Genomic DNA, 41,269 nt, shown 5'->3' on the forward strand with positions numbered 1-41,269 from the left:
CCCGTGCGGCCCGGAGCCGGGCGCGGAGCGGCCCTTCGACGACCAGCCCTCCTCCAGCACCGGGTATAGGCGCCGGTCGTGTCGTGAGGGGCTTACGGGTCAGCCGAAGGACTTTCGGGTCCGGGCCGTGGCTTCGTGTCCCGCTGCGGCTGTGATTCGAGGGGGGCGGGTCGGCAGGGGCCGGCTCACATCCGTCGTGCGGGCCCGGGCACTGCTGCTGCGGCCCTACGGCGAGCGGGACGATCCCGTGGCCGGGGCGGCGGACGCCCGTTGTCCCGGCGGTGCCGCGTCGGCATCGGCCTCCTCCCTGCCCGACCGGTCGGGCGACTGCCGCGCCCGGCGGTTCGTGCGAGGCTCTGACCAGCCAGTCGACCACTCCCGTACAGCGGGGGAACCTCACAGTTGCACGGGCTGCCCGAACACACCCGTCAGGTGGATGTCGGCGGCCCGGTACCAAGCGGCGCTTCGGCGCTGTCACCCGCACCACGATCCGCGCCGTCGGCCGCTTCAGGCTGTCCTCGCGCGTCAAGCGCTCGATGGCGCAGCCGGGGCGTGTACTCCTTCGCGCCGCAGCCGCGTCCGGCCCCGTGACGCCCGAGGGCGGCACCCTTCCAGGATGCCGCCCTTTGACGTGTACGGTCGTACCGGGGTGCGTTCGTGTCAGAGTGAGCCGACCGGTGCCCGCCCCTTCGGGGCGGAGTCCTCGTCCGACGCGCCCCAGCATTCCACCTCGCCGCGCAGGCCCGGCACCCGGTCCTTTCGGAAGACCGGGTCGAGGCCCTGGCTGCGCTGGGCCATGTAGTCGTCGAGGAGGCGGAAAGCGACCGCGCCGAGGGGGACGATCGCGATCAGGTTGACCAGGACCATCGCGCCCATCGTGACGTCCGCGAGGCTCCAGACCAGCGGGACCGAGCCGATCGCGCCGAGGACGGCGCAGGCGACGACCACTGCGCGGTACGAGCTCATCACGCCCTTCCTGCGGGTGATGAACTGGATGTTGGACTCGCCGTAGTAGTAGTTACCGATCATGGAGCTGAAGGCGACCATGAAGACCACCAGGGTCAGCAGGTGACCCGCCCAGCCGCCGAGCGCACTGGTGAAGGCGGACTGCGTGACGTCCGCACCGCCGCGCTCACCGAGGGTCGGGTTGGCGGACAGGACCACGAGGGCGGTCATGGTGCAGATGACCAGGGTGTCGAAGTAGACGCCGAGGGTCTGGACCAGGCCCTGCTTGACCGGGTGCGTGGTCTCCGCTGCCGCGGCGGCGTTCGGAGCGGAACCCATGCCCGCCTCGTTGGAGAACATGCCGCGCCGCACGCCCTGCAGGATCGCTGTGCCCACGGCGCCACCCGCGACCTCGCGGAAGCCGAAGGCCCCGCCGACGATGTCGCCGAGCATGCCCGGCACGCTGCCGAGGTTGAGCAGCACGATGACCAGGCCGACCAGTAGGTAGAGCCCGGCCATCACCGGGATGATGACCTTGGTGACGGCCGTCAGGCGCTTCACGCCGAAGAACACCGCGAGTGCGAGCAGCACGGCGAGCACGACGCCGAGGACGGGGTTGAACCAGGAGGCGTCCGAGCCGAAGGAGCCCTTCATGGCCACCGTGATGGTGTTGGACTGCACCGCGGTCAGCACGAACCCGAACGTCAGCGTGATCAGGACGGCGAAGACCACACCGAGCCAGCGCATTCCGAGCGCCTTCTGCATGTAGTAGGCCGGGCCGCCTCGGTACGTGCCGGGCTCGGTGTCGCGCACCTTGTACAGCTGGGCCAGAACCGACTCGACGAACGCCGAGGCACCGCCGATCAGGGCCATCATCCACATCCAGAAGACGGCGCCGGGGCCGCCCATGGTGATCGCGGTGGCCACGCCGGCGATGTTGCCGGTGCCGATCCGCGCGGCGGCGGAGATGGTGAAGGCGCCGAAGGGGCTGACGCCGGACTGCGGCTTGTCCTTGAAGACCCGGAGCATTTCCGGGATCAGGCGGATCTGCACGCCTCTGGAGCGCAACGTGAACCAGACGCCGACGACGGCGACCAGCGGAATCAGCAGATATGTCCAGAGGGCGTCGTTGAGGTCGACGACCCAGGCTTCCAACGTGCTCATGCGAATGCTTCCCGGTTCCTCGTAAGTCGGGGAATCGGCCCGGCCTCTGCACGCGCACAGGTCGTGTACGGAGCGGACGGCCGGGCCGGATGGTGCGGAGGTGAATGCTCCGTAAACCCCAGGACTCTAGGCTGGCGTCGCCGTTCCTGCCTATGGTTCCTGAAAGTGCTCTACCTCACATGAATCCGGCGCGTGCGAGAAGCCGTCGGCCGAAGCCGTCGTCGGAGCTGGTCGCCGGTGCCTGCTCCGCAGTCGGCTCCCGACGCGGCACGCCTCGTGCATCCGGCGCCCGGCCGCGGGGGAAACCGCGTACCGCCGAGGAACCGCCCGCCTGCGGGATGAACGGACCGAGGCCCTCACCGCCTGGCGCCGCGGGCACGGGAGACGTCACCCGCAGGGCCGGTCCCGCGGCACCCGGTTCCGCAAGGTGCCCCTGTGGGCGCCCGAGTCGGGCGGCGCCGGACCGGATGGAGTGCGCGACGTACCGGCGGTGCCGTCTTGGCCCGGTCGGGTGTACGGCGGGGGCGTCCGCCCGCAGCGGGGTACGGCTGTGTCATGAAGGCACTGGTGATCAACTGCACGCTCAAGAAGTCCCCCGAGCCGTCCAACACCGCCGCGCTGGCCCAGGTCGTCGGCGACTGGCTGGCGGAGAACGCGGACGTCGAGGTCGAGTACGTCCGAGCCGTGGATCTCGACATCCACCCCGGCGTGGTCAGTGAAGCCGTCGCCGCCGGCGACGACTGGCCCTCGGTGCACGCCAGGCTGCTGCGGGCGCGGATTCTCGTCATCGCCTCGCCGACCTGGCTCGGCCGGCCGTCCTCGGTCGCCCAGCGCGTCCTGGAACGCATGGACGCCATGCTTTCCGAGACGGACGACGAGGACCGCCCCGTCGCCTACAACCGCGTCGCGGGAGTCGTCGTCACCGGGAACGAGGACGGGGCGCACCACGTGATCAGCGAGATCAACGGCGCTCTGTGCGACATCGGCTACACCGTCCCCGGCCAGTCGTGGACCTACTGGCATCTGGGCCCCGGGCCGGGCCCGGACTACCTCGACGACCGACGCGGTCACGACTGGGCCCACAGGACCGGCCGCGCGATGGCCGCCAACCTGTACGGCACCGCGCGTGCGCTGGCCGCGAGCCCGCTGGGCGCTCCGCCTCAGTGAGTCTTGCCCCGTGGCCCGGGGAAGTCGGTGCTGGGCACCGTTTTGAGCCGGGCAGGAAGGAAACCCCGGGAGCAGTCACACATATCGGTCGCTGCGGTCGGGTGCGTGACCTCCCGTCGGCCGGCCGGCCGCGGACGTGACGAACGGAGGGCACGCATGAAGGCTGTCGTGTGGCACGGAGTGGGGGACATCCGCCTGGACGACGTGCCGGAGCCGAAGATCGAGGACGCCCATGACGCGATCGTGCGCATCACGACGTCCGCGATCTGCGGCACGGACCTCCACTTCGTCCGCGGCACCATGCCCGGCATGCAGGAGGGCCGGATCCTCGGCCACGAGGCGGTCGGTGTGGTGGAGGAGGTCGGACCGCAGGTGCGCAACCTCCGTCCCGGGGACCGCGTGGTGGTGCCGTCCACCGTCGCGTGCGGCACGTGCAGCTACTGCCGCGCCGGCTACTACGCACAGTGCGACAACGCCAACCCCGGCGGATCGCGGGCCGGCACCGTCTTCTTCGGCGGTCCACAGGCCGCCGGGGGCTTGGACGGGCTCCAGGCCGAGTACGCCCGGATCCCGTTCGCCCACGTCGGACTGGTCCCGCTGCCGGACACCGTCGACGACGCCCAGGCCGTCCTGCTCTCCGACATCTACCCCACCGCCTGGTTCGGGGCACGGCTCGCCGAGATCGGCGCCGGGGACACCGTGGCGATCGTCGGGGCCGGACCGGTCGGACAAGCCTCCATCGCCTGCGCCCGTCTCCAGGGCGCAGGACGCATCATCGTCGTCGACGGTGTGGGCGACCGGCTGGAGCTGGCCCGCGACCAGCACGCCGAGACGGTCGACTTCAACACCGAGGACCCGGTCGAGGCCGTGGTTCAGCTGACCGGCGGCATCGGGGCGGACCGGGTGATCGACGCCGTGGGCGTGGACGCCCAGCGCCCGTCCCACGGGCCGGCGGCCGACGCGCTGCGGGGCCAGGGCGGGCAGTTCGACCACGAACGGGACGAGGTGGCCCCGCAGCAGAACCCGGACGGAAAGACGTGGGTGCCCGGCGACGCGCCGTCGCTGGCGGCCCGCTGGGCGGTGCAGATGGCGGCCAAGGCCGGCACGATCGGCACCGTGGGGGTCTATCCGCCGCAGGTACAGCATTACCCGTTCGGTGAGGCGTTCATGAAGAACCTCACGCTCAGGACGGGCAACTGCAACCACCGCCGCTACGTGCCCGACCTGGTGTCCATGGTCGCCGCGGGCCGTCTCGACCCCACACCGCTGATCACCCGCTGGGTCGGGACCGAGGACGCGCTCGACGCCTACCGGACTTTCGACCGGCGCGAGTCCGGCTGGACAAAGGTGGCCCTCGGCGTCGCGGGCGACGGTTCCGTCGCACCCGGCCTCGGTGAAGCGGCAGGAACGGGAGCGGCGACCACAGCGGGCACGCAGGGCCGGGCGTCGACGGGCCACGAGGGCGGAGGTGACCGGTCATGACGGCGGAAGCGGGCGAGAAGGCACAGAAGACGGGCGACTTCCACTGCGCCCGTTGCAGCGAGAAAGTCCACGTCGAGGAAGGGGACGGGATCCCCTCCCGCCCGGGCGGGCACGAGGAGTCCGGAACTCGCCGCGACGAACCGGGCAACGAGTCCTGACCGGGCGGAGCGCTGTCGGCGGCCGATCCGCCTCAAGGGCTCCCGTCCGATGACGAGCGCCGGCCCGCCGAGTGGCCCCGGAGTGCCACGCCGCCGCGGTCGCCGTGCGCAGCCTGGTGTCGCCGTCCACCTGCTCGGCGCCCACGTCTTCCGCCAGGTGGGGTCCACCCGACCGGTCGGAGCTCGCCCGGCCCGTACGGCGTCCGGCTCCCCCACGGCTCGGCGATCGCGTCCCTGCGGCCCGCCGCCGTCCTCTCCCTTCGCCCGTAGTACGCGTCAAGCCGGCGCGGCGGTGACGCGGGCGACGGGTACCCGGACCGGACGGGACGGTTTCCCGCAAGGAAGGGCTCCTCGGCCGGACGGCCGACACCGTCACAGCTCCCGGCGCACTCCGGCTTCCTTGATGACATCGGCGAACTGATGACCGGAGGTGCCGTCGAAAGCTCCGGCACCCGAACCCCGCCGCAGCGTCGGCAGCACCGTACGGTGCCTGACGTCCTCGACTTCGAAGGCCAGTGCGGCGTACAGCGCGACAACGGTGAGCACCAGGCCCGTGACACCGGCCGCCTCCTTCCACGCCGTGCCGCCGGACAGGTGGTAGGCGCCGGTGAGGAAGAACCGCAGTGACGACGTGGCCAGGACCACGGAGGCGACGAGTTTGTCGGATCTGCCGGCCGTGACCGGTATCAGCAGCGCGAACCCGGTCAGCAGAAGCAGCAGCCCGGCGGCTTTGCTGACGGCCCCCGGCGGACCGCTCGCCATGATCGCACCCATCGCCAGCCAGGTGCCGGCCAGTACACCCATGCCTGTTGCCGCGACGGCGTCACGACACAGGAATCCCAGCACGCTCGCCAGCGCCTGCACCGGGAAGACGAAGGCCAGCAGCACCAGCGCGACCGCCTGCGACTGGGTTGCCGGAACCCAGCCGAGTTGCAGCCCCGCCAGTACGAAGGTGCCACCGGACAGCCCCACGAACCCCAGGGGCAGAGGACTGCCCACGGGACGCACGACAATGCGTGAGTAAGGCCCTCTCGCCTCCTCCTGCGCACTGTCGGACCGTTCCCCGCCGGTTCCCGCGGGCCGGGCACCGGGGTGCGCGCCCCCGTTCGCGGAATTGACCATGTCGGGCTCCACGGCGTTGATTCTTGGACTCGTTCCTTCCTACCCTGGATCGACTTCTTGCGCCTTCCATGGCTTTCGGTGGGATTGTTCACGCGGTGTCGAGCCGCTTGCTCAGCCATGGGGTCACCCGGGGACACTCCGGACCTGTCCGGCGCCCCGGGCCGGCCGCCTGCGGCGGGCCCGCTCCATCGGGCGGGTTGACGGGACGAAAGGAGGTGTTCCCTTCACGGCCGGGCAGGCGGACGGGCCTGTCGAACCTCCTGCTGACGGTGGTCGGTGCCCCGGAACCTGTGGTGGCGGCGCTCGCGCCGGGTACCCGTGGATCCGTGTTCTTCGATTCCTGGAATGAAATCTTCCGCGTACTCGTCATGGCGGGGCTGGCCTACCCGGTCCTCATCGCCGCGGTACGCGTGTCGGGCAAGCGGACCCTGTCGAAGATGAACGCCTTCGACCTGGTGGTCACGGTCGCGCTGGGGTCGACCCTGGCCACCATCCTGCTCAACCGGCAGGTGGCCCTCTGGGAAGGGGCCCTCGCCCTCGGCTCGCTGGTGACGCTGCAGTTCGTCACCGCCTGGGCATCGGTCCGCTTCCGGAGCGTTCGCCGGCTGGTGAAGGCCGAGCCGACCCTGCTGCTGCACGAGGGCTGCTTGCTCCATGAGGCGATGCGCCGCCAGCGGGTCACACCCGACGAGGTGTGTCAGGCGATCCGCGCCCAGGGAACCGGGGCGCTGGAGACGGTGCACGCGGTGGTCCTGGAGACGGACGGCAGTTTCAGCGTGATCCCCCGCTCGCAGTACGGCTCGGGAAGCGCCATGGACAACGTGCCGCAGCGGCAAACGCGCCACCACGGCGCCGGACAGCAGCCCGTCCGCGAGCCCGGTGACCGACAGGGACCTGCCTGAACGGGATCACCCCGAAGACCGCCATCGTGAGCCGCTCCCCGAAGAGGACCCGCGGTGGGCACGCCCCGACGGGCGGCTCACGAACCAGGTACTGCGAGGTAGGGCCGCCGCCGCGGTCCCCGTACGGGCGGCCGAGCGGTCCGTGAGTGTCCTGGAGCAGGTCCGAGCACGTCTCACCGGCCGGGGCCGCCAGGGGAGGCCGCGCGGGGGCGCTCCCGGCGGCGATGGGCCGCTGCGCTCGCCATCGCGCTCAGGCCCGCACAGAAGATGAGTGCGAGGGCCAGACCGGAGCAGAAGACGGCCAGCGTGTTCATGGTGGCGATGTCCTGGCCGAGTACGGACACGGTGTACTCGGGGCCACCGGAGAGGTTGTCGGCGATCGCCAGGCCGGTGAAGGTTCCTGCGGCCGCGAGGAGGAGCAGTCCGAGTATGAACATCCGGGTCATCCCCTCGAACAGAGTGTTCCACTGGTACGGGATGCGGTCCCATCCGGGTACCCGTGGTGCTGCTCGGGACACGCGGCAGGTACGTGAAAAGGCACGGGGCGTCGCGCCTTCCCTGCCGGATCCGAGCCTGCGGGCCTGCCGGGACGTGCGTGTTGCCCGGTCTTCGAGCAGCCGGTCGTTCAGCGGTGCGGAAGCCGAGGACGGCTTCGGGGCCGACGCGGCACCACAGGCGCCGGCGGCAGGCCGCCCGGCGTACGGTGCCCGTAGGGCCCGTATCGCTGCCGTAGCCGTTCACCGCCGCGGCCGACGGGATGTCCACCCAGTCGGAGACGAGGGCGTGTGAGGCCCTCGCGGAAGGGAACGCGGTGCCCGTCCCCCTGTCCGCCACGGTCCCGCGGAAGGACTCGCCCATGCAGTGGTCCGGCTCTCCCCACCGCATCCCCCGCTTACGCCCGGGGCTCCCCGGCGCCGTCGTCCTCGTCACGCTCGCCGCTCTGACGGCCTGTGGCGACGAAGGCGTCACCACCTCGGCGTCCTCCCCGCCGGACACATCCACCGGCACGGTGACTTCCTCCGCTCCCCCCGAGGCCACTCCGGGACCGACCGCGCCCTCCTCCACCCGCAACGCGCCGCAGGTGTCGTCGGACCCACCCCGTGACAGCCCCCGCTGCACCCGTGACCGCCTCGCCCTCTCCCTCGGCCGGATCTCGCCGGGCGCGGGCAATCTCTACGCCCCCCTGGTCTTCACCAACGAGGGCACATCGGCCTGCCACCTCAAGGGCTTTCCCGGCGTCACACTGCTCGACGCCTCGGGTGAGCGGATCGGCGATCCGGCACAGCGCTCGGGGGACATGCGCCCCGCGGTCGTCCTGGCACCGGGTGAGAGCGCGTACGCCGCCCTGCACACCCTGAACGAGGGGATCTCGGACGAACCGTGCCGACGGCCCGCCGCGTCGGTGCAGGCGTACCCGCCGGGTTCCACCTGGGCGCTACGCACGCCGGCCCGCGCCTTCCAGGTGTGTGGCGGGACTTTCGAGGTGTCTGCGGTCCGCCCCGGTTCGCATCCCTGATCCTGATCAGCCGGGTACACCGTGCACGAACGCGTGACCGGGCCGTAGTCGCTGGGCACGTCCGCGCCGAGCGGCCCTCGGATGCCGGCGGGGAGGTCGACGACCGTGTTTTCGCCCGGGGCGATGGGCACGTCACCGACCTTCCACCGGCCCTCCGGGCGACGGGCGCCCGTCCGGTGTCCGGGATCCCGCTCACCGAACGACGTTCACCGGTGCACTCCGGGCCGACCCGGTCGACGAGGTTGTCGTCGCCGGCACCGGCGAAGGCACCGGTGACCGGGGCGGACATGAAGGCGCCCCTGGCCGTTCGCCTTCGATGCTCGCCCTTCGCCCTCCCGCGTGCTCCCGCGGCCGGGATGCGTAACCGGTCATGAGGCGAACGCCGGTGGAACCGACCGGTGCGACCCGCCGGGACACCCGTCCGCACCAGGGCGTCCTGCCCGGCTCCGCCCGTACGGCGAGGCGGACCTGGTACGGGGCTCAGAAGGCCCGGCCGCGCCACGAGGAGGAGGAGGCCAGCCAGGAGGTGACCCGGCTGATGTCGGCGCTGGTGACCATGCCGGCGACCCGGCCGTCCTCCACCACCAGGGCACGGTGCGCGGGGCTGCGGTCCAGCGCGGGCAGGACACGCACCAGGGGATCGTCGGGATGGGGTGTGGGGATGTCCTCGACCGGGATCATCACCGAGGTGACGGGGGCATCCCGCTCCACCTCCGGGACGCCGGCGACGGTCTTCACGTTCACCAGCCCGACCGGGTGCTGTTCCGCGTCGACGACGGGGAAGGCGGAGTGCCGGTAGCGGTACTCGGGCGCCGCGAGGAACCGGGCCACGGTGAGGGATGCGGGCACGGTGACGGGATCGGGCCCCATAGCCTGGCGCACCGGGATGCCGCTCAGCAGTTCGCGCAGTTTCGCCCGGCCGCCCTCCGCGCTCGCCATGGCGATGAGGAACCAGCCGACGACGGCCAGCCAGAAACCGCTGAAGAAGGCGCCGAACAGCACGAGGTAGAGCCCGATGCCGATCAGTACCCAGCCCAGCACCCGTCCGGCGCCGGTCGCCACCGCGGTCGCGCGCAGCGGGTTGCCCGTCTTCTGCCACACCAGCGCCCGCAGCAGCCGCCCGCCGTCCAGCGGGGCGGCGGGCAGGGCGTTGAAGACGGCCAGCAGGAGGTTGATGCCCGCCAGCCAGGCGAGTGTCTCGACGACGAGTCCGACACCGTACAGGGCCCCGGTCACCCCGGCCAGGACCCCGAAGAGCACGCCGAGCAGCAGGCTGACCAGCGGGCCGACCCCGGCGATGCGGACCTCGGCACGGGGGGTGGGTGCCTCGCTCCTCAACCGGGCGACGCCGCCCAGGAGCCACAGCGTGATGTCGTCCACGTCCACGCCGTTACGGCGCGCCACGAGGGCGTGGCTGAGCTCATGGGCCAGCAGCGACAGCAGGAAGACCAGCGCGCCCAGCAGCCCGGTGATCCAGTACTGCCAGGATGGCCGGCCGGGGTGGGTGTCGGGGAACCGGCCCGCGAGGCCCAGGGCGAGCACGAGGACGATGACCAGGACGCTCCAGTGCGCTCCGATCCGGAGACCGGCCACGCGTCCGAGTGGGAATGTCGCCTTCACAGCGGTGCGCCTCCCTCTTGTCCGTCGTGTACCGGTCCGGGTTCCACGCGGCCGGGACCTCACCCGTCGTCGGCCGGTGACGCACGGCCCGGGGGCAACCGTGGGTGCCGGCCGTGGCCTCGGGTGCGCGCGTGACGGGCCGCGGTCGGCCGTGCGGTCACCGGGTGCGGCCGTGGGCCCACTGTCCGGCCAATGCCTCGTCGACGAGTTCGGTCAGCCCGGTGAGCCGGAAGTGCTCGGCGGCGTGGAGGTGCTGGGCGTCGATGGTGGAACGCAGCCGGGCGAGAGCGGCCACGATGGGCGGATGCCGGCCGGGTGCGGCGCTCCAGGCGAGTTCGCGCAGCAGCATCGCGATGCGGGCCAGGACGGCGGGCTCGGCGGCGCCGTAGCGCAGGGGCTGGTCCACGGCCAGGTCCAGCAGGTCCCCCAGCCCCGGGCGTCGCAGCACGACTCTGACCTGCCGATCGTCGTCACGCAGCAGCCGGGGGCCGAGATCGTGCCGTGCCAGCCTGCACAGCAGTGCGGAGGAATGGGACAGGGCGTGCACCGCGGTCGTCGGGTCGTTGATCCCCGGGGAGAGCGCTTTGGCGGCGATGTCGGTGAGCTGCCGGAGCCCGAAGGCGATGTCCTGGAGTTCGGTGCGCTCGGGGCCGGTCCTCATCGCCCGGGAGGCATCCTCGGACAGCCGCGCCCACGCGTCGGGACAGAAGGGTCTCCCGGTACGGGGCCAGGCGGCTCCCACGGGCGTGGCTGCGACCAGTGGGCTTCCGGGATGGCGTTCGACGAGCAGGACGGCGTCTGCTTCGACGGCTGCCCGCAGGAGGGCCGCCTCGTCGACGGAGGTGAAGAAGCCGGAGGCGCCGGCGCACAGGGGCAGCGCGTCCGCGGGCGGTTCCGACGGTGCGCCGGGCAGGTCCGGGCCCGCGGGGCCCTCGCGATTCGTGTCCTGTTCATCCGCCAGGAGCCGGTGGATGGTGCGATCGGCTGCGGAGTGGACGCTGTTCATCAGCGTCTCGACCCGGATCTCGCGCGCCAGGTGGGACAGGAACAGGACAAGGGCGAGGAGACTGGCCAGGGTGAGCAGGAAGGCGAACGTGACCGACAGCTCGGGGACGAACCTGCTCTGCTCGTCCTCGCCGGTGCGCACGGTACGCAGCACGGTCAGGGCGTAGGTGAACGTCGTGAGGAAGAGTGCCAGGGTCGTCCGGACGTACCGGTCCGAGTTGAAGGTCCGCAGCACACGGGGGGAGAACTGGCTGCTCGCCAGCTGAAGTGTCAGCACGGTGAGCGAGAAGGTCAGTGCCGTGACCGTGATCAGAGAGCCGGCGATGGCTTCCAGCACCGAGCGTGCGGCGTCGGAGCCGCCCCCGAACAGGTAGTCCCTCAGCCAGGGCGGGAGGTCGTGCAGGATCCGCCGGTCCAGCCGGGGCAGTCCCACACCCGCGACGAGGGCGAGTGCGACCCCCAGTGTCGGCAGCGGCCACAACTGGACCCGGAGCGCGTCACGCACCGGTGCGGGGGAGGCGGACCGGGAACCCGGTCGGGGGCGAGGGGGTTCCCGAGGCGGGGTGGTGGTACGAGGGGCGCTTCGGTGTCAGCACAGGATCAGGCTACAGACCGTGAGGAAATGAGCAATCCGGACAGAACCTCCGTGAGCGAGGACGAGTCGACGTCGCATGGCGGATTTCCATGGATGTGCGTGATTCAGGTTATTTGAGATGGATAGTCGGCTCGTATGAAAGCAACGGGAGTCATCTCTTGGTGCGGGGGTGAACGGTTGTGGCAACGGCTCTTGGCGACCCTGTGCGTGCCGGTCGTTGCGCTGTCACTCCTTGTGGCCTGTGGCCGGGAGGATCCACTGAACGAGCCCGCCGAGCAGTTCAAGATGGTCGAGGTCGACTACGAACGTGCCATCCGCCTCTCCGCGGCCGAAGCGGCCGCCGGTGAACTGGTCGCCCTGGACCTCAAGGAGCCCGAGTCGGACTCGCCCGTGTGGGAGGGCAGGATCGCGGACGGGGACGGACAGCTCACGACGGTCCGGCTCGATGCCACCCGGGGCGAGGTGCTGGGGACGAGTGCCGGCCCCGATCTGACGGACTCCGAGCGTCGGGACCTGGTGCGGCTCCTGGAGGAGGCCCGCATCCTGCCGGACGAGGCGGCCCGCGAGGCGGCCGAGACGGCCGAGGGTGATGTCGTCACCGCCGTCGACCTGCAGGAGCGTGACGGCGATCCGGTCTGGCGGGTCAGCGTCCTCGGCGTGGCCGACGAGACGGCGATGGTCCACGTGGTGGACGCGAGGAGCGGAGAGGTCCTGAACCGCAGCCCGGCGTGACACGGGCCCGGCGCCGGGACGCGTGGGGCACGACACACCATGGGTGACTGTGCGGGAGACGTCGCCCCGCGAAGCCCGGTCCAAACGCGTGGACGTCAGCCCAGGAGGCCGACCCCCACAGGTCGCCGTGAAGGCGCGCGCTGCCTCACGGACTTCGCCCCCTCCGTCCGCATGGTCCGCGGTCAGGCCACCTTCCCCCGGCAGATCGCACACCCTTACGGGCCCGCGTGGCCGTGACCACGGCAGCTTCGGATCCGGTCGTGGACCGTGGCTCCGGCATCGGCCACCGGAGTGAAAAGGCGAGTTGTGCGACGTCACCGGTGTGTCGCGTGGCATTCATCCCCTGCCGGGCAGCGAAGAAGCGCCTTCCTGCCTGTCCCGCTCGGCGGTGTGCGGTGGGCGTGACGCTGCGGTGGCCGGACGCCGTGCGAGAAGCGGACGGCTTCGCGGTGAGGCGACGAAGGCAGGAATCCACGCCGCGCCCGGGGACCGAGAACGAGAGGCCGATCATGGGACATGGCGGAGACATCATTCAGGAACTGACCACGGACCACCGGGAGGTGGACTCGCTCTTCGAGCAGATCGAGGCGCTGCCCGCTGGTGAGCAGGGGCGGCGCGATCTGGCGGACGAGCTGACGATGGAGCTGGTGCGACACTCGGTGGCGGAAGAGGAACACCTGTATCCGACGGTGCGCCGTTACGTCGACGGGGGTGACGATCTGGCCGACAAGGAGATCGGCGATCACAGCGAAGTCGAGCGCATGCTCAAGGAACTCGAAGGCTGTGAGCCCGGTGACGGCCGGTTCGACATCCTGATCACGCAGCTGAGGACGTCCGTCGCCGAACACGTCGCCGACGAGGAGAACCGGCTGTTCCCCCTGCTGGCCGACGCCTGTTCCGCCGAAGCCCTGCAGGAGCTGGGTGAGAAGGTGCGGATGGCCAAGGAGACCGCGCCCACCCGCCCGCACCCTTCTGCCCCCGACACTCCGCCCGCCAACAAACTCCTCGCCCCAGGCGTCGGCATGGTCGACCGGCTGCGCGACGTGCTCACCGGCCGCGGCCGACAGGGCTGAAGGCCCGGACCGTATCCGCCATGCCTGCCGCATGGAGGAAACGCGGCAGGCCGGGAACGCGCTCAGCCCCTGGCCGGAGCAGTGCACGGGGCGCCTGCGCGTCGGCTTACACCGGTGGGACGTTCCTGGCCTGCGGCCCCTTCGAGCCCGCCCGCAGCCGAAGTGGAGCCTCTGTTCCGCACGGAACCGCGGCATCCGGCGCCGGCACCGTCCTGCGCGGTGAAGCCAAAGTCCGTCACGTCCACCGGACGGCCCGCGCCGGAAACCGGGGGCCGTCCGTGTCACAGAAGGTCGCCGTTGCTGCGACATCAACGGCCCGCCCGGACAAGGCCGCTCTCGGAGCGCTTCAGCCTGCCCACCGTTCCCGCAGGGCTCAGGGTGTGCCGAGTGAGCCTCCGCGCCGTGGTCCCTCGGCGGTTCCTCCCGAGGTACGGCGCTCAGTTCGGCGCCGGCACTCACTGTTGCGCGGATCAGAGTGGACCCGGCCGGTCCCTCCAGGGCACAGTCCGCGCCGGAAAGCCCACGGTTCCCCTCTCGACCGGGAGATCCCTGTGAGAACCGCTCCACAGCGGGCCTGCCGGGTGCCGACCGTCGGCCGCCTGTCACCGGTCCCGACGGTGACGGTGTGCTCGCGCGGCGTTCCGGAGAGGTGGTGGACTTGGGCTCCGCGCGTCCACCGGTCCTCCTCATCCGGAGCGCAATCGGATCGGCGCCGCCGCGGTGAACCCAGGTCCTCCAACTCCGCCGCGACGCCTGCCGCCCCCCTTTTTTTGTCGGCCATTCACCGGGAACCACCGGTGTGGGAGGGGCTGTGGTGCGACGCGGCCGACCGCCGTCCGGTCCGGAACATGACCACCGGGTCGAGGACATCGTTCTGTCGTTCTGGTCCCCCGCTGGACTCCGGCGTGCAATGGCGCTCCCGCACGGCTGGCGTGAGTGGCGCGGGCGGTCTCGTCGGAGTCGTCGAGCCGCTGCCCCTCCCGGTAAAGGGGTTCGGCTCCGCGTCGGCCGAGTCCGCAACCACCGCTGGGCCGTTGAGGGTGATGGTTTGGATCGGGCACCCTGACATGGATCCCGGAAGCGGGGAGGGCACCCGGGCGGGACGCGAGTCTCCGTATCCGGAGGAGCTCAGGAAGGATGCGGCCGCCTGGCTGGTGCTGAAAAGGTCCGAGCGGGACACACGTAGAACCGAGGCGGACGGCAAGCAGCGGTGCGCACGGCATGAGGCGCCGCGTGGCGAGAAGGATGAGGTGGACGATGCGTGCACTGACCGTGCGGCCCGGCGAGAAGGATTCCCTGGAGGTGCGGGAGGTGTCCGACCCCGTCCCCGCCGACGGCGAACTGCTGGTGCGGGGCCTGGCGGTGGGGGTGTGCGGAACGGACAGGGAGGTCGCCCGGGGCGAGTACGGCTGGGCCCCGCCGGGCCGCGGGTGGCTGGTGCTGGGGCACGAGTCACTCGGGCGGGTGCGGCAGGCGCCGCCCGGCAGCGGCTTCTCGGCCGGCGACCTCGTCGCCGGGGTGGTGCGCCGGCCGGACCCCGAACCGTGCGGGGCCTGCGCCCGCGGGGAGTTCGACATGTGCCGCAACGGCCGCTACACCGAACGCGGTATCAAGGAGATCGACGGTTATGGCGCACAGGCGTGGTGCGTGGAAGCCGGCTACGCGGTGAAGCTGGAGTCGCGTCTGGAGCGCGTCGGCGTGCTCATGGAACCGGCCACCGTGGTGGCGAAGGCGTGGGAGCAGGTCGAGCGTGTCGGTGGCCGTTCGTGGTTCGAGCCGCGTCGCGTCCTGGTGACGGGAGCGGGGCCCATCGGGCTGCTCGCCGCCCTGCTGGGAGCGCAGCGCGGGCTGGAGGTGCATGTCCTCGACCGGGTGACCGAAGGACCCAAGCCTGCTCTGGTGCGGGATCTGGGCGCCACCTACCACGCGGAGGACGCCGAGCGGGTCGTCTCCGCCGTGCGCCCGGACGTCGTCATCGAAGCCACGGGCGCGAACGGGCCCGTCCTCGCCTCACTGACGGGCACCGCACCCTACGGGGTGGTGTGCCTGACCGGTGTGTCGCCCGCCGGCCGCAGGATGACCGTGGACGCGGGTGCCCTCAACCGGGAGATCGTGCTGCAGAACGACGCGGTGGTGGGCTCGGTCAACGCCAACCTGCGGCACTACCGCCAGGCCGCCGAGGCGCTGGCACGGGCCGACAGGTCGTGGCTCGAGCGCCTGATCACCCGGAGGGTGCCGCTGGAGCGGGCGAAGGAGGCGTTCACGCCGCGACCTGACGACGTCAAGGTGGTCATCGAGCTGTAGGCGACACGGTACGAAGGAAGGCTTTGAATGTCTCATCACACTGCTCCACTGGTCGTCGTCATGGGCGTGTCGGGTTCGGGGAAGACCACGGTGGGCCGACTGCTGGCACGGCACCTCGGCGTCCCCTACGCCGAGGGGGACGACTTCCACCCCGCACCCAACGTGGCGAAGATGCGAGCGGGCCACCCGCTCGATGACGAGGACCGTCGCCCCTGGCTGGACGAGATCGCACGATGGCTGGCCGGCCATGCGGACGGCGGAGGCGTGGTGACATGCTCGGCGCTCAAGCGCCGCTACCGTGCCCGGCTGGCTTCCGCCGCGCCGCGCGTCTTCTTTCTCCACCTCGATGGCTCGCCCGAGCTGATCGCCGCGCGGATCACCGCGCGGCAGGACCATTTCATGCCGCCCGAACTGCTCCGTACACAGTTCGCCGAATTTGAACCGCTGGGCGACGACGAAACGGGCTCGGCCATCCCGATCGACGGTACGCCGCAGGAGACGGCGGCTCTCGCTCGTGCCGCCGTCACCTCGGCCTGACGCTCGTGCCGCAGCCCGTCGGCGGTTCCGCCGCCAGGCACGACGGCCTCTGGACTCCAGCGGGAGAATGCTCCACCGGTGCCTTCCCCCGGCAGGCACCGCACGGTCCGAAGCAGCCCGAGGACGCATCCGTCACGTGCGGCTTCTGGCACATCGACCACCTGACAGGACGGTGTCGCATCGATGAAGCCGCAGGGCTCTTCGAACACCGCTGCCCACAACCGGCCCTCTCGGTCTGTTCCCCCAGCAGAATGCCTTCGGCGCAGGAGCGTTCCGGGGGGCTCCCCCAAGTCTCCCATCACGTCGCGGACTCGTGTCCGGCGTCGCCGTACTCGGTCGGGTCCAGCGCGGAATCCGGCTCGGATTGCCCACCGTGCATGGCTCCCCTGAGATGCCGGGCGAGCCACCCGCCGGCATCGACAGCTCTGCGGCCGCCCAACAGCCCGGGCTGCCCGCCACTCGACTGGCCCAGGCGAGCGCAGCTGTTCTTTGCCGGTCCAGGGACGGGGAGCGAGGGCTGCAGGCGCTTCTTTGCTGCCGGGTGACCGGCCTCCCCGCTTCGGGAGACGGGTGCGGCGCGGGAGATTGAGAAGCAACGGCGCGTTGAAGGGGGGAAGGTGGGGTAACCGGGCGGCAAAGAGGCGACCAGTCACTGCGCGGCTTTGGCCGTCCGCACCGTTGGAAGGAGCATCACCATCATGTCCACCCACCACGCCACCCCCGCAGCAGGCCGGACCAGGGTCCAGCAGGCCGCGCTCGCCGTCGGAGCGGTGTTCCTCCTGGTAGGCATTCTCGGCTTCATCCCCGGTATCACGACCGACTACGACACCATGGAGTTCGCCGAGCATCACTCCGAGGCCAAGCTCCTGGGAATTTTCCAGGTATCGATCCTGCACAACATCGTCCACCTGCTGTTCGGCCTCGCCGGAATCGCCATGGCCCGCGCGGCTTCCACCGCCCGCGCCTTCCTCATCGGCGGCGGTGTGATCTACCTGATCCTGTGGATCTACGGTCTGATCATCGACCACGACAGTGCGGCGAACTTCGTGCCGGTCAACACGGCGGACAACTGGCTGCACTTCGTCCTGGGCGTCGGCATGATCGCCCTGGGCGTCCTTCTCACCCGGCGGACCGCGTCGACAGCCCGCTGATGCACAGCGGCTCGAGCCTGACCGCGAGGGGTGTCCGCGGACGGTGGCGAAGCCGTCCCACCGTTCTTCCCGCGCCGTAGGGTCTCGATGTACCCGCCGACGGCTTGCTCACCACGCGGTGCCGTTCGGATCCCACAACGTCCGGCCGCCTGCGGGCGGCTTGGCCGACATCAGGGAAGACGGAGCCGGCACCTCGGTCTTGTCCGCCGCCGCACTCACCGAGCATACGGAACGTCTGTCCTGCTTTCCGGCCTGCGGATACCCGCCGCCGTGGCCACAGGGCCGGAGCCTCGATCGGGTCGGACATCGTCCAGGACGCCGGCCACGCAGGAGGTTCCGGCACGACCGGGCGCTTCTGAAGCAGGGAAAGGCATCGCGAACCGCACGGCCCGCAGTCGTCGGCGCGCCGTTGGAGACGGTCCGCGAGCCGGGGAGGGAAAGCACCGTCACCTTCTCTCGTCCCGACCGTCACCGCACAGATCGAGACGGATGATCCCGGCAACGCCGTCAGCAACGCCGGCCCCCGCACCCGCCCGGAGGAGCAGGCCGGTACGCGACGGCGCTGAACCCGGTCGCGGAATCCTTCCGAGCCTGCACCGAGCACGAGGCGTCCACTGGACGGACAACAGCGGCCAGGCGTAGGCGTCCGGTGCGCGTCTCCCGGTGGACACCTCTGTACTCGTCGCCCGAAGGGGTGTTCCAGCGGACGAGTGACACCCGCTGCTTTGGGCACGCGGCACACGACAACCGGACCGAGACACGGCATGAGGGCGCACCTGCGCCCGGAGAGGAAGAACCGTGGAGAATGCCCGCATACCCACCCTCACCAAAATGAGCGATTCCGATCAGACGGTTGCCGCGCCGGAAGAGGACATCAGGGGCCGCTCGGTGGCCGCGGGGGACGGCGAGGAGCTGGGGAAAATAGACGATCTCCTGATCGACGACGACGAGGGGAAAGTCCGCTTCCTTCTCGTTGAGCACGGCGGCTTCCTCGGGATCGGCCAGAAGAAGACGTTCATCCCCGTCGATGCCGTCACGCGGATAACCGAAGACCGTGTCTTCATCGACCGGTCCGGGAAGCAGGTGACCGAGGCCCCGGCGTACGACCCCGACCTGGTTGACGAGGAGGAATACTTCGGCAGGGTGTATTCCCACTACGGCTACACACCGTTCTGGGGCGTGGGATACACATACCCGCCCTATCCCTTCCCCAGGGGGACGGCGCGCTGATCGACCCGTGGCGCACGACGGCTCCGCCCCGCTCGGCAGGGCGGAGCCGTCGACAGGGCGGGCAGGTGGTGAACAAGTGCCCGCTGCGCGTTTCGTACGCTCGCTCCGAGGTCGTCGATCCCAGCGGCCGAACCGATCGAACGGACAGGGCGTTCCGTGCGGACAGCGCTCCAGGGGCAATCATGGGACACATCGCTTCGATCCATGGAGTGATGTCGTCCGCATGGAGACGAACGTCCAAACCTTATGGTCGTCGCCGTGCCGGGACCGACGTCGGAAACGACCCTGCTCAACCGTCGAGTCGCGTTTCCCGAAAGGCGACACCCCGGAGAGGCTGTGTCGCCGCGGTTCCTCACCGCCTGCCCATCGGCCCGCTCCGGATTGTCCGGCGCCTGGTGAAGGCCGGGCCGTCGTACTGATGCACCAGGGGAAACGCATATTCGGCTACGGAACGGCTGTGTATAATTCCGACCGCGCCCATGGTGAACCGAATGATCCGACCTCTCGTCCCGGCTGGGAGCCGCCGTGCGGGAAAGCCTGACAGGTGTCCGAGTTGGCACTGGTGGGCACTGGCGAGGGCGTTTCCGGAGTGGACGAGCGGACGGTTGACGTGAGTCGGGATTCCGAGCACGAACCCTCGCGTGAGCGTCTGGCTCAGGAGCTGCTGGACCGGCTTACACCACTGATGAGCGCCCTGGGACTGCTCTTCCTGCTCGTCGTCGTCGGTGAGCGCATGGCCACTCCCGGAACGGCGATGCATCTCGCGATGACGGTGACCGGCTGGCTGCTGTGGGCCGCGTTCGTCGCGGAGTTCATCGCCCGCCTGAGCATGGCGGAGCAACGAGGGCGGTTCCTGCGCCGCAACTGGTGGCAGGTGATCTTCCTCGTACTGCCGTTCCTGCGGATCCTTCGCCTGACGCGCTCTCTTCGTCTGCTGCGCACGGGCCGAATGCTCTCCTCGACTGTGCGGTCCTCGCGGTCGGCAGGTCGTCTGCTCAGTGACCGGGTGGCGTGGCTGGGTATGGTCACGGTGATCGTGGTGATCGCCGCAGGGGAACTGCTGTATGAATTCGACCGGCCGGCCGAGTCATTCGCGCTCACTCTTCACGCCACCGCGCTGATGGCGGTCAGCGGCGAGCCGACGGGAGCCACATCGGCCTACGGCAAACTCGTCGAACTCCTGCTGGCCCTGTATGCCGTCACGGTGTTCGCCTCTTTGGCCGGTGCCTTCGGCGCCTACTTCATGGGCGACCGCAAGCGAACGCCCCCGGACGACGAAGGGGCGCAGTGACGCCGTCGCCCGTACTGCCGCGGCGCGCACGCACCGAACCTCTCCGCCGGTTTCCGGTCCATCCGGGCAGTCGGCGTCTCCGGCTCCGGGCGGGGGATGCGCCCGTCTGCCACACCTGAGGTATTGATTGCCGCGCCGCCGGGTGCCCACGGCCGTCGACCGGGATAGGGCTCCTGGGACCGGGCAGGGCGAGCCGAGTGCGTATCGGCGGGCCCAAGAGTCTGCTGAGGAGTTGGTGCGGTGCTGTTCCTGCTGGCCGCCCACGCGGCGGTCGCGGTGGCCGTCCCGTGGTGGCGACGGAGCCCCGGCCGTGCGGTGTGGGCGGTGGCGGCCCTGGTGCCGCTGGCGACGGTGGTCTGGGCGGGCACGCGGGCCGCGCGCGTCCTGGACGGCGGGGAGTACCGGGAGACCTTGTCATGGGCCCCGTCGCTGGGACTGACGGTCGGCCTGCGGCTGGACGCGCTGTCCCTGCTGATGCTGTGGATCGTCGCCGGTGTCGGAGCCCTGGTCCTGCTGTACTGCCGGTACTACGTCGAGCAGGACGCCGCCCGTCAGGCCGCGCTGCTGCTCGCCTTCGCCGGGGCGATGACCGGCCTGGTCCTGGCGGACAACGTCTTCGTCCTGTACGTCTTCTGGGAGCTGACGACGATCGCCTCCTTCCTGCTCATCGCGGGGCGCGGGGAGGAGGAAGAGGAGCGACGCGCCGCCCGGCAGGCACTGCTGGTGACCGCGGCCGGCGGCCTGGTCATGCTGCTCGGTCTGGTCCTGCTCGGGCAGACGGCCGGGACCTACCGGATCTCCGCGATCCTCGCCGACCCGCCGCGGGGCGGTGCGGTGTCCGCCGCCGTGGTGCTCGTCCTGATCGGGGCGTTCGCCAAGTCCGCACAGATGCCCCTGCACGGCTGGCTGCCCGCGGCCATGGTGGCGCCCACACCCGTGAGCGCCTATCTGCACGCGGCCGCGATGGTCAAGGCCGGGGTGTACCTGGTCGCGCGACTGGCGCCCGCCCTGGCGGAAGTGGCCCCCTGGCGGCCGATGGTGCTCACGGTGGGCCTGACCACGATGGTGCTGGCCGCGTGGCGCGCGCTGCGCGCGACCGACCTGAAACTGCTGCTGGCCTACGGCACCATCAGCGAACTGGGTCTGCTCGTCACCCTCTTGGGGGCCGGGATGCGGACCGCCGCTCTGGCCGGGGCGGTGATGCTGCTCGCGCACGCGTCGTTCAAGGCGGCGCTGTTCCTCTCGGTCGGGATCCTGGACCACCGGGCGGGGACGCGGGACATCCGGAAACTGTCGGGCATGGGACGCCGCATGCCCGTGCTCTTCGCGGTCACGGCGCTCGCCGCCGCGTCGATGGCCGGAATCCCGCCACTGGTCGGATACCTCGGCAAGGAAGCGTACTTCGAGGTGTTCCTGCACGGCACCCGGCTCGACGGGCACGGACCGCTGACGGTGGTGGTCGTGACCGGCTCCGCGCTGACCGTGGCGTACGCCGCACGGTTCGTGCAGGGGGCCTTCGGCGGGCGCCCCGGAGAGGTGGCGCACCGGGCGGAGCGTCCCAAGGCCGGATTCGTCGCGCCGGTGGCCGTACTGGCGGGCGCGGGCCTGGTCCTGGGCGTGGGCTACGCGGGGACCGCGGCCCTCGCGACCGCCTATGCCGACGTCTACCCCCCGGGACCCGACGGACCGTACAAGCTGTCCCTGTGGCACGGCTTCACGCCCGTGCTGGGCCTGTCGGCACTCACGCTGGCGCTGGGCGGGCTGGTGCACCTGGGCAGGCGTTCGCTGCCTGCCCTGCCGCGCCTGCCCGATGTGCAGCGCGTGTTCGCCCGGACGGCCGCTGCTGTCGGCCGACTGGCCCTGGCCGTGACCCGGCACACGCAGGTCGGCTCGTTGCCGCTCTACCTGGCGGTGCTGCTGACGACCGTGGTGGCGGTGCCCGGCGCGGCGCTGGCGGCCGGGGCGCCGCCGCTGGGCTCCCCGCTGCCGTGGTGGTCCCCCGCGGAACCGTTCCTGGCCGTGGTGGTGCTGGCGGCGGCCGCCGCGGTGATGGGCACACGGCACCGGCTGACCGGGATCCTGCTGGCCGGCGCCGTCGGCTACGGCGTGGCCGGGGTGTTCCTGGTGCGGGGCGCGCCGGATCTGGCGCTGACGCAGTTCCTCGTCGAGACGATGACGCTGGTCGTGGTGGTCCTGGTGCTGCGCCGGATGCCGCCCCGGTTCAGCTCCGGACGGACGAGACCCCGGGTACGCCTGGTACGGGCCGTGGCGGCCGGCGCGATCGGTGTCCTCGTCACCGGCTTCGCGCTGGTGGCGTCGGCCGCGCGCACGGCTCCGGCGGTCTCGTCGGGATACGCGGACCGTATGGCGGAGGCGGGCGCCGACAACATCGTCAACGCGATCCTGGTCGACTTCCGCGCGCTGGACACGCTGGGTGAGATCTCGGTGCTGCTGGTGGCCGCGGTCGGTGTCGTCAGCCTGATCCGGGTGGACGGTCGCCGCCGGACGAGCACGTCCGGCGGAGGACCGGGCGGCCTGTTCCCGACGGCGCACTGGGACGAGCCGGTGCGGACCTGGCTGCCCGGCGCACACGAGAGGCCGGGCGGCGAGCGTTCGGTCCTGCTGGAGGTGGCCACCCGGCTGTTGTTCCCCTCCATCCTGGTGTTCTCGCTGTTCCTGCTGTTCTCCGGGCACTACCGCCCCGGCGGCGGGTTCGCCGGCGGCCTGGTGGCGGGCCAGGCGTTCGTGCTGCGGTACCTGGTGGGCGGACGCGCCGATCTCGGAGCCGCCGTACGGCTGCCCGCAGGCGCGGTCGCCGGCTCGGGGCTGGTGCTCGCCGCCACCGTGGGGCTGTTCCCGCTCCTCCTCGGCGGTACGCCCCTGGAAAGCGCGGTCGTGACGCTTCATCCACCGGTCGTGGGCACGGTGAAGTTCGCGACCAGTCTGTTCTTCGACGTCGGCGTCTATCTGCTCGTCGTCGGCGTCGTCCTGGAGCTGTTGTCGGCGGTGGGCGTCTCACTCGGCCAGGACACGGTCGCGGCCGACGGGGTCGAAGCCACGACCGACGACGAGAAGCAAGGAGGTCCGCGGTGACCATGACCCTCGTGGCCGGCGGTCTCTTCGCCATCGGCTTCTACCTCATGCTGCAACGGTCACTGATGAGGATCGTCCTCGGCTTCATCCTCCTGGGCCACGGCACCAACCTGCTGCTCCTGGTCGCCGGAGGCACACCCGGCCGGCCCCCCGTGCTGGACGGGACGACCGACGGCTCCGCGCGGACCGCCGATCCGCTGCCCCAGGCCATGGCGCTGACGGCCATCGTGATCACGTTCGGCCTCACGGCCTTCCTGGTGGCGCTGGCCTACCGGTCCTGGCGCCTGTCCGGGCACGACGAGGTGCGCGACGACGTGGAGGACCGGCGCATCGGCACCGTGCGGGAACGCGCCGAGGCCGGACCCGCCCCGGACCGGGACGAGGACGGTACCGCGCCGGGAGAAGACCGATGACGGCGGCGCTGCCGGCCCTGCCCGTCCTGCTGCCGGCCCTCGGCGCCGGTATGTCCCTGCTCCGGCTGCCCCGCCCGGTGATGCGCGGACTCGGCATCGGCGTGCTCACGGCAGTCGTCGCCTGCGGCGCGGCACTCCTGGTCCTGGCCGACCGGCACGGACCGCAGGCCCTGCACATCGGCGGCTGGCCCGCCCCCCTGGGAATCACCCTCGTGGCCGACCGGCTGTCGGCGCTGCTGCTGACCGTGTCGGCGCTGGTGGCTCTGGCCGTGCTGCTCTTCGCCATCGGCCAGGGCACGGCGGAGGAGCGCCGCAGTTCGGCCGTGATCTTCCACCCCGCCTACCTGGTACTCGTCACCGGAGTGAGCCTGGCGTACCTCACCGGTGACCTGTTCAACCTCTTCGTCGCCTTCGAGGTGATGCTCGCCGCGTCCTACGTCCTGATCACCCTGGACGCGGACGAGAACCGCACCCGCGCCGGCATGACGTACACGATCGTCAGCCTGACGTCGTCGCTGCTGTTCCTCTCCCTGGTCGCGCTGGTGTACGCGGCGACCGGCACCGTCACCCTGGCACAGCTCGGACCGCGGCTCGCGGAACTGCCGGACGGCCTGCGCTCCGCGCTCGCCCTGCTGCTCCTGTCCGTCCTCGGCATCAAGGCGGCGATCGTCCCCCTCCACTTCTGGCTGCCGGACAGCTACCCCACCGCCCCCGCACCGATCACCGCCGTCTTCGCCGCCCTGCTGACCAAGGTCGGCGTGTACGCCCTGCTGCGCACCCAGACGCTGCTCTTCCCCCGCACCGGCGTGTGGACCCTGCTGGCCTGCGCGGCGATCATCACCATGATCGTGGGAATCCTCGGCGCCCTCGCCCAGGACGACCTCAACCGGCTTCTGTCCTTCACCCTCGTCAGCCACATCGGATTCATGCTGTTCGGGATCGCCCTGTTCGACACACAGGGCCTGACCGGCACGATCCTCTACGTCGTCCACCACATCGTCGTCCAGGCGGCCCTGTTCCTCGTCGCCGGCCTCGCCGTGCGCCGTACGGGGACCGCCGCGCTGCACCGCATGGCGAGGCGACCGAGGCCCGGCCCGCTGGTCGTCACGCTGTTCGTCGTCCCGGCCCTGAGCCTGTCCGGCATCCCGCCGCTCTCCGGCTTCGTGGCCAAGCTGGCCCTGTTGCGGGCCGGCGTCGCGCAGGGCACACCGGCCGCCTACGCCCTCGCCGGAACCGCCCTGCTCACCAGCCTGCTGACTCTCTCCACCATGATCCGTGTATGGCTGGCGGCGTTCATGGGACAGCCACCAGGCCGCCCGAAGGAACGTCCGGCGAGGCCCCCGGGCAGCGGTCGTAACCGTCCGAGCGGAACGCGGCTCATGCTCGTCGCCGCGGCCGGCATGACGACGACCGGAGTGGCGGTCGCCGTCTGTGCGGGCCCGCTCGCCGGCCTCGGTGAGCGGGCCGCCGAGGATCTGCTGCACCCGCGTGAGTACCGCTCCGCCGTACTGGAGGGGAGACAGCGGTGAACCGTCGCCCGAGCCGCCGCCCGGACCGGTTCCGTCGAGGACTGCGTCATGTGCCGATGATCGTCTGGCTCTGGCTGCTGTGGATCCTGCTGTGGGGGGCCACCAGCGCGGTGGTCCTCATCGGCGGCCTGCTCGTCGCCGCCGGCGTGGTCCTGCTCTTCCCGCTGCCCGCGGTGCTGCCGGGCGTCGTACCCAGACCGCTGCGGGCCGGGCGGCTGCTGGTTCATCTGCTCACGGACCTGGTCAAGTCGGGGTCCACCGTCGCCTGGCAGGTCGTCCGCCACGGCAGGAGGACCTCCTTCGCGATCGTCGAAGTCCCCCTGGACGTCGACAGCGACCTGCTGATCGCAGCTGTGGCCCGGCTCACCACCATGACTCCCGGCACCGTCGTGATCGAGATCGACCGGTGCCGCAAGCGCCTGTACGTGCACGCGCTGCCGGTCCGTGACCAGCGCGACCTCGCACGTCGCCGGAGCGACGTACAGGCCGTGGAACGCCGGGTCGTGCGAGCGGTCGGCCACCGCCGCGGCGCCGAGGAACCGGGGCCGGCCCCCGGCCGGCCGGACGACACCCGACGTCACCCCCGAGGAAGGGAACCATGACCATCCTGTACGGCGCCACGCTGGCCGTGATCGCGGCAGCGGGCCTGCTCACACTGCTGCGCCTCGTGCGCGGCCCCCTCGCCCTCGACCGCATCATGGCGCTCGACGTCCTGGTGACCCTGACCATCGCCGCGACCGCCGTGGGCGCCGTGGCACGCGACGACACCACCGCCATCCCCGTGCTCGTCGTCCTCGCCCTGCTGGCCTTCATCGGATCGGTGACGGCGGCCCACCTGGTCGAGAAGCGGAAGGGCATGCGATGACCACCGCGCTGAACACGGTCACCGCCGTCCTGCTCCCCGCGGGCGCGGCCTTCTGCCTGCTCGGCGCCCTGGGCCTGCTTCGCTTCCCGGACACCGCCAGTCGTCTCCACGCGGCCGCCAAGGCGCAGACCCTCGGCCTGCTGCTCGTCCTCGTCGGGGCGGCCGCGCAGATGCCCGGGCGCCACGCCCCGGTCCTGCTGCTCGTGGCCCTGTTCCAACTGTTCACCGCCCCGATCAGCAGCCAGATCATCGGCCGCACCGCCTACCGCACCCACGGCCTCGACCGCGGCCTGCTCCTCCGCGACGAACTCGCGGACCGCCTCGCACGTGACGGCACCTCCCTCCACGGACACGACCGGCCCCGGCGGGACGACGACGCGGAACGCTGATCCCACGGCGACGAGGCGAAGACCCCGCGGCCGTCGGCGACCGGGTGCCCGAAGACGTCGGACGGCGTGCCCGTAGCGGTCCACGTCCGTGACCCGTTCCACCGGCTTCCGGCCGGCCCTCCGCCGACGGACCGTGTGACCGCGAACCGGTCTGCCGGGCGGAGCACCGCACCACCTGGCGCGGGGGCCGGTGCAGCCGGTCGCCCTCGGACGGTCGTGGTGACGGGGGCCGCGCCGGCCCTCCGGGGCAAAGATCGCGATGCCATGAGAGCGAAGCTCTGTGAACCGATTTCGGTCATATGACCGTACGCGACGCACATATTCGATCATCTGATGGTCATACCGGAAAACACGTCCCCTCGGACCGATGCCGCCTGCCTACGGTGCCACCACCGGTCAGGGCGGGAAGCGCCGCCCCGCGCAGGCCGGCACGACCGAAGAGAAGACCGAAGAGGGAGACGTCCATGACGACTGTGGAAGTGTCGTTGAAGGAGATCATGACCGTCGTCGAAGGGGCCCTCGGAGCGGCCCTCGTCGACTACTCCAGCGGCATGGCCCTGGGGACGCTGGGCGGGGGCAAGGACCTGGACCTGACCGTCGCGGCCGCCGGCAACACGGACGTCATCCGGGCCAAGGTGCGCACCATGGAACTGCTGGGGCTGACCAGTCGGATCGAGGACATCCTCATCACCCTCGACAGCCAGTACCACCTCATCCGGCCGGTCACCGGCCGCAGCGGCAACGGTCTGTTCCTGTACCTCGTGCTCGACAAGTCCCGGTCGAACCTGGCGATGGCCCGTCACCAGCTCAAACGGACCGAGCAGCAGCTGGAAGTCTGAACGGCCCCAGGTCCCCGCCGACGCGTGCCCGTGATGTGAAGACTTCTTCAAGTCACCACATCGACATGATCGCAACCCGTGGATACGTGTCGCGCCGAGCGAGGAGGATCGGCTCGCAAGGGCCGGTTCGGAAGGACGGCACATCGTGCGGCGGCGCGTCCGCGGGGCGTCGCCGCACGCCGGAGAACATCCCCGACGCGTCAGGGAGTGCGCACCCATGCAAGTCCCCCTCTACCAGGCCAAGGCGGAGTTCTTCCGCATGCTGGGACACCCTGTGCGCATCAGGGTCCTGGAGCTGCTGCAACACGGGCCCGTGCCGGTGCGGGACCTGCTCGCCGACATCGACATCGAGCCGTCCAGCCTCTCGCAGCAACTGGCCGTGCTCAGGAGGTCCGGCATCGTCGTCTCGGTCCGGGAGGGCTCCACCGTCCGGTACGCCCTCGCCGGTGGCGACGTCGCCGAACTGCTCCGCGCGGCCCGCCGGATCCTCACCGAACTGCTGGCCGGGCAGAGCGAGCTCCTGGCCGAACTCCGGCAGACCGACGCGCCCTTGTCGTCGGCGCCCCGGAACGGGCGGGGCTGAGTCTTCCCGGGACCGTCACAGGTCGCCCGGTGCGTCCAGACCGGTCAGGGCGCCCACGGGGTCCGGGTCGGGGGTGCCGCGGGGCCACCAGTCGTCGTGGCCCGGCTCGGACTCGTAGGCGTACCAGAGGTGGTCGCGGCCGAGACGGAGCTGGACGTGGCCCCGGGGGTGGGTGAGGTGGTTGCGCCAGGGGCGGAAGGCGGGGAGGTCCGCGGCGAGGAGGAGCGGGCGGGCGCGGTCGAAGCGGCCGGCCGGCGGGTCCCAGGGCTCCTCGAGGACGGCGAGGCCCGTCGGACCGCCCTGGCGCCAGGCGGCGACCGCGCGCGCCAGTTCGGCGGGGGTGCGGCCGACGGCTCTCGCGAGGGAGGAGTACAGCGCGCGCGTCGCCCCGGTCAGACCGGAACCGGGGCGGGCGGCGGCGAGCCGCACCGCGTCCTGCCAGAGGGTGAGCCGGCCGACCGGGTCGCGGCCGGTGGTGAGCAGGGCGTGCGCGCGGGCGGCGGCGTCGGTGGCCAGCTGGTCCAGCGCGAACGGGTCCGGTCCGCCCGGGGACGCGGGGTACGCGGGCGGCTGCTCGGGGTGGGGCGGCGGGGGCAGCGGGGCCGGGAGCGGCGGGAGGACGCGGTCCCGTCGGGCGAGGACCTCGGCCGCCCGGATGCCGGCCAGGGGTTCCGGTTCCTTGTCCTGGGCGGCGCGGGCCGCGCGGGTGACGCTGAGCCGGGACAGCGCGTCGATCACCTCGCGTTCACCGCGTCCGCGCAGCAGGAGCAGCACGAACGGGTCGGCGTCGAGCAGCCGGGCCGTCTGGTAGCAGAGGGCGGCTGCGTGCTTGCAGGGGTGGCCGGCATCGGGGCAGCTGCACTGCGGGGCGAGGTCGCCGGGGCCGGGCAGCAGCGGAACCCCGCAGTCGGCGAGGGACCGGGGCATCTCCTTGTCCAGCAGCGCCGCGATGTGGCCGGGGCGGTCGGCGGCGGTGTCCAGGAACCTCTCCCAGTCGGCGTCCGTGAACGTCCGCAGCCGCACCTGCACGCGGTACGGCCGCGGGCGGCTGCCCCGCACGTACGCGAGCACGAGCCCCGGCGTGACGGTGATGGCGTCGACGTGCCCCTGCCCGGCGTACCCGCGGGCGCGGGCGAGCCGGGCGGCGTCCAGCGCCCCCTCCTCCAGCGCCGTGACCCATGCGTCGCCCCACCAGGTCTCGGCGAAGCCCCCGCTGTCCGAGGCGCGGGGCGGGAACGCCGGGAAGGTGCGGCGCAGGTCGCCGTCGCGGGCGGGGGCGGCCATGGAGCGGGGGGTGGCGGGTGCGGGCGGTGCGGTGTCCCGCGGGGTGCGGGACGGGCGTGTGCCGGCGCCCTCCGCGGCCCCGTCCCCGGCGCGCGGGGCCGGAGTGCCGCCGGGCGGGCGGACGTCGTCGGGCGTCGCGGGGACGCCGCCCGGGCCGGGGGCGCCGCCGGTCTCCGGGTCCGGTCCGGGCATGCGGAAGGCGTCCGTGAGCGACTCCCGCACCTCACGGGCCCGGGTGTCGGCGGCCCGGTCGCCGCGGGTCGTGCGCGGCACCCGGGGCGAGGGGGCACGCCGTTCACGGGACCCGGCGTCCGTCGCACGGCCGCCGGGTGCCGGACGCCCCCGCAGCGCCTCCTCACGCGCGGAGCGCAGCGCCTCCCGCGCGATGTCCCCGGGGCGCGGGGGCGCGTGCCGTCCGACGGCACCGCCGACGGCCTTTGTGTCTCCGGTGTCCCCGAAGTCCCCGCAGTCGCCGGACGACGGGTCGGCAGGGGGCGGAGCGTCGCCGGGGGGCGCCTCTCCGGGGGGCGCCCCGCCCTCCGCCTCCGGTGCGCCGGGGTCCTCGCGGTCCGGTTCCGCCGCATCGGCGGGTCCTTCCGCACCGCACCGGGCCCGCACCGCCTGCCGCAGCGCGTCGCGGGCCGCGTCGCCCGGGCGGGGCCCACGGCCGCCGGACCCTCCGGGGGCGGGGACGGCCGGCCCGTCCGGAGCGGGCCGGCGCTCCGGTGTGTCCGGGGCCGTCGGTCCGTGGGTCGCCCGTACGCGGGCCGCGCGCAGGGCCTCGCGGGCCTCGTCGGAGGGGTGGGGGGTCATGCCGGCCTCCGCAGGGACACCAGGTCGGACAGGTCACGGTCGGACAGCTCCGTGAGGGCCGACTCGCCGGAGCCGAGGACGGCGTCGGCGAGGGCGCGCTTGGACTCCAGCATCTCGGCGATGCGGTCCTCGACCGTGCCCTCGGTGACGAGGCGGTGGACCTGGACGGGCCGGGTCTGGCCGATGCGGTAGGCGCGGTCGGTGGCCTGCTCCTCCACCGCGGGGTTCCACCAGCGGTCGACGTGGACGACATGACCCGCGCGGGTGAGGTTCAGGCCGGTGCCGGCGGCCTTGAGGGAGAGCACCAGGACCGGGGTCGCGCCGCTCTGGAAGCGGTCCACCATGCGCTCCCGCTCCGCCACCGGCGTACCGCCGTGGAGGAGGTCGACGGGGACCGCGCGCCCGGTGAGGTGCGCGGTGATCAGGCGGGCCATCCCGACGTACTGCGTGAAGACCAGGGCGGAGCCGTCCTCGGCGAGCAGGGTGTCCAACAGCTCGTCCAGCAGGGCGAGTTTCCCGGAACGGGCCGCGAGCCGGTCGCCTCCGGCGGGCGCGTGCTCCTCCTTCAGGTAGAGCGCCGGGTGGTCGCAGATCTGCTTGAGCGAGGTCAGCAGTTTCAGCACCAGTCCGCGTCGGCCCATGCCCTGCGCGCTCTCGATGGCGTGCATCGACTCGCGCACCACGGCCTCGTACAGCGCGGCCTGCTCGCGGGTGAGCGGTACGGGGTGGTCCGTCTCGGTCTTGGGCGGCAGCTCGGGGACGATGCCGGGGTCGGACTTCTTGCGCCGCAGCAGGAAGGGGCGGACCAGGCGGGCGAGGCGCTCGGCGGCCTCCTCGTCCTCGCCGGTCTCCACGGCGCGCGCGTGCCGGGCCCGGAAGGACTGCAGCGGGCCGAGGAGCCCGGGTGTCGTCCAGTCGAGGAGGGCCCACAGCTCGGAGAGGTTGTTCTCCACGGGGGTGCCGGTGAGCGCCACCCGCGCGGGGGCCGGGATCGTGCGCAGCGCCTTCGCGGTCGCGGAGTGGGGGTTCTTGACGTGCTGCGCCTCGTCGGCGACGACCATGCCCCACGTCCGCCCGGCCAGGTCCGGGGCGGCGGAGCGCATGGTGCCGTAGGTGGTGAGGACGAAGCCGCCGTCGAGGCCGTCCAGGGCGCGGTCGGGGCCGTGGAAGCGGCGCACGGGCACGCCGGGTGCGAACCGGGTGATCTCCCGCTGCCAGTTGCCGAGCAGCGAGGCCGGGCAGACCACCAGGGTCGGCTCGGTGCGGGCCCGCTTCAGGTGCAGCGCGATGAGGGTGATGGTCTTGCCCAGGCCCATGTCGTCGGCGAGGCAGCCGCCGAGGCCGAGGGAGGTCATGAGGTCCAGCCAGGCCAGGCCCCGCAGCTGGTAGTCGCGCAGGGTGGCGTCGAGGCCGGGCGGCGGCTCGGCGGGCCGCACCCCGGCGGTCAGGCGGTCGCGGAGGGTGGCGAGGGCGCCGGCCGGCGCCGCCTCGACCGTCTCCCCGTCGACCTCCGCGTGGCCGGTGAGGGCGACGGAGAGCGCGTCGACCGGGTCGAGCAGCCCCAGGTCCCGTTTGCGGGCCTTGCGGACGAGGGCGGGGTCGACCAGCACCCACTGGTCGCGCAGCCGTACGACCGGGCGGTGGGCCTCGGCCAGGGCGTCCATCTCGGCCTCGGTGAGCGGGTCGCCGCCGAGGGCGAACTGCCAGCCGAACCGCAGCAGGTCCCCGCTCTCGAAGAAACCGGTGCCGTCGGTCGCCGAGCCGGGGGCCGGACGGACCACCGCCGTGACGGTCAGGTCCTGGGCGAGGTCCCGGGGCCAGTGCACGGCGACCCCGGCCGCGGCGAGCCGGGTGGCCGCCACGCCCAGCAGGTCGTTCAGCTCCTCCTCGGACAGGGCCAGCACGTCCGGCACGTCCTGGTCGAAGAGCCGGTCCAGCGGCGGCCAGACCCGGGCCGCACGGCGCACCGCGAGGGCGGCGTCCACCCGCGCGCGGGGGCCGAAGGCGTCGTCCGCCGCGCCCGCCCACAACGCCGCCGCGTCGGCCACCAGGGTCGGGTCGGCGAGGCTGTGCACCTGCACGATCGCGGCTCCCGCGCTCCGTGCACCGCTCCCGTCCCCGCCGGTGTCGAAGAGGTCGTACGCGGACAGGTCCAGGCGGAGCGAGATCCGTACGCCGGCGTCCATGCCGGCCGCGACCTCGGCGGCCCAGTCGCGGGCGCCGGGCAGCCGCTGCGCCTTGCGCGCGGCGAACGGGAGCCCCGCGGCGTACGGCGCGGCCGGGGTGCGGGGCAGGGTGTCGGCGACCGCGTCCAGGAAGGCGCGCACCAGCGCCTCCGGCCGGGGCAGCCGGAGGGGGCCGGGGCCGGGCAGCGGGACGGCGTGGCCCTCGTACGGCAGGGCGGCGGCCACCGCGCGCAGGTGCGCCACGTCGTCCGGGTCGAGCGGGCCGGCGCGCCAGGCGTCGTGGCCGGTGGCGGTCAGGCCGGGCAGCAGCCGGCCGCGGGCGGTGAGCCGCAGGGCGAGCAGGGCTGCGGCTCCCCAGCAGGCGGTGGCGGGGTGGGCCGCGGGGTCGTGCCGGGCGCGGGCCAGCAGCGGGAGGGCCTCGTCGACGGGGAGGCAGAGCGCCGGGGTCGTCCGCCGCCGCACCCCCGTGCCGTGCGGGCGGACGACGGTGAGGTCGGTGCGCGGTGCGGGGGCGCCGGGCGGCCCTTCGCCGTCGGGGCCGCCCTCGGGGGCGTAGAAGGCGACGCGTCCCTCGCGCGGGAGGGACGCCGGGAGGAAGACGGCCGCGAGCCGGACGGGGACGTCCGTCCCGCCCGCACCGCCGGGTCCGGCGGTGTCCCGCCCGGCCGCCGCGTTCCGCTCGGCCATACGTCCTGCCACCTCCCGCCCGACTGTCGGATCAACCGTCTCCGACTCTACGGGCGGGGTCCGACAATCGGCCCCGGCGGCCGGCGCGCGCGGGGTCAGGGCACGGTGCGGGAGACGACGTACACCCTCGAGTAGCCCGGCTTGTGGTGGTTGACGACGACGTCGTGCGTGGGCGCCGGGTCCTTCTGCTCGTGGACGAGGCCGGACCAGGTGCCCGGACCCTCGAACGTCCAGCCGGTGACGTCCCGGTCGCGCTCGCCGATGGTGATGTCGCCCCGCTCCAGCTCGTCCTCCCGCACGCCCATGCTGGTGAGGAAGGCGGTCAGGCCCGCGTCGGTGGTCTCGAACTCGACGTAGAGGCGGCTGGTCCTCCAGTTGTTGGTCTCGTAGGAGGCCACCCACCAGGCGGGGTGCGGTACGGGCACCTGGTAGAGGCGGCGCTGCACCTTCGACGGCCAGCCCTCGGTGAGACCGGTCGCGGAGTACTTCGCCTCCTTGTCCTTGCCGCTGGCCCGGCTCTGGTTCGCGGAGATCACCAGGTACCCGGCCGGGACGCCGATGAGCAGCACGATGATCAGCAGGGTGAGCGCCCTGCGGCGGATCATGTGCCACCGGCCCTCGGCCGGGCGGGGTGCGCCCGGGGGGGCCGTGCGCCGGGGGGACTCGTCGCTCACAGCGACTCCTGGGTGGTGCTGCGGGCCTCCGCGTAGCGCTCGTAGCGCTCGTAGCGCTCGACCCGGCGGCGCTTGGCGCGGCGGAAGCGGCGGGCGACCAGCCGGGCCAGGTCGGCGGCGCCGACCATGCCGGCCTCGGGGCCGAGCTGGGCGCGGACGATGCGGGCCTCGGGACGGTAGCCGCGACCGGTGAGGTGCCGCTTGAAGGCGTCCCGCGCGGGGCCGATCAGCAGGTCGTCGGCGGCGGAGACGCCGCCGCCGACGACGAAGCAGGAGGGGTCGAGGGCGGCGGCGAGGTTGGCGATGCCGACGCCGAGCCACTGTCCGATGTCCTGGAGCAGTTCGATGCACATGGCGTCGCCCTCGCGGGCCAGCTCGGTGATCATCGGGCCGCTGATGTCGCCGATGTTGCCCTTGACGTGCTCGATGATCCCGTAGGCGACCGGAGAGTCGGCGGCGGCCAGCTCGCGGGCCTCGCGGACCAGCGCGTTGCCGGAGCTGTACTGCTCCCAGCAGCCGCGGTTTCCGCAGGGGCAGCGGTGGCCGCCGGGGACGACCTGCATGTGGCCGAACTCGCCGGCGACTCCGTACTTGCCCCGCTTGACCTGCCCGCCCTCCAGGATCGCGCCGCCGATGCCGGTGCCGAGCGTGATCATGACGAGGTGGTCCTCGCCGCGGCCGGCGCCGAAGCGCCACTCGGCCCAGGCCGCGGAGTTGGCGTCGTTGTCCACCAGGACGGGGACGGCGAGGCGGTCGGCGAGGCGGTCGCGCAGCGGCTCGTTGCGCCAGGACAGGTGGGGGGCGAACAGCACGCGGTTGCGGTCGGCGTCGACCCAGCCGGCCGCGCCGATGCCGACCGCGTGCACGTCGTGCCGGTCGGACAGGTCCAGCACCAGTTCGACGATGGTGTCCTCGACGACCTTGGGGCTCTTGGACTTGTCCGGCGTCTCCGTGCGCAGCCGCTCCAGGATGTTGCCGTCGGCGTCGACGACGCCCGCCATGACCTTGGTGCCACCGATGTCGATGCCGACCGTCGGGACGCGGGGCGCCGTCAGGTGGGAGCGGCGCTCCCGGGTGCCGACGGTTCTCAGGACCGGGGCACGACGGGAGCCGATGGGGGCGGTGAAGTCGCGGTAGGTGCTCATCGGGTGCGATTCTGCCGCACCGGTGCGCTGATCGTGGCGCGGGGCAGGTGGGAGGCGGTGCGGATCATGGCCGGTGCGGGTGCGCCGTGGCCGCCCGCGCCCGCGCGGCGGAGCCGCGGATCTACGCGGCCCCCCGCCCCTGAGCCCGCTGCAGTTCATGGCGCAGGCCGTCCAGCTCGTTCCCGCCGGCCATTTGCCGCGTCAGCTCGTCCAGGGTGATCTCCTCCCGGGTGTGGTCGCCTGCCATCGTGCCGCGCTTGAGCAGGACGAACCGGTCCCCCACCAGGTACGCGTGGTGCGGGTTGTGGGTGATGAAGACGACGCCCAGGCCCTGGTCGCGCGCCGCGGTCACGTACTTCAGGACCACACCCGACTGCTTCACGCCCAGGGCCGCCGTGGGCTCGTCCAGGACGAGGACCTTCGCTCCGAAGTACACCGCGCGGGCGATGGCCACGCACTGGCGTTCGCCGCCGGAGAGGGTGCCGATGGGCTGGTCGACGTCGCGGAGGTCGATGCCCATGCGCAGGAGTTCCGCGCGGGTGGTGCGGCGCATGCGGCCGACGTCCATGCGCTTGAAGGGGCCGGCGCCCTTGCGGGGCTCGGAGCCGAGGAAGAAGTTCCGCCACACCGGCATCAGCGGGACGACGGCCAGGTCCTGGTGGACGGTGGCGATGCCCCGGTCCAGGGCCTCGCGCGGCGAGGCCAGGCGGGTCTCCTGGCCGTCGAGGGCGAGCGTGCCGCCGTCGTGCCGGTGCAGCCCCGAGATGATCTTGATCAGGGTGGACTTGCCGGCACCGTTGTCGCCCAGCACACAGGTGATCTCGCCCGCGTGCACCTCCAGCGACACGCCCTCGAGGGCACGGACGTTGCCGTAGTGCTTGCTGACGCCGGACAGCTCCACGAGGGCCGTACGGGAGTCGGTCCGGGTCATGCCGAGGCCTCCGCGCGGCGTCGTACCCAGGTGTTGAGCAGGGTGGCGAGGAGCAGCATCGCTCCGAGGAAGAACTTGAACCAGTCGGGGTTCCACTCGGCGAAGACGATGCCCTTGCTGGTCATGCCGAAGAGCAGCGCGCCGACCGCCGAGCCGACGGCGCTGCCGTGGCCGCCGGTGATCAGGCAGCCGCCGATGACGGCCGCGATGATGTAGATCAGCTCGTTGCCGACGCCTTCGCCGGACTGGACGACGTCGTAACTGAGGAGCAGGTGCTGACCGCAGATCCAGGCGCCGAGGGCGACGCCCATGTAGAGGGCGGTCTTGGTCCGGGTCACGGGGACACCCACCGCGCGGGCGGCCTGTTCGTTGCCGCCGACCGCGAAGATCCAGTTGCCGGCGCGGGTGCGCAGCAGGATCCAGCTGCCGAGGGCGACCAGGGCGAGCCACCACAGCACGGTGACCTTGACGTGCATGCCGCCGACGGTGAGCGTCGACGCGAAGAGCGCCCGCGCGGTGGTGAAGCCCTCCATGTCGGCGATGGTCCTGGTGGAGACGGTGCCGCTGATCAGCTTGGTGAAGCCGAGGTTCATGCCGGTCAGCATCAGGAAGGTGCCGAGCGTGACGATGAAGCTGGGCAGCTTCGTGCGGGCCAGCATGATCCCGTTGAAGGCGCCGATGGCGAGCGTGACCAGCAGGGACACGCCGACGCCTACCCAGACGTTGGCGGTCATCTGGTAACTGAACATCGACGACACCAGTGCCGACGACGTGACCAGGACCCCGGCCGACAGGTCGAACTCGCCGCCGATCATCAGCAGGGCGACCGGGACGGCCATGATGCCGATGGTGGAGGAGGCGTAGAGGACGGTGCCGAGACTGGAGGCGCGCAGGAAGCTGTCGGCGGCCAGGGCGAAGCAGCAGAAGACGGCGACCGCGCCGACGAGGGAACCGAGCTCGGGTCTGGTCAGCAGCCGCTGGAGCGGCGAAGAGCTGCGCAGAAACCTTTCGTCAGATACATCGGGAGTCGCGCTCATCGGGTACCCCGCCGCGTGTAGTCCTCGAGGGCGGCGGCGTCGTCCCCGGTGACGACGTGCGGTCCGGTGAGCACGGGCCGGCCGCCGCCGAGGACGTCGGCGTTGTACCGGTACAGCCACAGCAGGTCGACCGCCTCGTAGCCCTGGAGGTAGGGCTGCTGGTCGACGGCGAAACCGAGGCTGCCGTCCTTCAGGCCGGCGGCGACCTTGGCGTTGAGGTCGAAGGTGTCGATCTCGGCGTCGCTGCCCGCCCCCTCGCGGGCCTTGACGGCGGTGTCGGCGTAGGGGGCGCCCAGGGTGACGACGGCGTCCACGGCGGCGTCGGACTGCAGCCGGGCCTCGATCGCCGACTGCACGTCGGGCATGCTCGTGCCGTTGACGTGGAGGCGGACCACCGTGCCGTCGAAGGTCTCCTCCACCCCGTCGCAGCGCTGCTCGTGACCGACGTTGCCCTGCTCGTGCAGGACACAGAGCACCTTCTCGCGCCCCCGCTCGTTCAGCTCCTCGCCGACCGCCTCGCCGGCGATCGCCTCGTCCTGGCCGATGTGGGCGAGCGCGCCGAACTCCTTGGACTCGGCCGAGCCGCTGTTCACGGTGACGACCGGGATGCCGGCTCTGCGGGCCCGCGCGAGGGACGCCCTCATCGCGTCCGGCTTGGCGAGGGTGACGATGATGCCGTCCACCTTCTTGTCGACGGCCGCCTCCACGAGCTGCGCCTGCTGCTGGGCCTCGTCGTCGTGCGAGTAGAGGAAGCGGACGTTGTCCTTCAGCGCGGCCTGCTCCGCGCCGCTCTGGACGATGTCCCAGAAGGTGTCGCCGTCCCCCGCGTGGGTGATCATCGCGAAGGTCCAGCGGGGGGTGTCCACCGCCGCCCCGCCCCGGGCCGCCGCGGCCGCGCGGGCGTCCTCCGCCCGTTTGCCGCCGGTACTGCTGCACCCGGCGAGCGAGAGACCCAACGCCCCCGCCAGCGCGATGCCCACCCAGGTCGAAAACCGTGACACGAGGACTTGCCCTTCTTGCTGTGCTCTTGCGTACGCAAGGGGCCGATGACCGCACCGGCCCCAAACGCCCCATTCTCGAACACGGGCATCGGGCGTCCCCGCGCGGGGACCGGCAGCCGGTCACATTGTCCGGACATGAAGACCGCACGGGGTGTGCGCCGCGTCGGATTGTCAGGACCGTACAAGCAGCTGGAACTCGAACGAGTAGCGGGAGGGCCGGTAGGTATGGGTGCCGAACTCCACCGCGCGACCGGTGTCGTCGAAGGTCACGCGCTCCATGGTGAGCAGCGGGGCGCCGGTCCCCTCGTCCAGCCGCTCGGCCTCACCGGCGGTGGCGGCACGGGCGCCGATGGTCTGGCGGGCGCTGTGCAGGGTGATCCCGGCGGCCCGCATCAGCCGGTACAGACCGGTGGCCTCCAGCCGGCCGGTGTCCAGGTCGAGCAGGCCGGGCGGCAGGTAGTTGCACAGGTACGCCATCGGCTCCCCGTGGGTGAGCCGCAGCCGTTCGATCCGGTGCACCTCGCCGCCCTCGGCCACGCCGAGCGCGCCCGCGACCTCGGCGGACGCCGCCACAACGGTGTTGACCAGCACTTTCGTCCCGGGGCGCTGACCGGCCGCCTCCAGGTCGTCGTAGAGACTGCTGAGCTCCAGCGGGCGCTTGACCCGGCTGTGCACCACCTGGGTGCCGACCCCGCGGCGGCGCACCAGCATCCCCTTGTCGACGAGGGACTGGATGGCCTGGCGGACGGTCGGCCGGGACAGACCGAGCCGCGCGGCGAGCTCGATCTCGTTGCCCAGCAGGGTGCCGGGGGTCAGCACACCGTGCTCGACGGCGGACTCCAGCTGCTGGGACAGCTGGAAGTACAACGGCACGGGGGAGCCGCGGTCCACGCTCAGCTCCAGCTGTACGGTCGGGTCCACTTCTGGTTTCGGCACGGGCCGAGCGTAGCCCCGTGCGCTGTTGACGGGAAGTCGTGTAGTTCGGTTGTCCGGACATGCCCATGGACAGGGGGCGGCGCGGGCCCCGCTTCGTTCCCACACGCGTCGGGGTCACCGGTGCGGGCCGCATCGGAACCCCTCACGCCCACACGCTCAGCAGGCACCCCCGCTCCCGAGCCCGGTCACCGGTTCGATCCTCATGCCCGCCCCGCCCTTCCGGCACCACCGCAGCACACGCGTACACATCGCCCTGGCGGCCGGACTGGCCCGCCGCAGGTCGCGGTGATCACGTCAGGGACTGCGCCGCAGTAGATCCGGCATCCACTGCGGCATCTGTGGCCGTGTGGTCCTCCATTTCGTCAGTGCACGAGCCGCCCCGCTCAGGAGGATCACCATCCAAGGACTGATCACCGCCGTTGCGGCTGGTGACGATCCTGCCGGCTCATTCCGTGTCCGGCGGGGCTGGGCGGCTCGTTGGTCGGGACAGCAGCGGCCGTCTTGGCGTTCCCGGTCGCGGGTGGGGTGTGGGATGTCGATGCGGCCGAGGCCGTGGCCGAAGGTGCCTGAGCTGACCGCGCAGGTGGCGCGGGCAATGGCGGCACGGGCTCGTACCCGTTGGCGATGCGGGTCCGTGACGAGCTGGGCGAGTTGATCAGGGCGAATCAGCTGAACGGCTGGTCCTCGTGGAGTGCCTGGCCGGCCTTTTCAGCCGCCCTGAGCGGGCCCTGGCGTCACCTGCGCCAGAACAGGTGATGCGTCACGCCGCTCGGGCTGGGCACGACCTCCAGGTGGAACCGGTCGAGCAGCTCGTCGGGGGACTCCCACAGCCGTAGTCCGGACCCGAGCTTTACCGGCGAGACCGCCACATGCATGGTGTCGACGAGGCCGGCATCAAGGAACTGCCGGATGGTGGTGACCCCACCACCGAGTCGGACGTCCTTGCCCTGTGCCGCTTCCCGCGCCCGTTCGAGGACCGTGGCGGGGTCGCCGTCGACGAAATGGAACGTGGTGTCGGAGAGCGTGAACGACGGGCGCTCGTGGTGGGTCATGACGAACACCGGCGTGCGGAACGGGGGCTCCTCCCCCCACCAGCCGCGCCACTCATGGCCCTGCCAGGGACCGCGCTGGGGCCCGAACTTGTTGCGGCCCATGATCTCGGCACCGATGTTGCGTGCGAAGTCTCGCGTGAAGTAGTCGTCGAGGCCCCGGCTCCCGCCGGGATCCGTGCGCATGGGCCGGCTCGCCGTGGCTCCGGCCCAGGCGAACAGCCTCTCGGGACGGTCGAGGCCGAACGGCCGCTCGAGACTCTGGTGCTCACCGGCACCGATTCCGTCACTCGAGACGTTGAAGTTCATGACTCTCAGCAGTTGATCCACGTGTTTCCTCGTCAGGTCCTGTCGCGTCATCGTGTGGCGAGGCGCCGCACATCATGACGTCGAACGGGACGTGGCCGGATCGACAGCGGCCCGCAACTTTTTTCCGAGGCGCGTCAGGAAGCAGCCCCGCCGACCGTGAGGCCGTGACGGACGCGGACGGCTCGGCGGTTCAAGAATGGGTGCTGACCGGGTAAGAGCTCGCGCAGATTGGTGAGACGGGGCCATCGGTTGTGCCGTACGAGATAGTGACGGATTGTGACGGCGGCTTGTCAGGGAGGCGGTAGCAGGGCGAGTGCCTGGATCCGGGAGGCTGGGAAGTCGCTGCCGCACGCGGGGCACCCGTTGATCAGTTGGTGTGCTGCGAGATGGCGGCCGAAAAATGGGATGCCAGCGTCTGGGTAGAGGCCCTGGAAACGTACCGTACAGACGTGGCAGGTCAGGCGGTGGATCTCTGCGAGGACAGCGTCTCGCAGGTCCTGTGGGGCTGGCTCCGCCTTCCCGGGGAACTCCAGGAACGGCCGGTTCGCAGGCCAGACTGCTGCGTAGGCGCCCTCTGGCCCTCGGCGAGGGCGGAGCAGTGCCGGACGGAAGCGGCCCTCGAGGTGGGCGAGAACTGCGGCAGTGGGTTGCAGCGCCTCAGGGACGGGGCCACGCGTGAACACGTCAAGTTCGGCCCAGGGCAGGGCGAATCGCCACGTCGGCTGTGGGGTGCTGTTGTCCATGGTGTCCGCCATTGTGGCTGGTATCGCTTCTGGCTCCGGCCATGACGGTCACGGACACTGCAAGGGCCGAGCATGCCATCGGTGCGTTCTCCGGGCACGGCGGATGAGGCTGCGGACGGTGGTGATCGTGTCCGCCAGGCCGAAGAAGACGTTGATCACGGTGGCTCGGCGTTCGTAGCAGCGGGCGAGGCGGTGAAAGGCGTTCCGCCAGGCGTGGGTGCGTTCGACGTGCCGCGTCTGCCGGCCTGGATCGGTGCCTTCTCGCCTTTATGCGCGATCTGGCCGTGCAGCTGGCGTTCGCTGAGCGTGGTGCGGGTAACGGCCGAGTCGCAGCCGGCGTTCAGGCGCACGGTGATGTCGTCGGGTAGCGGGCCGAGATCCTCCAGACAGTCCAGGGCCGGGGCCGGCAGCGGAGAGTCGTGGCGGTTCGCCCCGGCGAACACGCGGCCGAGCGGGATGCCGTAACCATCCGTCATACCCGAGCGCTTCAGGTCCTGCTTGCCGCGATCGTCCGGGGGCCGTCCGGCGGCTTCTCCGCCGCCGGGGGCCTCGGTGATGGCGCCGTCGATGGCGATCTGGTCCAGCACGAGGCCGACGGTCCGGTCGTACGCCTCCAACGCGAGCTGTCTGAGCCTGGCGAACACGCCGAGCCGGATCCACTCGTCACGGCGGTTGCGGATCGTAGTCGCTGAGCATGTGCTGTCGGCGATGGCTTCATTCGAGCGTTGGGTATCGGCTCGCCGGGCGACTGCGCAAGCGGGTTTCAGCT

The 41,269-nt window shown here is 71.9% G+C and carries 35 protein-coding genes and 1 pseudogene; 20 read left to right on the top strand and 16 right to left on the bottom strand.

What is annotated here, in order from left to right:
- Positions 1–660 precede the first annotated feature (660 nt).
- Positions 661–2,109: an alanine/glycine:cation symporter family protein gene (locus tag KYY02_RS30695; protein ID WP_371243705.1), complete on the bottom strand. Its 1,449-nt coding sequence runs from the start codon at positions 2,107–2,109 to the stop codon at positions 661–663.
- A gap of 555 nt (positions 2,110–2,664) precedes the next feature.
- Between KYY02_RS30695 and KYY02_RS30700 the strand changes: the two genes are divergently transcribed.
- The 3 genes from KYY02_RS30700 to KYY02_RS30710 all read left to right on the top strand — a co-directional run bounded on the left by KYY02_RS30700 (position 2,665) and on the right by KYY02_RS30710 (position 4,916).
- On the top strand, positions 2,665–3,276 hold the full coding sequence (locus KYY02_RS30700; RefSeq protein WP_371243707.1) for a flavodoxin family protein: 612 nt from the start codon (positions 2,665–2,667) through the stop codon (positions 3,274–3,276).
- A gap of 156 nt (positions 3,277–3,432) precedes the next feature.
- Positions 3,433–4,758 carry a zinc-dependent alcohol dehydrogenase gene (locus tag KYY02_RS30705; protein WP_371243709.1) on the top strand — a complete coding sequence of 442 codons (1,326 nt, stop codon included), beginning with the start codon at positions 3,433–3,435 and terminating at the stop codon, positions 4,756–4,758.
- Positions 4,755–4,916 carry a hypothetical protein gene (locus tag KYY02_RS30710; protein WP_371243711.1) on the top strand — a complete coding sequence of 54 codons (162 nt, stop codon included), beginning with the start codon at positions 4,755–4,757 and terminating at the stop codon, positions 4,914–4,916. Before KYY02_RS30705 ends, KYY02_RS30710 begins: the two co-directional genes overlap by 4 nt.
- A gap of 372 nt (positions 4,917–5,288) precedes the next feature.
- Here the strand turns inward: KYY02_RS30710 and KYY02_RS30715 are convergent, their stop codons facing one another.
- Positions 5,289–6,038 carry a GPR1/FUN34/YaaH family transporter gene (locus KYY02_RS30715; RefSeq protein WP_371243713.1) on the bottom strand — a complete coding sequence of 250 codons (750 nt, stop codon included), beginning with the start codon at positions 6,036–6,038 and terminating at the stop codon, positions 5,289–5,291.
- A 326-nt stretch (positions 6,039–6,364) separates the two neighbouring features.
- Here KYY02_RS30715 and KYY02_RS30720 point away from each other — a divergent pair, with 326 nt between their 5' ends.
- A complete protein-coding gene (locus KYY02_RS30720) occupies positions 6,365–6,940 on the top strand; it encodes a DUF421 domain-containing protein (protein WP_371243715.1) in 576 nt (191 codons plus the stop codon).
- Between the two features lie 173 nt (positions 6,941–7,113).
- Here the strand turns inward: KYY02_RS30720 and KYY02_RS30725 are convergent, their stop codons facing one another.
- Positions 7,114–7,377, bottom strand: coding sequence for a hypothetical protein (locus tag KYY02_RS30725; RefSeq protein WP_371243717.1), 264 nt, complete (start codon positions 7,375–7,377; stop codon positions 7,114–7,116).
- 419 nt (positions 7,378–7,796) lie between these two features.
- On the opposite strand from KYY02_RS30725, the gene KYY02_RS30730 reads away from it, so the two are divergent.
- Complete coding sequence (locus tag KYY02_RS30730; protein WP_371243719.1) at positions 7,797–8,456, top strand: DUF4232 domain-containing protein; 660 nt, start codon at positions 7,797–7,799, stop codon at positions 8,454–8,456.
- Positions 8,457–8,936: 480 nt separating this feature from the next.
- Here KYY02_RS30730 and KYY02_RS30735 read toward each other — a convergent pair whose 3' ends face one another.
- On the bottom strand, positions 8,937–10,049 hold the full coding sequence (locus KYY02_RS30735) for a site-2 protease family protein (protein ID WP_371243721.1): 1,113 nt from the start codon (positions 10,047–10,049) through the stop codon (positions 8,937–8,939).
- A 184-nt stretch (positions 10,050–10,233) separates the two neighbouring features.
- The gene (locus tag KYY02_RS30740; protein ID WP_371243723.1) at positions 10,234–11,586 is read right to left on the bottom strand and encodes a DUF2254 domain-containing protein; all 1,353 of its coding nucleotides are present in this window, start codon (positions 11,584–11,586) and stop codon (positions 10,234–10,236) included.
- A 297-nt stretch (positions 11,587–11,883) separates the two neighbouring features.
- Here KYY02_RS30740 and KYY02_RS30745 point away from each other — a divergent pair, with 297 nt between their 5' ends.
- The 15 genes from KYY02_RS30745 (at position 11,884) to KYY02_RS30815 (ending at position 27,705) form a co-directional block, all read left to right on the top strand.
- A complete protein-coding gene (locus KYY02_RS30745) occupies positions 11,884–12,408 on the top strand; it encodes a PepSY domain-containing protein (protein WP_371243727.1) in 525 nt (174 codons plus the stop codon).
- Positions 12,409–12,917: 509 nt separating this feature from the next.
- Positions 12,918–13,481 (top strand): hemerythrin domain-containing protein, encoded by a 564-nt coding sequence (locus KYY02_RS30750; protein ID WP_371243728.1) that lies wholly within the window; start codon positions 12,918–12,920, stop codon positions 13,479–13,481.
- 1,257 nt (positions 13,482–14,738) lie between these two features.
- Positions 14,739–15,785: a glucose 1-dehydrogenase gene (locus KYY02_RS30755; protein WP_371243730.1), complete on the top strand. Its 1,047-nt coding sequence runs from the start codon at positions 14,739–14,741 to the stop codon at positions 15,783–15,785.
- 27 nt (positions 15,786–15,812) lie between these two features.
- Entirely contained in the window at positions 15,813–16,322 is a 510-nt protein-coding gene (locus KYY02_RS30760; RefSeq protein ID WP_371243732.1) for a gluconokinase, read from the top strand.
- A 698-nt stretch (positions 16,323–17,020) separates the two neighbouring features.
- Positions 17,021–17,473, top strand: coding sequence for a DUF4383 domain-containing protein (locus KYY02_RS30765; RefSeq protein WP_371243734.1), 453 nt, complete (start codon positions 17,021–17,023; stop codon positions 17,471–17,473).
- An 831-nt stretch (positions 17,474–18,304) separates the two neighbouring features.
- Entirely contained in the window at positions 18,305–18,703 is a 399-nt protein-coding gene (locus KYY02_RS30770; RefSeq protein ID WP_371243736.1) for a PRC-barrel domain-containing protein, read from the top strand.
- A 544-nt stretch (positions 18,704–19,247) separates the two neighbouring features.
- A complete protein-coding gene (locus KYY02_RS30775; RefSeq protein WP_371243739.1) occupies positions 19,248–19,994 on the top strand; it encodes a hypothetical protein in 747 nt (248 codons plus the stop codon).
- 240 nt (positions 19,995–20,234) lie between these two features.
- Complete coding sequence (locus tag KYY02_RS30780; protein ID WP_371243741.1) at positions 20,235–23,087, top strand: Na+/H+ antiporter subunit A; 2,853 nt, start codon at positions 20,235–20,237, stop codon at positions 23,085–23,087.
- Between the two features lie 2 nt (positions 23,088–23,089).
- Positions 23,090–23,500: a Na(+)/H(+) antiporter subunit C gene (locus KYY02_RS30785; protein ID WP_371243790.1), complete on the top strand. Its 411-nt coding sequence runs from the start codon at positions 23,090–23,092 to the stop codon at positions 23,498–23,500.
- Positions 23,497–25,029: a Na+/H+ antiporter subunit D gene (locus KYY02_RS30790; RefSeq protein ID WP_371243743.1), complete on the top strand. Its 1,533-nt coding sequence runs from the start codon at positions 23,497–23,499 to the stop codon at positions 25,027–25,029. Before KYY02_RS30785 ends, KYY02_RS30790 begins: the two co-directional genes overlap by 4 nt.
- Positions 25,030–25,085: 56 nt before the next feature.
- The gene (locus KYY02_RS30795; RefSeq protein ID WP_371243745.1) at positions 25,086–25,631 is read left to right on the top strand and encodes a Na+/H+ antiporter subunit E; all 546 of its coding nucleotides are present in this window, start codon (positions 25,086–25,088) and stop codon (positions 25,629–25,631) included.
- Entirely contained in the window at positions 25,628–25,894 is a 267-nt protein-coding gene (locus KYY02_RS30800; RefSeq protein WP_371243749.1) for an MrpF/PhaF family protein, read from the top strand. Before KYY02_RS30795 ends, KYY02_RS30800 begins: the two co-directional genes overlap by 4 nt.
- Positions 25,891–26,283, top strand: a complete 393-nt coding sequence (gene mnhG, locus KYY02_RS30805) for a monovalent cation/H(+) antiporter subunit G (protein ID WP_371243752.1) — start codon at positions 25,891–25,893, stop codon at positions 26,281–26,283. The genes KYY02_RS30800 and mnhG overlap by 4 nt, the downstream gene beginning before the upstream one ends.
- A 464-nt stretch (positions 26,284–26,747) precedes the next feature.
- Positions 26,748–27,122 (top strand): roadblock/LC7 domain-containing protein, encoded by a 375-nt coding sequence (locus KYY02_RS30810; RefSeq protein ID WP_371243755.1) that lies wholly within the window; start codon positions 26,748–26,750, stop codon positions 27,120–27,122.
- Positions 27,123–27,339: 217 nt separating this feature from the next.
- Positions 27,340–27,705, top strand: a complete 366-nt coding sequence (locus tag KYY02_RS30815; RefSeq protein ID WP_371243759.1) for an ArsR/SmtB family transcription factor — start codon at positions 27,340–27,342, stop codon at positions 27,703–27,705.
- A gap of 15 nt (positions 27,706–27,720) precedes the next feature.
- On the opposite strand, the gene KYY02_RS30820 is transcribed toward KYY02_RS30815, so the two are convergent.
- The 11 genes and pseudogenes from KYY02_RS30820 to KYY02_RS30865 form a co-directional block, all read right to left on the bottom strand.
- Positions 27,721–29,802: an SWIM zinc finger family protein gene (locus KYY02_RS30820; RefSeq protein ID WP_371243764.1), complete on the bottom strand. Its 2,082-nt coding sequence runs from the start codon at positions 29,800–29,802 to the stop codon at positions 27,721–27,723.
- Positions 29,799–32,675 (bottom strand): SCO1167/SCO6262 family helicase, encoded by a 2,877-nt coding sequence (locus KYY02_RS30825; protein WP_371243768.1) that lies wholly within the window; start codon positions 32,673–32,675, stop codon positions 29,799–29,801. Before KYY02_RS30825 ends, KYY02_RS30820 begins: the two co-directional genes overlap by 4 nt.
- A gap of 95 nt (positions 32,676–32,770) precedes the next feature.
- Positions 32,771–33,280, bottom strand: coding sequence for a sugar kinase (locus KYY02_RS30830; protein ID WP_371243792.1), 510 nt, complete (start codon positions 33,278–33,280; stop codon positions 32,771–32,773).
- 65 nt (positions 33,281–33,345) lie between these two features.
- The gene (locus KYY02_RS30835) at positions 33,346–34,494 is read right to left on the bottom strand and encodes an ROK family glucokinase (RefSeq protein ID WP_371243772.1); all 1,149 of its coding nucleotides are present in this window, start codon (positions 34,492–34,494) and stop codon (positions 33,346–33,348) included.
- 121 nt (positions 34,495–34,615) lie between these two features.
- Positions 34,616–35,425, bottom strand: coding sequence for an ATP-binding cassette domain-containing protein (locus KYY02_RS30840; RefSeq protein ID WP_371243776.1), 810 nt, complete (start codon positions 35,423–35,425; stop codon positions 34,616–34,618).
- Positions 35,422–36,462 carry an ABC transporter permease gene (locus tag KYY02_RS30845; RefSeq protein WP_371243781.1) on the bottom strand — a complete coding sequence of 347 codons (1,041 nt, stop codon included), beginning with the start codon at positions 36,460–36,462 and terminating at the stop codon, positions 35,422–35,424. The genes KYY02_RS30840 and KYY02_RS30845 overlap by 4 nt, the downstream gene beginning before the upstream one ends.
- Positions 36,459–37,463, bottom strand: a complete 1,005-nt coding sequence (locus KYY02_RS30850) for a sugar ABC transporter substrate-binding protein (RefSeq protein ID WP_371243785.1) — start codon at positions 37,461–37,463, stop codon at positions 36,459–36,461. The genes KYY02_RS30845 and KYY02_RS30850 overlap by 4 nt, the downstream gene beginning before the upstream one ends.
- Positions 37,464–37,634: 171 nt before the next feature.
- On the bottom strand, positions 37,635–38,384 hold the full coding sequence (locus KYY02_RS30855) for a GntR family transcriptional regulator (protein WP_371243794.1): 750 nt from the start codon (positions 38,382–38,384) through the stop codon (positions 37,635–37,637).
- Positions 38,385–39,133: 749 nt separating this feature from the next.
- Positions 39,134–39,778 (bottom strand): dihydrofolate reductase family protein, encoded by a 645-nt coding sequence (locus tag KYY02_RS30860; protein WP_371243788.1) that lies wholly within the window; start codon positions 39,776–39,778, stop codon positions 39,134–39,136.
- 269 nt (positions 39,779–40,047) lie between these two features.
- Positions 40,048–40,512 (bottom strand): hypothetical protein, encoded by a 465-nt coding sequence (locus KYY02_RS34085; protein ID WP_503167880.1) that lies wholly within the window; start codon positions 40,510–40,512, stop codon positions 40,048–40,050.
- A 36-nt stretch (positions 40,513–40,548) separates the two neighbouring features.
- A pseudogene (locus tag KYY02_RS30865) lies at positions 40,549–41,269 on the bottom strand (transposase family protein); the annotation flags it as partial.

The organism is Streptomyces pimonensis (genome assembly GCF_041380215.1).
GTDB classification, from domain to species: domain Bacteria; phylum Actinomycetota; class Actinomycetes; order Streptomycetales; family Streptomycetaceae; genus Streptomyces; species Streptomyces pimonensis.

What these genes read in the sequence shown, in the direction of transcription:
- KYY02_RS30710 (WP_371243711.1), top strand. Translation starts at nt 4,755, where the DNA reads ATGACGGCGGAAGCGGGCGAGAAGGCACAGAAGACGGGCGACTTCCAC.
- KYY02_RS30760 (WP_371243732.1), top strand. Translation starts at nt 15,813, where the DNA reads ATGTCTCATCACACTGCTCCACTGGTCGTCGTCATGGGCGTGTCGGGT.
- KYY02_RS30785 (WP_371243790.1), top strand. Translation starts at nt 23,090, where the DNA reads ATGACCCTCGTGGCCGGCGGTCTCTTCGCCATCGGCTTCTACCTCATG.
- KYY02_RS30810 (WP_371243755.1), top strand. Translation starts at nt 26,748, where the DNA reads ATGACGACTGTGGAAGTGTCGTTGAAGGAGATCATGACCGTCGTCGAA.
- KYY02_RS30825 (WP_371243768.1), bottom strand. Translation starts at nt 32,675, where the DNA reads ATGGCCGAGCGGAACGCGGCGGCCGGGCGGGACACCGCCGGACCCGGC.
- KYY02_RS30835 (WP_371243772.1), bottom strand. Translation starts at nt 34,494, where the DNA reads ATGAGCACCTACCGCGACTTCACCGCCCCCATCGGCTCCCGTCGTGCC.
- KYY02_RS30820 (WP_371243764.1), bottom strand. Translation starts at nt 29,802, where the DNA reads ATGACCCCCCACCCCTCCGACGAGGCCCGCGAGGCCCTGCGCGCGGCC.
- KYY02_RS30795 (WP_371243745.1), top strand. Translation starts at nt 25,086, where the DNA reads ATGATCGTCTGGCTCTGGCTGCTGTGGATCCTGCTGTGGGGGGCCACC.
- KYY02_RS30770 (WP_371243736.1), top strand. Translation starts at nt 18,305, where the DNA reads ATGAGCGATTCCGATCAGACGGTTGCCGCGCCGGAAGAGGACATCAGG.
- KYY02_RS30790 (WP_371243743.1), top strand. Translation starts at nt 23,497, where the DNA reads ATGACGGCGGCGCTGCCGGCCCTGCCCGTCCTGCTGCCGGCCCTCGGC.
- KYY02_RS30845 (WP_371243781.1), bottom strand. Translation starts at nt 36,462, where the DNA reads ATGAGCGCGACTCCCGATGTATCTGACGAAAGGTTTCTGCGCAGCTCT.
- KYY02_RS30730 (WP_371243719.1), top strand. Translation starts at nt 7,797, where the DNA reads ATGCAGTGGTCCGGCTCTCCCCACCGCATCCCCCGCTTACGCCCGGGG.
- KYY02_RS30840 (WP_371243776.1), bottom strand. Translation starts at nt 35,425, where the DNA reads ATGACCCGGACCGACTCCCGTACGGCCCTCGTGGAGCTGTCCGGCGTC.
- KYY02_RS30725 (WP_371243717.1), bottom strand. Translation starts at nt 7,377, where the DNA reads ATGTTCATACTCGGACTGCTCCTCCTCGCGGCCGCAGGAACCTTCACC.
- KYY02_RS30695 (WP_371243705.1), bottom strand. Translation starts at nt 2,109, where the DNA reads ATGAGCACGTTGGAAGCCTGGGTCGTCGACCTCAACGACGCCCTCTGG.
- KYY02_RS30765 (WP_371243734.1), top strand. Translation starts at nt 17,021, where the DNA reads ATGTCCACCCACCACGCCACCCCCGCAGCAGGCCGGACCAGGGTCCAG.
- KYY02_RS30700 (WP_371243707.1), top strand. Translation starts at nt 2,665, where the DNA reads ATGAAGGCACTGGTGATCAACTGCACGCTCAAGAAGTCCCCCGAGCCG.
- KYY02_RS30750 (WP_371243728.1), top strand. Translation starts at nt 12,918, where the DNA reads ATGGGACATGGCGGAGACATCATTCAGGAACTGACCACGGACCACCGG.
- KYY02_RS30755 (WP_371243730.1), top strand. Translation starts at nt 14,739, where the DNA reads ATGCGTGCACTGACCGTGCGGCCCGGCGAGAAGGATTCCCTGGAGGTG.
- KYY02_RS34085 (WP_503167880.1), bottom strand. Translation starts at nt 40,512, where the DNA reads ATGGCGGACACCATGGACAACAGCACCCCACAGCCGACGTGGCGATTC.
- KYY02_RS30800 (WP_371243749.1), top strand. Translation starts at nt 25,628, where the DNA reads ATGACCATCCTGTACGGCGCCACGCTGGCCGTGATCGCGGCAGCGGGC.
- KYY02_RS30830 (WP_371243792.1), bottom strand. Translation starts at nt 33,280, where the DNA reads ATGATCCGCCGCAGGGCGCTCACCCTGCTGATCATCGTGCTGCTCATC.
- KYY02_RS30715 (WP_371243713.1), bottom strand. Translation starts at nt 6,038, where the DNA reads ATGGTCAATTCCGCGAACGGGGGCGCGCACCCCGGTGCCCGGCCCGCG.
- mnhG (WP_371243752.1), top strand. Translation starts at nt 25,891, where the DNA reads ATGACCACCGCGCTGAACACGGTCACCGCCGTCCTGCTCCCCGCGGGC.
- KYY02_RS30815 (WP_371243759.1), top strand. Translation starts at nt 27,340, where the DNA reads ATGCAAGTCCCCCTCTACCAGGCCAAGGCGGAGTTCTTCCGCATGCTG.
- KYY02_RS30705 (WP_371243709.1), top strand. Translation starts at nt 3,433, where the DNA reads ATGAAGGCTGTCGTGTGGCACGGAGTGGGGGACATCCGCCTGGACGAC.